39 protein-coding genes are annotated in these 48752 nt (G+C 66.1%); 16 read left to right on the forward strand and 23 right to left on the reverse strand.

Features of this window, described 5'->3' with window-relative positions; translation table 11 throughout:
- Positions 1–462 precede the first annotated feature (462 nt).
- On the forward strand, positions 463–765 hold the full coding sequence (locus V0R59_RS27455) for a hypothetical protein (RefSeq protein WP_330077699.1): 303 nt from the start codon (positions 463–465) through the stop codon (positions 763–765).
- Between the two features lie 57 nt (positions 766–822).
- Here V0R59_RS27455 and V0R59_RS27460 read toward each other — a convergent pair whose 3' ends face one another.
- The 3 genes from V0R59_RS27460 to V0R59_RS27470 form a co-directional block, all read right to left on the reverse strand.
- Entirely contained in the window at positions 823–3066 is a 2244-nt protein-coding gene (locus tag V0R59_RS27460) for a TonB-dependent siderophore receptor (protein ID WP_330077700.1), read from the reverse strand.
- 271 nt (positions 3067–3337) lie between these two features.
- A complete protein-coding gene (locus V0R59_RS27465; RefSeq protein ID WP_330077701.1) occupies positions 3338–5776 on the reverse strand; it encodes a TonB-dependent siderophore receptor in 2439 nt (812 codons plus the stop codon).
- A 208-nt stretch (positions 5777–5984) separates the two neighbouring features.
- Positions 5985–7643 (reverse strand): cyclic peptide export ABC transporter, encoded by a 1659-nt coding sequence (locus tag V0R59_RS27470; protein ID WP_330077702.1) that lies wholly within the window; start codon positions 7641–7643, stop codon positions 5985–5987.
- Positions 7644–7866: 223 nt separating this feature from the next.
- Between V0R59_RS27470 and V0R59_RS27475 the strand changes: the two genes are divergently transcribed.
- The gene (locus V0R59_RS27475) at positions 7867–8727 is read left to right on the forward strand and encodes a DUF2242 domain-containing protein (RefSeq protein WP_330077703.1); all 861 of its coding nucleotides are present in this window, start codon (positions 7867–7869) and stop codon (positions 8725–8727) included.
- 270 nt (positions 8728–8997) lie between these two features.
- Here the strand turns inward: V0R59_RS27475 and V0R59_RS27480 are convergent, their stop codons facing one another.
- Both V0R59_RS27480 and V0R59_RS27485 read right to left on the reverse strand, forming a co-directional pair.
- Positions 8998–10038, reverse strand: a complete 1041-nt coding sequence (locus V0R59_RS27480) for an AraC family transcriptional regulator (RefSeq protein WP_330077704.1) — start codon at positions 10036–10038, stop codon at positions 8998–9000.
- A gap of 4 nt (positions 10039–10042) precedes the next feature.
- The gene (locus tag V0R59_RS27485; protein ID WP_330077705.1) at positions 10043–11152 is read right to left on the reverse strand and encodes a carbon-nitrogen hydrolase family protein; all 1110 of its coding nucleotides are present in this window, start codon (positions 11150–11152) and stop codon (positions 10043–10045) included.
- Positions 11153–11331: 179 nt separating this feature from the next.
- On the opposite strand from V0R59_RS27485, the gene V0R59_RS27490 reads away from it, so the two are divergent.
- The 3 genes from V0R59_RS27490 (at position 11332) to V0R59_RS27500 (ending at position 15909) form a co-directional block, all read left to right on the forward strand.
- Positions 11332–13368 carry an NADPH-dependent 2,4-dienoyl-CoA reductase gene (locus tag V0R59_RS27490; protein ID WP_330077706.1) on the forward strand — a complete coding sequence of 679 codons (2037 nt, stop codon included), beginning with the start codon at positions 11332–11334 and terminating at the stop codon, positions 13366–13368.
- A 145-nt stretch (positions 13369–13513) separates the two neighbouring features.
- Positions 13514–14401 carry a 1-aminocyclopropane-1-carboxylate deaminase/D-cysteine desulfhydrase gene (locus V0R59_RS27495; protein WP_330077707.1) on the forward strand — a complete coding sequence of 296 codons (888 nt, stop codon included), beginning with the start codon at positions 13514–13516 and terminating at the stop codon, positions 14399–14401.
- A 98-nt stretch (positions 14402–14499) separates the two neighbouring features.
- Entirely contained in the window at positions 14500–15909 is a 1410-nt protein-coding gene (locus V0R59_RS27500) for an aminotransferase-like domain-containing protein (protein WP_330077708.1), read from the forward strand.
- Here the strand turns inward: V0R59_RS27500 and V0R59_RS27505 are convergent.
- From V0R59_RS27505 to V0R59_RS27545, 9 genes are all read right to left on the reverse strand, one after another.
- Positions 15836–16150 carry a hypothetical protein gene (locus V0R59_RS27505; RefSeq protein WP_330077709.1) on the reverse strand — a complete coding sequence of 105 codons (315 nt, stop codon included), beginning with the start codon at positions 16148–16150 and terminating at the stop codon, positions 15836–15838. The two genes, V0R59_RS27500 and V0R59_RS27505, sit on opposite strands and share 74 nt — an antisense overlap.
- A gap of 42 nt (positions 16151–16192) precedes the next feature.
- Positions 16193–16954: a class I SAM-dependent methyltransferase gene (locus V0R59_RS27510; protein ID WP_330077710.1), complete on the reverse strand. Its 762-nt coding sequence runs from the start codon at positions 16952–16954 to the stop codon at positions 16193–16195.
- Positions 16955–17017: 63 nt separating this feature from the next.
- Positions 17018–17917, reverse strand: coding sequence for a DMT family transporter (locus V0R59_RS27515; RefSeq protein WP_330077711.1), 900 nt, complete (start codon positions 17915–17917; stop codon positions 17018–17020).
- Between the two features lie 65 nt (positions 17918–17982).
- Positions 17983–18606: a 2OG-Fe(II) oxygenase gene (locus V0R59_RS27520; protein WP_330077712.1), complete on the reverse strand. Its 624-nt coding sequence runs from the start codon at positions 18604–18606 to the stop codon at positions 17983–17985.
- A gap of 2 nt (positions 18607–18608) precedes the next feature.
- Positions 18609–19835: a hypothetical protein gene (locus V0R59_RS27525; RefSeq protein WP_330077713.1), complete on the reverse strand. Its 1227-nt coding sequence runs from the start codon at positions 19833–19835 to the stop codon at positions 18609–18611.
- Positions 19835–20965 carry a hypothetical protein gene (locus V0R59_RS27530; RefSeq protein ID WP_330077714.1) on the reverse strand — a complete coding sequence of 377 codons (1131 nt, stop codon included), beginning with the start codon at positions 20963–20965 and terminating at the stop codon, positions 19835–19837. Before V0R59_RS27530 ends, V0R59_RS27525 begins: the two co-directional genes overlap by 1 nt.
- A gap of 73 nt (positions 20966–21038) precedes the next feature.
- Positions 21039–21713, reverse strand: a complete 675-nt coding sequence (locus V0R59_RS27535; protein ID WP_330077735.1) for an SDR family NAD(P)-dependent oxidoreductase — start codon at positions 21711–21713, stop codon at positions 21039–21041.
- A gap of 337 nt (positions 21714–22050) precedes the next feature.
- A complete protein-coding gene (locus tag V0R59_RS27540) occupies positions 22051–22599 on the reverse strand; it encodes a cytochrome b (RefSeq protein WP_330077715.1) in 549 nt (182 codons plus the stop codon).
- Positions 22600–22767: 168 nt separating this feature from the next.
- Positions 22768–23715, reverse strand: a complete 948-nt coding sequence (locus V0R59_RS27545) for a DUF1853 family protein (RefSeq protein WP_330077716.1) — start codon at positions 23713–23715, stop codon at positions 22768–22770.
- A gap of 101 nt (positions 23716–23816) precedes the next feature.
- Here V0R59_RS27545 and V0R59_RS27550 point away from each other — a divergent pair, with 101 nt between their 5' ends.
- The 11 genes from V0R59_RS27550 (at position 23817) to V0R59_RS27600 (ending at position 35915) form a co-directional block, all read left to right on the forward strand.
- On the forward strand, positions 23817–24707 hold the full coding sequence (locus tag V0R59_RS27550) for an NAD(+) kinase (protein WP_330077717.1): 891 nt from the start codon (positions 23817–23819) through the stop codon (positions 24705–24707).
- Entirely contained in the window at positions 24707–25678 is a 972-nt protein-coding gene (locus V0R59_RS27555) for a metallophosphoesterase (RefSeq protein WP_330077718.1), read from the forward strand. The genes V0R59_RS27550 and V0R59_RS27555 overlap by 1 nt, the downstream gene beginning before the upstream one ends.
- Positions 25675–26550 carry a rhomboid family intramembrane serine protease gene (locus V0R59_RS27560; protein ID WP_330077719.1) on the forward strand — a complete coding sequence of 292 codons (876 nt, stop codon included), beginning with the start codon at positions 25675–25677 and terminating at the stop codon, positions 26548–26550. Before V0R59_RS27555 ends, V0R59_RS27560 begins: the two co-directional genes overlap by 4 nt.
- Before the next feature lie 13 nt (positions 26551–26563).
- Positions 26564–26824: a YeaC family protein gene (locus tag V0R59_RS27565; protein ID WP_330077720.1), complete on the forward strand. Its 261-nt coding sequence runs from the start codon at positions 26564–26566 to the stop codon at positions 26822–26824.
- A complete protein-coding gene (locus V0R59_RS27570) occupies positions 26821–27651 on the forward strand; it encodes a DUF2797 domain-containing protein (protein WP_330077721.1) in 831 nt (276 codons plus the stop codon). Before V0R59_RS27565 ends, V0R59_RS27570 begins: the two co-directional genes overlap by 4 nt.
- Before the next feature lie 27 nt (positions 27652–27678).
- The gene (pepN, locus tag V0R59_RS27575; protein ID WP_330077722.1) at positions 27679–30336 is read left to right on the forward strand and encodes an aminopeptidase N; all 2658 of its coding nucleotides are present in this window, start codon (positions 27679–27681) and stop codon (positions 30334–30336) included.
- Between the two features lie 457 nt (positions 30337–30793).
- Positions 30794–31765, forward strand: coding sequence for a WD40/YVTN/BNR-like repeat-containing protein (locus tag V0R59_RS27580; protein ID WP_330077736.1), 972 nt, complete (start codon positions 30794–30796; stop codon positions 31763–31765).
- Positions 31766–31785: 20 nt separating this feature from the next.
- Positions 31786–34161, forward strand: a complete 2376-nt coding sequence (locus tag V0R59_RS27585; RefSeq protein ID WP_330077723.1) for an efflux RND transporter permease subunit — start codon at positions 31786–31788, stop codon at positions 34159–34161.
- 99 nt (positions 34162–34260) lie between these two features.
- A complete protein-coding gene (locus V0R59_RS27590) occupies positions 34261–34554 on the forward strand; it encodes a DUF5629 family protein (protein WP_330077724.1) in 294 nt (97 codons plus the stop codon).
- A complete protein-coding gene (locus V0R59_RS27595) occupies positions 34523–35617 on the forward strand; it encodes a lactonase family protein (protein WP_330077725.1) in 1095 nt (364 codons plus the stop codon). The genes V0R59_RS27590 and V0R59_RS27595 overlap by 32 nt, the downstream gene beginning before the upstream one ends.
- 118 nt (positions 35618–35735) lie before the next feature.
- Positions 35736–35915, forward strand: a complete 180-nt coding sequence (locus tag V0R59_RS27600; protein WP_330077726.1) for a hypothetical protein — start codon at positions 35736–35738, stop codon at positions 35913–35915.
- 111 nt (positions 35916–36026) lie between these two features.
- Here V0R59_RS27600 and V0R59_RS27605 read toward each other — a convergent pair whose 3' ends face one another.
- The 9 genes from V0R59_RS27605 to V0R59_RS27645 all read right to left on the reverse strand — a co-directional run bounded on the left by V0R59_RS27605 (position 36027) and on the right by V0R59_RS27645 (position 48484).
- Positions 36027–36614 carry a glutathione S-transferase gene (locus tag V0R59_RS27605; RefSeq protein WP_330077727.1) on the reverse strand — a complete coding sequence of 196 codons (588 nt, stop codon included), beginning with the start codon at positions 36612–36614 and terminating at the stop codon, positions 36027–36029.
- Entirely contained in the window at positions 36611–40258 is a 3648-nt protein-coding gene (locus V0R59_RS27610) for an AAA family ATPase (protein ID WP_330077728.1), read from the reverse strand. The genes V0R59_RS27605 and V0R59_RS27610 overlap by 4 nt, the downstream gene beginning before the upstream one ends.
- Positions 40255–41496: an exonuclease SbcCD subunit D C-terminal domain-containing protein gene (locus V0R59_RS27615; protein WP_330077729.1), complete on the reverse strand. Its 1242-nt coding sequence runs from the start codon at positions 41494–41496 to the stop codon at positions 40255–40257. The genes V0R59_RS27610 and V0R59_RS27615 overlap by 4 nt, the downstream gene beginning before the upstream one ends.
- Before the next feature lie 170 nt (positions 41497–41666).
- Positions 41667–43286, reverse strand: a complete 1620-nt coding sequence (locus V0R59_RS27620) for a BatD family protein (protein WP_330077730.1) — start codon at positions 43284–43286, stop codon at positions 41667–41669.
- Positions 43283–45007, reverse strand: coding sequence for a VWA domain-containing protein (locus V0R59_RS27625; protein ID WP_330077731.1), 1725 nt, complete (start codon positions 45005–45007; stop codon positions 43283–43285). Before V0R59_RS27625 ends, V0R59_RS27620 begins: the two co-directional genes overlap by 4 nt.
- Complete coding sequence (locus V0R59_RS27630; protein ID WP_330077732.1) at positions 45004–46092, reverse strand: vWA domain-containing protein; 1089 nt, start codon at positions 46090–46092, stop codon at positions 45004–45006. Before V0R59_RS27630 ends, V0R59_RS27625 begins: the two co-directional genes overlap by 4 nt.
- Positions 46085–46579, reverse strand: a complete 495-nt coding sequence (locus V0R59_RS27635) for a DUF4381 domain-containing protein (RefSeq protein WP_330077733.1) — start codon at positions 46577–46579, stop codon at positions 46085–46087. Before V0R59_RS27635 ends, V0R59_RS27630 begins: the two co-directional genes overlap by 8 nt.
- Positions 46576–47520 (reverse strand): DUF58 domain-containing protein, encoded by a 945-nt coding sequence (locus tag V0R59_RS27640; protein ID WP_330077734.1) that lies wholly within the window; start codon positions 47518–47520, stop codon positions 46576–46578. Before V0R59_RS27640 ends, V0R59_RS27635 begins: the two co-directional genes overlap by 4 nt.
- A 4-nt stretch (positions 47521–47524) precedes the next feature.
- Positions 47525–48484: an AAA family ATPase gene (locus tag V0R59_RS27645; protein WP_064303528.1), complete on the reverse strand. Its 960-nt coding sequence runs from the start codon at positions 48482–48484 to the stop codon at positions 47525–47527.
- Between the last annotated feature and the right edge of the window lie 268 nt (positions 48485–48752).

Below are 48752 nucleotides of genomic sequence, written 5' to 3' on the forward strand. Positions count from 1 at the left end.
GGGCGCGGGGGCGCCCCAGCTTCCGGGCGTTCCAGCGTGCGCCCGCCATCTCGGGTGCCCCCGCTCCCACAGGGTACGCGTCGTCCTTGAGGTCTTCGGCGAAGCATCAGGATGACGAAGCGCCAGTTCGCTCATAACCTGTTGCATTTGCCCGGAAAACTTCACCCATATCCGACTTCTTTGTAGGCAATTTCCCAAGCATACTGCCGCACCCCGCTTGGTGGTTGCGTCCTTGGGAAACGCTACCTAGTCTTCGCCGGTCGTTGCGAAATCGACGACACGGATTAGCAGTCCGATGAAGATATAGGCGCACCAGCGACCTCGATGGCGGCTGTGCGCGTGGGCACCTTCGGGTGCGCCGGATTCCTATATCTCCGGTCTGCTAACCCGCGTACAGTCGCCACCCTTTCGTTTAGCAGCGCATTCGTGGCGGCCTCCGGAAACCGATATAGGGTTCAAGCCATGAAGAAGAACGTCCCCGATCCACCACAGCTCACCACCACCCACACCCACTTCGCCACCACCCACCGCAGCCACGCACCACTGTTCGCCGTCTGCCCCGGCATCCATGTGGATGACGCCCTGATGCATGTGGCGTCGGCCCTGAGGTCCGCGACCGAAACCAACCTGCAACTGTGCGACCTGGCCGACCGCAAGTATGGCGACCTGCTGTGGGCGACCCAGCAGTCGCTGGAGATCGCCCAGGCGCTGGTTGGCTCGCTGTTGACCGCAGTCGAGTTGCGTCGGGCGGCCGCGAGCCGATGAAAAAAAGGGCCAGTCAGATCACCTGACTGGCCCTTTTTTCGCTGCTGGCTCAGGCGATCAGAAATCGCCGCGCAGGGTCAGCATGAAGGTGCGTGGATCGCCCCAGACGTTGCCGCGGTTGAGGCCGGCGGCCACGGTGTAGTACTTGCGGTCGAAGAGGTTTTCGCCAGTCAGGTTGACCTTCCAGTGCTCGTCCAGCTTCCAGCCGATACGGCCATCCCAGATGCCGCGACCTGGAGAACCGTAGTCGGTGCCACCGACCAGCTCGTTCTTGAAGCCCGATTGCGCGGAGACGCCGAGACCCAGGGTCAGACGGTTCCATTCGCCTTCCTGCGGGGTGTAGCTGGTGCTGATGCGGGCGATGTGCTTCGGTGTGTCGACGGTCAGCGGCGTGCCTTCCGGGCTGACGATACGGTTGTAGGTATAGCCGGCCAGGACTTCCAGGCCCGGCAAGACTTCACCACTCGCTTCCAGGTCGATGCCCTTGCTGCGCTGGATCGTGCCGTTGACCTGGCAGAAGCCGCTTGGGTTGGTCGGGCAGTCGTGGGTCGGGTCCGGATCGTTGGCGGCGAGGTCTTCCTGCTTGATGTAGAACAGGGCCGCCGAGACGTTCAGGCGCTTGTCGAACAGTTCGCCCTTGATCCCGGTTTCATAGTTGGTGCCGATGGCCGGGTCCAGTGGCGAGCCGCTGTAGGTACGGTCGTTCTGCGGCTTGAAGATGTCCGCGTAGCTGGCGTACCAGGACCAGTTCTCGGCGAAGTCGTAGATCAGGCCGGCGAACGGCGTGACTTCGCGGTTCTGCTGAGTGACGTAGTCGTTGCCGGGGCCCAGTTGCTGGTCGTAGTCGAACTTGTACCAGCTGACTCGCGTGCCCAGTACCAGGCTCAGTGGCTCGGTCAGGTGCAGGCGTGCGTTGGCATAGAGGCCCGAGCGTTCGTCGATGGAGTTGGACTTCAGCGACCAGGCGGGGCGAGCCGGCTTGGCGAAGGCGTTGTGATTGACGTCGAAGATGTTGATCGGGATTGCGTCGGCGGCGGAGCGGGAGTACGGGGCACGTCGCTCGGTCAGCTCCTGGCGCGACCAGTTGGCGCCGACGGTGACCTGGTGCGACAGGCCGTAAGCGTCGAAGTGGCCTTCCATGAAGCTGTCGACACCTACGCTTTCGATATTGGTGTGGCGGAACTCGACGTTGCGGAATACCGAGCCGGTATTGGTGGTCGGGCTGATCGCGCCATTACCGTACGCAGCCACCATGTCCAGGTCGCTCTTGGACCAGGTCACGGAGGTCTTGTTGCTCCAGTTCTCGTTGAAGCGATGGTCCAGTTGGGCGAAGGCTTCGGTGGTGTTGGTGTTCAGGTGGTTCCAGTCCTGGACCAGCGCGGTAGAGCGGGAAATGTCGAGGTTCTGCCCGTTGCTGTAGCGCGGCAGGCCCCAGATCGAATAGCCGTCGGTCCTTCTTTCCTGGCGACGCAGACTCATGGTCAGGGTGGTGTCCTCGGCCAGGTCCGCTTCGAGGATGCCGTAGAGCAGTGGCGTCTTCGACTTCAGTTCGTCGATGTACGATCCCCGGTCCTCGTAGCCGGCGACCATGCGACCCCGCAGGGTGCCGGAGTCATTGAGCTTGCCGCTGCCGTCGAGGTCCACGCGGTAGTTGTCATAGGAGCCGGCACGGGTGGTGATGGAGAACTGCGGTTCGCTGGTGGGACGCTTGCGCACCAGATTGACCGCGCCACCCGGGTTGCCGGCGCCAACCAGCAGGCCGGCCGCGCCACGCAGGACTTCGACCCGGTCGTAGATCGCCATGTCCGGTGCCATCCAGCCAGTCAGGGTGTAGGCCTGACCGGGAATGCCATCGATCAGGTAGCTTTCTTCGTTCAGCACGAAGCCGCGGGACTGGAAGACGTGAGAGCCGAAGTTGCGCTGGCTGAACGACATGCCAGGGGTTTTCGAGAGCACCTCGCTCAGCGTCGTCAGGTTCTTGTCATCCATCAGCTGACGGGTCATCACCGTCACCGACTGCGGCGTCTCGCGCAGTGACTGCGCCGATTTGCCGATGGTCACTGCCCCGGTGGTATAGGAGCCGGTGTTCTCGGTGGTGGTGCCCAGCACTTGCGAATTGATCGCCGTCGGCGCCAGGTTCACTGCCTTCGAGTTTTCTTCGGCGGCTGTCGTTTCGGTCTTGCCTTTCACGTCCTCGGCCATGACCTGGGCGGCGAACGGCAGGGTCAGGGCGAGGCCGAACGCGGCCTGGCGCAACAGCAAGGCCCTGCTGAGGGGAGTGAGTCGGGACGGTGTGTGCATGTGCTGGTAACTCGTTCTAATGGTTATGTCGTGAGTGTTGGCGTCGCGGAGTCAACGGCTCGGGACACTGGACGAGGGTGCGGGAGCGCGTTTTGTCGATGTAGAGAACGAGTCGCAGGCGCGAGGATTTAACGGAATTTTCACTTTTCAGAATTTTCTGACGAAGCCGGCGTGATGGCGGGAGATCGTCGGTTTTTTGGCGACGGAAGGCTGGCAGATCCCGAAGGGCTTGCAGTGTTGCGGGCGTGGGGCAGGGGGCGAAGCGAAAGGGTCAGAAATCGCCGCGCAAGGTCAGCGTGTAGCTGCGCGGATCACCGAAGATATTCCCACGGTCGAGGCCGCTGGCAGAGGTGTAGTAGGTGCGGTCGAACAGGTTGTCGCCGTTGAGGGAGACCGTCCAATGCTGGTCCAGCTTCAAGGCGATGCGCGCGTCCCACACGGCATGGCCGGGCGAGCCGTACGCCGTGGTGCTGTTGCTGTCGGTGGTGTAGCCGGATTGCGCCGACACGCCGGCCCCCAGGCTCAGGCGATTCCAGGTCCCGGGCAAGGTGTACGAGGTGCTGGCGCGCAGCATGTGCTTCGGCGTTTCCGCCGAGACCGGGCCGCCGGCGCTGCTGTGGGTCAGGTTGAAGGTGTAGCCGGCCAGCACCTGCAAACCGGGCAGCACTTCGCCGCTGGCTTCCAGCTCGATACCGCGGCTGCGCTCCACGGTGCCGTTCACGTAGCAACTGCCGGCAACATCGTTGGTCAGGCATTTGCCGTCGCTGCTGCTGTCGATGGCGAAGACCCCTTCCTGGCGGATGTAGAACAGCGCCATCGCCACGTTCAGGCGCTTGTCCAGCAGCTCGCCCTTGAGGCCGGTTTCGTAGCTCTTGCCGATGGCCGGGTCGAGGATCGAGCCGCTGACCGTACGGTAGTCGCTCTGCGGCTGGAAGATGTCGGTGTAGCTGGCGTACCACGACCAGTCCTCGTCGAGGTCGTAGATCACCCCGGCGAACGGGGTGATCCGTCCCTCCTGGCGGGCATCGAAATCACCGCCGCCGGTGCGGTAGTCGAAGTCGTAGCTATACCAGCTGGCCCGTGCCCCGAGGATCAGGCTGAAGGGTTCGCTCAGGTGCAGGTTGGCCTTGGTGAACACGCCATGGCGCTCGTCGACGCTGCGGTTGATCGACTTCCACGCCGGGCGTGCCGGCTTGGCGAAGGCCTGGTGATCGACGTCGGACAGGTCGATGGGAATGTTCAGCGCCATCGGTGCGCGTTTTTCCAGGACATCCTGGCGTGACCAGTTGACCCCGGTAGTGACCTGATGGGACTGGCCGAACAACTCGAAATGCCCGTCGAGGACGCTGTCGATGCCGGTGCTGTCGATATCGGTATGGCGAAACTCGACCCCGCGAAAGGCCGCGCCCGTCCCGGTCAGCGGGTCGACGATGCCACGGGCGTAGGCGGCCGACTGATGGAAACCACCCTCGGAGTGGATCAACGACAGTTTGCCGTTCCAGTCGTCGTTGAAGCGGTGGGTGATTTCGCCGAACACCTCGGTGATCTGCGACTGGTACAGGTTCCAGTCCTGGACCAGGGCGGTGGCGCGCGGCACATCGAGGGGCTTGCCGTCGCTGTAGCGTGGCAGGCCGAAGATCGAATAGCCACGGACCTTGCTCGACTGCTGGCGCAGGCTGGCGGTCAGGGTGGTGTCGTCGTCGAGGTCGATGTCGACGATGCCGTAGAGCAAGGGCGTCGTGGATGATTTTTCGTCGAGGTAGGAACCCTTGTCCTCGTAGGCCGTGATCAGGCGTCCGCGCACGGTGCCGGTGTCGTTGAACTTGCCACCGGCATCCAGGTCGAGGCGGTAGCTGTCCCAGGAACCGGCGCGGGCGATCAGTGACAGGCGCGGCTCGGTGGTGGCGTGCTTGCGCACCAGGTTGACCGCGCCACCCGGACTGCCGGCGCCCAGCAGCAGGCCGGCGGCGCCACGCAGGACTTCGACGCGGTCGTAGATGGCCATGTCGTTGGGCATCCAGGCCGTAGGGTTGTAGGCCTGCCCGGGGATGCCGTCCATCATGTAGTTTTCGTTGCTGACCACGAAGCCCCGCGACAGGTACAAGTGCGAGCCGTAGTTGCGCTGGCCGAAGGTCATGCCCGGGGTCTGCGCCAGGACCTGGTCGAGGCTGGTGAGGTTGCGGTCGTCCATCAGCTGGCGGGTCATCACCGTTACCGACTGCGGTGTCTCGCGCAGCGACTGGGTGGACTTGCCGATGGTGAGGGCAGGGGTGGTGTAGGAGCCGCTGCCCTCGGTGGTCGGTTCTATCGGCTCGGCGCTGATCGAGGTCGGGGCCATGTCGAGCAGCGTCGTCGTCGGGTACATCTGCAGGGTCAGGGTATCGCCGACCAGGCTGAAGTCGATGCCGGTGTTGCGCAGCAGCAGGTGCGCGGCCTGCTCCGGGGAGTAGCGGCCGCGGACCTGGGGGCTGGTCTTGCCCTGGATGTCGTCGGGGTTGACCAGCACCTGCAGGTCGCTCTGCCGGCCCCATTCCTGCAATGCGCTCCATAGCGGTTGCGCGGGGATATCGAAGCTGACTTCCTGGGCCTGCACCTGGACGGCGGCCAGGCCCAGCAGCCCGCCGGCCAGCAGTGGCGCCGGGCGCAGGCGCAACAGGTGCTTCAGCAGCAAGGCCAGGGGAAGCGAGGCGCGTCGTTGCATTCTCTGCATGAACCGAGTGCCTTCCATGGACATGGAAGCGGTGGATGGGGGAACCCTGGGGCATCGATGAAGGGTTGATGTCAGGATAATGGCAAGATGAACAACGTTAATGATATCTATTTCTAAATATTTTCATATTCCGCGATGGAAATAGTTTTGCCCGCTGCGGCGGGGCCGGAGCGGGTGAGGGGCCCTGTTGAAGGGCGGAGAAAGGGGATCAGGCGGGGACGGCTTCCACCTGTTCGACACGAATGCGCCCGCCCTCCATGCGCACCAGCTGGTCGGCCACCGGGAAATAGCGGTCGTCGTGGGAGATCACGATGATGGTCTTGCCCTGGGCCTTCAGTTCCGGCAGCAGCTCGGTGTAGAACACCCGGCGGAACGCCGGGTCCTGGTCGGCGGCCCATTCGTCGAAGACCAGCAACTGGCGTTCGTCGAGCCAGGCATTGATCAGCGCCAGGCGCTTGCGCTGGCCGGTGGAGAGGTCGGTGGTGGTGAAGGCGCCGTCGCGGATGCCGACCTTGTGCGCGATGTCCAGGCGTTCCAGGTACTTGCCGGCGTCGGCGGGCAGCGGCGCGTCGCCGGGCAGCGGGTCGTCGAACAGGTAGTAGTCGGCGAAGATGGTGGTGAACAGCTGGCGGTAGTCGTCCAGCTGTTCTGCCCGCAGCGGCTCGCCATTGAACAGGATCTCGCCCTGCTGCGGCGTGTACAGGCCCAGCAGCAGCTTGATCAGGGTGGTCTTGCCGCCGCCGTTCTCGCCGACGATGAAGACGATGTCGCCCTGCTTGATATGCAGGTCGATGGGGCCGAGGTGGAAGGATTCGACGCCTTCCACCGGCGGATAGTCGTAGCGCGCGCGGCGCAGTTCCAGGCTGTGCATCGGGCCCAGGGCCGACGGGCGGTCGCTGACCAGCAGGTGCGGCTCGGGCGAGGAGAACTTCCACGACAGCTCGGCGATGCGGCGCAGGGCGATCCTGGCCCGGGAGATGATCGGCAGCGTGGTGATCAGCCGCTCCAGCGGGCCTTTCATGTACAGCATGACCAGGACGAAGCCGCCGAGCACGGTCTTGTCGGTGGATGGCCACAGCGCCTGGAAGGCGATGGCGATGCCGATGACGGCGAAGAACAGCATGGAGCCGAAGGTCTCGGCGCTGACGAAGATCCCGGCGGCGCGGATGTTCGCCGCGCAGATGCGCTCGGTGGTGCCGCCGATCTGTTCGTTGAGCAGGTGCTGGCGGCGGCGGCGCTGGATGCGCAGTTCCTTGGCCCCGGCGGAAATCGCCTGGTAGTGCTTCTGCAGCTCGTCCTCGCCGTCGCGGGCGCGCAGGATGCTGCGCATGCCGGCCTGGTGCGCCAGGTACTGGGCGCCGGCGCCGATGACCACGGTGAGCAGGGTCAGGCCGAGGATCTGCCAGGACAGGAAGGCCAGGTAGCTCAGGCAGCCGAGGGTCACGGTAAAGGCGATGACCATCGGCGCGACCGACAGGGCGAAGTTGCTCAGGGTGGTGACGTCGTTGAGCAGCACCGGGATCAGCCGGTGCGAGCGGTAGCGTTCCAGTTGCTCGATGGGCGCGACGAGGATCTTCGCCGCCAGCTCGCGGCGCAGGTTGGCCACCACGCGCTGGCCGACCCGGTTGCTCAGCAGGCTGGAGCCGGTGGAGCAGGCCAGGGTCAGCAGGCACAGGCCGGCGAACAGCAGGGCGCTGTCGATGCCGGGGCCGCCCTCGCGGGCCATGGCGTCGTTGATGGTGGCCAGCAGGCCGGTGACGCTCAGACCGCTGACCATCCCCAGCACGGTGGAGAGGACCACCAGCCACCAGTAGGGCTTGAGGATCCGCAGGGTTTCCCGGGCCAGGCTTTCAGTCTTCAGGGTCATGCAGTGGTCTCTCGGATCATGGCCGTTGCGCCTGGAATGCGCACAGGAGGGAGTGGGCCGTCAGGGAGAGGACGAGCCGCCACGGCGGAAATTTAGCGGCGCGGCGCAGCGTGCCGCAGGTCGGACAGATGAATTCTGTCGCCGATTGCCGCCCTGGCGGTTTCAGTGCCCGGCGAGCTGTAGCACAATAGGCGCCGATCGTTTTTCCCCTCCAGGATTTGCAATGTCTAAGTCAACCGTCTGCGGTGCGCTCGGGCTGGCCCTTGTGCTGGCGGGTGTCGCCGGGTGTTCCTCGAAGAAGGCTGCCATCTACGAACACGAGAACTTCGATGATTCGGGCACCTTTTCCCGCAGCTTTCCGGTCAGCGAAGCCGGCTCCTGCGAAGCCGCGCGGCGCGCCCTGCTGAGCCAGGGCTACATCATCACCACGGCCGACAAGGGCCAGGTGAACGGCAACAAGAGCTTCCAGCAGACCGGCGATAGCCACATGCAGATCAGCTTCAACGTGGTCTGCGCCGACGACATGGGCGGCGACAAGCGCTCCACCGTGTTCGCCAACGCCCTGCAGGACCGCTACGCGCTGAAGAAGTCCAACACCTCGGCGAGCCTGGGGGTGGGCGTGCTGGGCTCGGTGTCGATGCCGATCGGCTCCAGCGACGATTCGATGGTCAAGGTGGCCAGCGAGACGGTGACCTCGGCCAAGTTCTACGAGCGCTACTTCGCCCTGGTGGAAAGCTTCCTGCCGCCGGTGCCGAAGCAACCGGCCGCCGAGCCTGCCCCGGTCGCCCCGCCAAAGCCGGCAGTCGAGCTGGGCGTGCCGGAAAGCACCGCGCCGGCGCCGGCTGCCCTGGCCGCGCCACAGGCCGAAGCCGCCGCCCCTGTGCCGGTCGCCGCGCCCGTGGTGGAAACCCAGGCCGCACCGGCGGTGGATGACAGCCAGGGTTCGCAGCCGATCGCACCGCCCGCCGAGGCCACGCCGATCAGTGCCGAGCAGGTCGCTCCGGCGCCGACCGAAGCGGCGCCCGTGCCTGCGGTGGAAACTCCGGCGGCGCCGACCGACGGCAACAGCGCGCCAACGCTCTAACCCGGGGATAAATCCTGTTACACCTGCTTCGTTTATTTTCCTGCACGCTGTTGTCATTTTTCCTTCACCCGTGCACTTTAGGGTGACTCAGGACACAGACACGAACAGACGAAGAAACGGAGCAGACAATGGACGACTACCAGGAAGAACTTCTCGAATTCCACGCCTCGGAAATGGATGTACCCGAGCCGGCGGACGATGCGACAGAGCTGTGACGGATTTGAACGAAAGGGCCAGTGCAAGCACTGGCCCTTTTTTGTTGGTCGCCTTTTATCCCACTCGGCGCTGACTTCGCCGGAACTCACCCGGCGTCACCCCGCTCCAGCGCTTGAACGCCCGCTGGAACGCCTCCGCCGACGCAAACCCCAGCAGATAGGCAATCTCGCCGAACGCCAGCTCGGTATCGCGGATATAGCTCATCGCCAGGTCCCGCCGCGTGTCGTTGAGGATGGCGCGGAACTGCGTGCCTTCCTCGGCCAGCTTGCGTCGCAGGGTCCAGGTCGGTAGCTGCAGGCGCCGCGCCACTTCTTCCAGGTCCGGCTCGCGCCCGCCGTTGAGCAGCGGCCCCAGCAGGTGGGCGATGCGTTCGGCGAGGCTGCGAATACGCGTGCGTTCCTGCAGCTCTTGCTCGCACAACTGCAACAGGTGCTGCCAGGTGCTGGGGCAGTGGGCGGGGTTGCGCAGGTCGAGGCTGGCGCGGTTCAGGCGCAACTGGTTGGTCGGCGCAGCGAATTGCACCGGTGCCAGGCTCAGGGCCTGGTAGCGCTCGGCATAGGCCGGGCTGTCGAATTCGATCTCGATGCGCTCGGCCTGCACCGGCTGGCCCACCAGGTCGGACAGCTGCGCCAGCCAGCCGGACAGCAACGAGTCCACCACGAAGCGGTTGTAGGCGTTGTACGGGCTGATGGAGTAGAAGCGCAGCCAGGCGCCCTGGGCGTCCTCGTCGAAACGCGATTGCCCGCGGTAGTTGGCCGCATACAGCGGTTCGAAGCGCAGCAGGGTGCGGGCCGCCTCGCCGAGGGTCGGCGCCTGGGCCGCGGTGATGCCGGCCAGCCCGGCCTGGCCGAGACGGCTCAGGCGGCCCATGCACAGGCCCAGCGCCGGCTCCCGGCATTGGGCGATGGCGGCGTGGCCCAGGTGCATGTAGCGCGGGATCGACAGGCGCGCGCCGGGCTCGGCCAGGCGCGCCGTGGTCAGGCCATAGCGTTCCAGCAGTGGCGCAGGGTCTTCGCCGCGTTCGTCGAGGGCCAGTTGCAGGCTCTGGATAAAGCCCACCGACAGATCCCCCAGGCGCACCCGTGGCCGGTTCATCTGGCTACAGCCACAGGTTGAGCAGCCGCGCACCACGGCCGTCGCCGGCGTGATACAGGCCATTGAGATTGGCGAAGCCCAGGCCTTCGCCGCGAACCTCCCAGAACTGTCCGCGGAGGAACACGCTCATGCTCGCGACGCCCGCCGGCACCGTGCTTTCGCTGAGCCGGTACCAGGCCTGTTCTTCGCTGGTTTCACCCGGTTGCAGCAGCAGGTCGGCCGCCTGTGGCTGATGGCGGTTGCCGCGCCAGGGGCCGTGCCAGTCGCTGACGAAGGCAGGGTTGGCGATGATCTGCGCGTCCTGGCTGGCCAGGCGTGCGTAGCTGGACGGGTACCAGCCGTCGCTGCCGAGCAGCACGCCGAGACGTCCGGCGGGGGTGTCGATGACCTGCGGCGGGTGTGCCGTGCCGGCGCTGATGAAGCGCCGCACGTTGCTGTCCGGGTATTGCTGGCGCTGCACCTCGCCAAGCACCGTGCCGTTGCCGGCGAACACCAGGCTGCTGTTGTACAGGGCGCCGGAGCCGGTGCGCAGGACGCCGTGGTCAAGGTAGGGCTCGGGCAGGACGATGGAGCCGGCCACCAGGGTCACGCCGAACTCGCGGGCCAGGTCGCCGAACAGTTTCTGGTAGTCGGCGGCCATCTGCCCGGCCTTCATGCGCAGGTGGGCGTCGGCACGGCGGTCGTCGCCTTCGGCGCTGGCCATCGCCAGGCCGTAGCGCAGCGGGTTGCTCAGTTCCAGCCACTGGTACGCCTCGCGCAGGCGGGTGACCTGGTACAGCTCGCGTTTCTCGCCGCGGGCCCAGAGCCAGGTGCCGATATGTTCGGGCAGGACCACCACCGTGCGCTCGTTCACCAGCCCCTTGATCCGCGCCTGTTCCAGGTAGGCGGCGAGCTTGCGGTGCAGGCGGGTGAGGTTCTGGTAGTCGCCGGGGTAGAGCAGCGGCTCGATGCCGAGCAGGTTGCCCTGGCCGCTGGGCACGCCCTGGTCCAGCGCCAGCTCGACGCGCAGGTCGGACAGGTAGTGACCCTCGGGGCGCTGCTCGGCCCAGAGCATGTAGCCGCCGAGGGCGGCGAGAAGAACGAGCGCCAGGGCGCCGGAAAGCAGTTTGCGCATGGAGCGGACAAGGCCGGGAAGGAATTCGCCCCTAGGGTAGTCGCCTCGGTGCGTTTGGATCAATAACTTGTCATTTTCGGTCATTGAGCGGCGACGGGGCGGCCTTTAATGTCGGCTCCATACCAACCGACGGGGCCCATCGAGGCACCCGCATTCCGTGATTCAGCGTGGAGATCATCATGACCGCCGCTCACTACCCGCACCTGCTCGCGCCGCTCGACCTCGGCTTCACCACCCTGCGCAACCGTACCCTGATGGGCTCGATGCACACCGGCCTGGAAGAGAAGCCCGACGGCTTCGAGCGCATGGCCGCCTACTTTGCCGAGCGCGCCCGTGGCGGTGTCGGCCTGATGGTCACCGGCGGCATCGGGCCGAACGTCGAGGGCGGCGTGTATTCCGGCGCGGCCAAGCTGACCACCGTGGAAGAAGCCGAGAAGCACAAGATCGTCACCCAGGCCGTGCATGAGGCCGGCGGCAAGATCTGCCTGCAGATCCTCCACGCCGGGCGCTACGCCTACAGCCCCAAGCAGGTGGCACCGAGCGCCATCCAGGCGCCGATCAACCCGTTCAAACCCAAGGAGCTGGACGAGGAAGGCATCGAGAAGCAGATCGCCGACTTCGTCACCTGCTCGCAACTGGCGCAGAGCGCCGGCTACGACGGCGTCGAGATCATGGGTTCGGAAGGCTACTTCATCAACCAGTTCCTCGCGGCCCACACCAACCAGCGCACCGACCGCTGGGGCGGCAGCTACGAGAACCGCATGCGCCTGGCGGTGGAGATCGTCCGTCGGGTGCGCGAGGCGGTAGGGCCGAACTTCATCATCATCTTCCGCCTGTCGATGCTCGATTTGGTGGAAGGCGGCAGCAACTGGGAAGAGATCGTGCAACTGGCCCAGGCCATCGAGAAGGCCGGGGCGACCATCATCAACACCGGCATCGGCTGGCACGAAGCGCGCATCCCGACCATCGCCACCAAGGTGCCGCGGGCGGCGTTCAGCAAGGTGACCGCCAAGCTGCGCGGCGCGGTGAAGATCCCGCTGATCACTACCAACCGCATCAATACCCCGGAAGTCGCCGAGCGTGTGCTGGCCGAGGGCGATGCCGACATGGTCTCCATGGCCCGGCCGTTCCTCGCCGACCCGGACTTCGTCAACAAGGCAGCCGAAGGCCGCGCCGACGAGATCAACACCTGCATCGGCTGCAACCAGGCCTGCCTGGACCACACCTTCGGCGGCAAGCTGACCACCTGCCTGGTCAACCCGCGGGCCTGCCACGAGACCGAGCTGAACTACATCCCGGTAAGCCAGGTCAAGCGCATCGCCGTGGTCGGCGCCGGCCCGGCCGGTCTGGCGGCGGCCACCGTGGCGGCCGAGCGTGGGCACCAGGTGGTGCTGTTCGATGCCGCCGGCGAGATCGGCGGCCAGTTCAACGTGGCCAAGCGCGTGCCGGGCAAGGAAGAGTTCTACGAGACCCTGCGCTACTTCGGGCGCAAGTTGCAGACCACGGGCGTCGAGCTGTGCCTGAACACCCGGGTCGATGTCGCCCAGCTGGCGGCCGGCGGTTATGACGAAATCATTCTCGCCACCGGCATCGCCCCGCGCCTGCCGGCGATCCCGGGGATCGAGCACGGCAAGGTGCTGAGCTACCTTGACGTGCTGTTGCAGCGCAAGCCGGTGGGGCAGCGGGTGGCGGTGATCGGTGCCGGCGGTATCGGTTTCGATGTGTCCGAGTTCCTCGTCCACCAGGGCGTGGCCACCAGCCAGGACCGCGAGGCGTTCTGGAAAGAGTGGGGGATCGACGGCGGTCTGGAAGCCCGTGGCGGGGTCGCCGGGGTCAAGCCCGAGCCGCATGCCCCGGCGCGCCAGGTGTACCTGCTGCAGCGCAAGAAGACCAAGGTCGGCGACGGCCTGGGCAAGACCACCGGCTGGATCCACCGCACCGGGCTGAAGAACAAGCAGGTGCAGATGCTCAACAGCGTCGAGTACCTGGGCATCGACGATGCCGGCCTGCATATCCGCGTTGGCGAGGGCGAACCGCAGGTGCTGGCGGTCGACAACGTGGTGATCTGCGCCGGACAGGATCCGCTGCGCGAGCTGCATGACGGATTGGTCGCGGCGGGGCAGTCGGTGCATCTGATCGGTGGTGCCGATGTGGCGGCGGAGCTGGATGCCAAGCGGGCGATCAACCAGGGCTCGCGTTTGGCGGCGGGGCTGTGACGTAAAGCGCCCGACCTCCGATTTCAAGATTGGGAACAGAATCCTGTGGGAGTGGGTTTACCCGCGATTGCAATAGTGAATCCACCATCGCAATCGCGGGTAAACCCGCTCCCACAGGGGCATCGGTCGCCTGTAAACTCGCGCTATGTTCGATCTTCCCCAAGCCCCACTCCAACCGCTCACACTCCCCTGGCTCCAGGCCTCGGGCATCGACGCCGCCATCCTGCGCCTCGACCTGATCGACCCGCTGATCAGCGGCAACAAATGGTTCAAGCTCCACGAGCACCTGCGCCTCGCCCGGCACCACCAGGCGCCGGGCCTGATCAGCCTCGGCGGCAACCACTCCAATCACCTCCATGCCCTGGCCGCCGCCGGCCAGCGTTTCGGCTTCGCCACCGTCGGCCTGCTGCGCGGCGAACCCCGGGACACCCCGACCGTGCGCGACCTGCAAGCCCTGGGCATGCACCTGCACTGGCTCGGCTACGGCGGCTACCGCGCGCGCAACCAGCCCGGTTTCTGGCAGCCCTGGCAGGAACGCTATCCCGGCTGGCACTGCGTGCCGGAGGGCGGTGGCGGCATGGCGGGTACCAAAGGCTGCGCGCTGATCGTCGAGCAGGCAAAAGCGCAACTGCCGACCCTGGGCTGGGACGACTACGACGCCTGGTGGCTGGCGGTGGGCACCGGTACCACCCTGGCCGGACTGGTCCTGGCCGAGGCCGGGGCCCACCGGGTCCACGGTGCCCTGGCGGTACCGCCGGGCCATGGCGTGGAGCAGACAGTCCCGGCCCTGACCGGCCACCTGGCGAACTACCGGTTGCACGACGCCAGCCGTGGAGGCTTCGCCCGCACGGACGCCGAACTGCTGGATTTCATCGCCCGCTGCGAAGCCGAATCCGGCGTGCCGCTGGAGCCGGTGTACACCGGCAAGGCCCTGCTGGCCCTGCACGATCAGGTGCTGGCCGGTACCGTTCGTCGCGGCACCCGCCTGATCTTCGTGCATACCGGCGGATTGCAGGGCCGCCGGGGAAATTAAACACCGGCGTTGATCAGGAAACTCCGGGGACTGGTGTAATCTGACAGTAAAAGGCCATGAGCCTTTTCAGGCGGCGACCGTTTCAGTAGGGAAGGGCAATGTTCGAGATAGACCGCAACAGCAAGGTGCTGTTGGTAGACCAGATCCGCAGCGCAATCATCGGCCGCATCGACGCCTTCCAGTGGGTCCAGGGCAGCCGCCTGCCTTCGGTCAGGGCACTGTCCAAGCAACTGGGCGTGAGCATCTTCACGGTGAGCAGCGCCTACGAAGACCTGGTCGCGCAGCGGATCATCGAGTCCCGCCCCGGCGCCGGCTACTACATCCTTCCCACCGGGCCTGCCGGCAGCAAGGACCCGGAACGCATGGTCCCGCCGTCCAGCCTGCACGCCGGCTTCCTTTATCGTGCGCTGGACCCGTCGCAGTACGACACCCCGGTCAGCTCCGGCTACCTGCCGCCGTCCTGGCTGGTGGATGCGGTGCCGGCCTCGGTCACCGGGCGGCTGATCCGCAGCACGCTGTCGTGCAGCGTGCCGGCCCCGGCCGCCGGCAGCCAGGAACTGCGCTCGGTGATCGCCAAGAAGCTGCGGGAGCTGCAGATCAACGCCGCCAGCAGCCAGATCGTGGTGACCATCGGCGCCACCCATGCCTTTTCCCTGATCCGCAGCATGATGCTCGAGCCCGGCGACTACCTGCTGGTGGAAGACCCCAGCTACCTGCTGCTGCAGCTCAAGCTGATCAAGGACCGCGACTTCAACATCATCACCGTGCCGCGCACGGCTGATGGACCTGACCTGGAAGCCATGGAAGCGATCGTGGCCCAGTACCGCCCCAAGCTGTTCCTGACCCAGACCCTGGTGCACAACCCCACTGGCGGCAACACCTCGCCGGCCAAGGGTTTCAAGATTCTCTCGCTGGCGCAGAAATACGATTTCCATATCGTCGAGGACGATATCTTCGGTGCCCTGTGCGCCAAGCAGACGCTGCGCCTGAGCAGCCTCGACGAGTGGAGCCGGACCTTCTATCTCAGTGGCTTCAGCAAGGTGCTCAGCCCCGCGTTGCGGCTCGGCTACGTGGTCGCGCCGCCGGCGTTCGTCGAGCGCCTGGTGGAACAGAAGATGTACAACGTGCTGTGCGGCTCGTCGCTGGACGAGACCATCGTCGCCTACACCCTGGAGTCAGGCCGCTACCAGCATCACCTGGATGCCTTGCGCCAACGGGTCATGCAGGAACGTACCCGCGCCCAGGAGTGGCTGGGCAAGATGGGCGTGGAATTCGAGGAAGGGACCGCCGAAGGCCTGTTCCTCTGGGCGCGCTTCCCTGCGCAGGTGGATCTTCGCCGGCTGATCGAGCAGGCGCACGACGAGCGCATCTTCCTGGCGCCGGGCTCACTGTTCAGCAATACCCGCGCCTACGACCAGTACCTGCGCCTCAACGTCAGTCACTGTAACGACCCGCGTTTCCGGCAATTCCTCGATGCCCATCTATGCAGCGAAACTGCCAGCGCTTGAAGTAGTCCGCCAGCGTGCTCACCTTGCCCAGGTCTTCGAAGGAATAGATCACGCCATTGAGGATCTGCACCACGTCGTTGTCGCGCAGGCTGGGGATGATCGAATCCTCGGAAATTTCCGAGCCGTTGACCGCCAGGCTCAGGTCGTCGATCCAGTACAGCGGCTTGCCGTCCTGGCCGGACCAGATCCGGCTGTCGGCATAGAAGGACTTCAGCGCCAATCCATTGGTTTGCATGGGCATGTGGTTGATCCCGCTTCGACTGATTGAAAGGTCGGTCATGGTTCAGGCCTTGCGTTGGGCACGGAACCGCAGCCGGGTTGCATCGACGGTCCAGCGCCCGCAGGAATCCAGCAGGTCGCCGACCAGTTCTTCACTGACTTCTTCGAGAAACGCCGGGCGCAGCGCCAGCGGCACGGCGCGCAGGTATTGGCCGTAGCAGTGTTCGAGCCATTCGCCGATGGGCCGGTCGAGGACCAAGGGCTGCTCGAACCAGGCGATGTGGTTGACGTGGAAACCCGCCTGCTCCAGCACCATCTGGTACTCGTGGGCCGTGGGCAGGTAGGCCTGCTCCAGGCCCCGCGGCTCGATGGAGCGGCGCTCCAGCGCGCCCTGCAGGGCGCGGCGGACCAGTGCGGCATGGCCGCTGCCGGCGAACTCGCCGACGAAGCGCCCGCCCGGCTTGAGGGCCATGAAGGCGCCGCAGGCGACCAGGTCGGCGTGCTGCATCTCGTGCAGGGCGTCATGGCTGAACACCGCATCGAATTCCTGATGGAAATACAGCTCCTCGGCATTGCCGCGCTTGACCTCCAGGCCCCGGGCCCGGGCAGCCAGCACCCGTTCCGGACTGACATCGAAGCCGACCACTTCGGCGCCCTGGCTGGCCAGTTGCGCACTCAGGCAGCCGTCGCCACAGCCGATATCCAGGATCCGCTCGCCCACCTGCGGCGCCAGCAGGCTCACCACGCCCTCGGCGTGGTGGACGATGCACGGCGGCGGTGGCTCGGTGGGCTCGGTGCCGGGGCGGAAAAAACTCGGAGCACTCATCACGGGAATTCCATCGGTACAGGGATGAAAGACGCGCGCCGGCAGCCCCGGCGCGCGCGGTGTTCAGATGCGCTTGGACAGCCACACCAGGACGATGACCACGGCGCACACCACCGGGGTCAGCCAGTTCCAGGTCTCGCCCATCAGCCAGATCGAGAAGCCGAAGGTGAAGAACGGCTGCAGCAGTTGCAGCTGGCTGATGCGCTGGATGCCGCCCAGGGCCAGGGCGCGGTTCCACGAGAAGAAGCCCAGCAGCGAGTTGATCAGGGCCAGGAACAGCAGCGCGGCGACGCCCTGGCCAGGCAGGTTGGCGATGGTCTCGCCGTCGTACAGGAACAGGCTCACCGGCAGCAGCACCGGCAGGCTGACCACCAGGGTCCAGCACATCACCTGCCAGCCCGGCAGTTCCTTGGACAGCGCGCCGCCCTGGGCATAGCCGAAGCCGGCCAGCAGCACCGCGCCGAGCAGGGCCAGGTCGCCGATGTAGATGTCCTGCACGTCGGACTTGACCACGGTGTAGGCCAGTACGGTGAGGAAGCCCAGGCTCGACACCGCCCAGAAGGCTTTCGACGGCCGGGTGCCGGTGATCAGGGTGCCGAAGATCGCGGTGGACAGCGGCAGGGCGGCGAGGACCACGCCACCGTGGCTGACCGGCACGTACTGCATGCCCAGCGCGGTGAGCACCGGGAAGCCGTAGACGATGCCGGTGGAGGTCAGCAGCATGCGCTTGATCTGCGAGCCGTTGGGCAGCTTGGCCCGGCCGATGATCAGGAACGGAATCGCCGCGAACGCCGCCAGTACGGAGCGGAAAAAGCCGACCTGGAGGGCGCTCAGGTCACCGGCGAGCATCTTCGCCGCCGGCAGGGTCATGGCGAAGGCGGCGACGGAGATGAGCCCGAGGAAATAGGCCTGCAGGTCCTGGTTCTTGGTGTCTTGGTAGCTGGCGACGGTACTTTGCGTCATTGCAACGGTTCCTTCTGGCTTTACCGGTAAGGCATCCGCCCCGCATGGGCGGATGCGCACGCCGGTCAGATCTGTTTGTTGTTCAGGTTCGGTTTGTCCAGCGGGCTGGTGCTGAGGAAGAACACCAGGGAAGTGCGCGTACCGCTTTCCACCTTGCGCACGCCGTGGGGGATCTCGCAGCGGTTGATCAGCACGTCGACATAGCCGGTCTTGAGCAGGGCTTCCTTGCCGTCGTAGTCGACGAAGAACTCGCCACCGTCATAGTCCTTGCCGAACTGGATCACCACCGAGTAGCGGTATTCCAGGTTGCTGTAGGTGTCGATGTGCTTGCCGATGAAGTTGCCGGCTTCCAGCTTGTTGGCCTGGCAGCGGCGGATGTAGCACTCGCCGCCCATGATGCCGTTGAAGAACTCGCGGCTCTTGCCGGACGAGAGGATCTCCACCACGCGCTTGCCCCACGGGTCGTTGCGGTACACCGGCAGCTGGCCCTTCTGGTCCTCCATGAAGCGACCGACCGAGAGGAAGTTCTGCTCGCCCACGTCGCCGATCTCGATGATCGTCTTGGGGATCACCTGGCAGGCTTCTTCCATGTAGGCCAGGTCTTCCCGGGAGAACAGCTGGGCGGCATTCAGGGCCGCGTAGGCGCTGCTGTTCAGTTGCTGGCTTGCCGTTTGAATCGTCTCTTGCATGATCAGGCTCCTTGAGAATCGGCGAGTGGGTACAGCGTGTCGTTCGGTTCGTCGGCAGCGGCTTGCAGCGGCCCGAAAGGCTCGCGCACGCCACGGCACATGTGGTCACGGATCAGGTACAGCCCGGCCATGAAGCCCCAGACTTCGAGGAACGGGCCGTAGCTGGACGGCTGCTGCTCGATGCTGGCGCGGTAGTCGGCGATATGCCGGTAATGCACGTTGGGGCGGCGGTGATGAGCGTCGTGGTTGGGCAGGTCCTGCGGGTACACGTAGAGGCGCACCGGCACGTCCAGCAGCAGGCCCTTGAGCAGCCAGGCAGCCCAGGCCGCGAGTCCGCCGCGGGGTGGCCGGCGGCCCTGGAAGCGGCCCCAGGTCAGGCGTCCGTAATGCGGCTTGTCGCCCCGTCCGGATTCGCGCTGGTAGAACCACAGGTGCTCGGTGAACAGTTGCAGCCACATCGAGTGCTCGAACAGCACGGCCCGCGGGATCACGTAGATCAGGCCGAACGCCGCCAGGCAGTCGCTGGCCCACAGCAGGGCCAGCAGGGCGCCCCAGAACACCAGGCGCAAGCGCACTTCCTCGCGCGGTGGCCGCACGAAGCAATCGTTCAGCGTCCCGCGCCACTGGCGCAGCAGGTAGGTCGGCCGGAACGGCGTGCTGATCACCCGCCACCAGTAGGTCGGTTCCGCCATGCCCGGGTGAAAGCCCTGCGCCTGGATGAAGCACTGGTCCGGGTCGATGTCGGTGCACAACACATGGATGTTGTGGTGCTCGCGCACATGGCTCTGGTTGTAGGTGTCCCAGTCCTGGTACAGCAGCGGCGTGGTCAGGAAGAAACGGGCGTAACGCTGGGCCCGCGCCTTGTCCTTGAGCACCGCGCCATGGGTCAGGTAGTGGAAGGTCGCCTGCATGCTGCGCAGGCGGTTGACCATCAGCACCCAGGCGGCCAGCACCAGCAGCACCGACAGCAGCGGGTTGAAGGCACCGTCCAGCACCGCCTTGCCGAGCAGCACCAGGCCGATCATGGTCGCCCAGGTGAGCAACAGGTGAACCTGCAGGAAGCGTTCGCCGGTCCGTTCCATCCGCGCTTTCAGCGTGTCCGTGTCCTGCGCCTGGCCCTTGCCGGTCAGCCAGGTCCACAGCGGCTGGAACGGCAGGTGGGCGTAGCTGGCGCGGACATTGCCCTGGGGGCCGTACTGGCAGTAGTGAGTGGTTTCTCGCTGGCTCATCAGTACACCCGCGTCAGGTAAAGGACAGGGATGTCGCTGTACAGCCAGTAGAACGGCTGCATGCGGTTGTGGTCGGCACCGATCACGATCGGGTTGCGCCATTGCCCGGCGAACACCTGGCCGATGGCCGCATACTCCGCGCCCTGGGCGTAGAGGATGCGCATCAGCTCCTCGTTGCTGCGGTTCTGGTGCCAGGCCTGGTACAGCGGCAGCCGGGCATTGAAGATCGCGGCGTAGTCGAGGTCGCTGTCGACGATGCAGCCATTGTCGCGATTGGCCAGGCGCTGTTCGGCGTCGGCGGTCAGCGCGCGCCATTGCGCTTCGCCGCCGACGGCCTCGGCGATCATGATCGACTCGGTCTGCGGGCCGAGGATGTCGAGCATCTTGGCCTGGCTGATGCGCAGCTTGCGGGCGAAGCCTTCGCGGGTTTCCTTGAGACGGTTGAGGGTCGACTCGTCGAAGCCTTCGAAGTCGCCGCCGCCGATGGCGATGCGCGCGTCGATGCCGTGCTTGCGCAGTACCGCCTGCAGGTCGGGCAGGGTCTTGACCACGCGGCTGGCCACCAGGCCGATGCCTTCGCCGAGGTGGTCGAAGGTGTAGCGCAGCCGGCCGTTCTTGCTTTCGTAGCCGTAGTCCGGGCACACCGGCGAGACCAGGGTGATGGTTTCGCCGGCCAGGCCCTTGGCCAGGGTTTCGGCGAAGCGGGCCATGAAGTGCGGCGCCGAGCTGGTGAACGACAGGCGCTCGAAGGCGCGTTCCAGGTCCACCACCAGGGCGTCCGGCAGAACTGTCATGGCCGGGTAGCGCACCTTGAGTGCCGGGGTGGTGACGGTGTTGTCGTTGACCGCGCACAACAACAGGTTCAACAGTGACGGGCGACTTTGGTTGATATAAGGCTTGTCCAGGATCAGGGTCTTCCTGCCTTCGCTATTGCGCACTTGCCATTGAAAGCCGGGGAACTTCGACTGGATGAAACGATAGAACGGCATATAACGCGGCAAACCGGTCTTTTCATCATCATCCTGCTGGAAGCGGGAATACACCGCCGACAACCGGGAAACTTCATCTTCGATGCAAAGTGCCTTGACCAGGTCGGCCGGCGGTTGTTGCGAAAGTGAAATCGGCGACAACACACGCTTGCTGATCAACTTATGGGTAAGTTTGTTTCTGACGTAATACTTCGCGAGAGATTGGCTCATGGAATCACCGATACGAAAGTTCCTGGTCAGCAGGCATGAGTTCGATAAGGTTGATATTCACGTGTTCCGGTTGCTGCAGGGCCCAGAGCACCGCGCGGGCGACATCGTCCGCTTCCAGCGGGGTCAGGCTGCTGTACACCCGGTCGGCCCTGGCCTGGTCGCCGGCGCACTGCACCAGGGCGAACTCGGTGCGCGTCTTGCCCGGCGCAATGCTGGTCAGGCGCACCCGGCGGCCCACCAGCTCGGTGCGCAGGCAGCGCCCGAAGTGATCGACGAAGGCCTTCGAGGCGGCGTACACATGCCCGCCCTGGTAGTGCACGTGGGCACCGATGGAGGTCAGGTTGACCACGTGGCCATGACCGCTGGCGATCAGTTTCGGCAGTACCGCGCGGGTCACGTTGATCAGGCCGTGGATATTGGTGTCGAGCATGGTGGATATCTGCTCGTCACTGACATCCAGTAAAGTTCCCTGGCCTTGCAACAGTCCGGCGCCATTCACGAGTTTGCTGACAGCGGCAAATTCGTCGGGCAGTTCATTCAACTTTCGATTCAGCACAAGACTGTCGCGAACATCGCAGTCCAGTGCGTGGAAGTTTCCGTGGAATTCATCGGCCAATTGTTCCAGCCGCTCTTTCCGACGTCCGATTCCTATGACTTTGCATCCCTGCGCGATGAGCATCCGGGCACAAGCCAGCCCGATGCCAGACGTCACTCCGGTGACGACGACCGTTTCATCAGTTTTCAATTGCTGCTCCTTTTTATTGCACTTCAGGTGGGGGTGTTGCAGTTACAGAAGCGTCCGTGCCTGATGAACACGTGCAGATTAGGAACAGCGGCGGGGGATGTACCGGTACAGCGGTAGAGGGGGAGCGCCAAACTGTCTGGTCGCGAGACCATGACAGTTGGAAGAGGGGGACAGAGCGCGGACTTGTGGGAGCGGGTTCACCCGCGATGACGATAGTGAATTCACCGACGTCATCGCGGGTAAACCCGCTCCCACAGGGTCCCGGCGTGTTTCAGTCGTTGCCGGGCAGCATGCGCGTCAGCGTGTTGTCCTTGCGCACATAGTGGTGGTACAGCCCGGCCACGGCATGCAGGCCGATCAGCCAGTAGCCGAGGGTGGCGCACCATTCGTGCCAGCCCTTGACCGTGCGGGCCAGGTCCTTGTCGGGCTGGACCAGCGCCGGCAGTTCGAAGCCGTAGAAGGGGATCGGTTTGTCGGCGGCGCTGAGGATGGTCCAGCCGGCCAGGGGCAGGCCGATCATCAATGCGTAGAGCAGCCAGTGCACCAGGTGCGCCAGGCCGGTCTGCCAGGCGGGCGGGGCGGGCACGATGCGCGGGGTCGGCCGGGTCAGCTTGAGGAACAGGCGCAGCCAGACCAGCAGGAACACGGTCAGGCCGAGCATGAAGTGCAGGGTTTTCATCAATTCCCGCTCGGGGCTGTCCTTGGGGAACAGGCCGCGAAACTCGATGCAGGCGTACACCGCCGCCAGCAGCACCAGCATCAGCCAGTGCAGGGTCACGGACAGGCTGCCGTAGCGCTCCCGGGTGTTGGTCAGGCTCATGGAACATTCCTCTTCAGGTCAGGGATTGCGCTCTTGCTGGCGCTGTTCCTTCACTCTAAACCATCGGATATTGCGTTGCCTTGATGTGGGGCTGGCCCATCTCCACATCTCGGTCAGGGTCCGCGACTTCGTTGAGATGTGTCGATATCCATGCCCATTGCAGGCCGGTCAGGCAGCCGGCAGTTGCGGCCAATGGTCCGAAACCAGGAACGCCCGCTCCGCTTCATGCCAGTCGCCATCCGCGCCCGGCACCAGGCGCACCATCAACTGCGCCTGGGCCTGGGGATCTAGGGCGGCGAGCCAGTCATGCAGGTACTGCCCGCTCCAGACCTCGTCCGCCGCGACCCGCGCCGGCCCGAGCCAGGCCTGGCGCGGCAGCAACTGCCAGCTTCCGGGGGCGCTGGCCGCATGGAAGGCCGGCCAGTCGCGCTGGTGCAGCCAGCGTCCGCGCTGATGTTCGGGGTGCACACCCGCAGGCGAGACGCCAGGCACCGCCCAGGGATACAGCAGGTAGCCACCCAGCCACAGGCGCGCCTCGACCTGGTCGAGCCCCAGGCCAGCGAGGGCGTCGCGGCTTTCCGGACGGCTGGAAATGGGTAGCTGGTGCTCCGCCAGGTGCGCCAGCTTGCGGTCCAGGCGGTCGTGGCAGCCGGGGCCGAGCCATTGCGCCGGATCGCGGCCGTCGCCCGCGTCCGGACCGAGGTAGAGCTTGATCGCCAGTTCCAGGTGATGCACGCCTTCGCGGTCACGCAGCACCATGTCCAACTCGCCCAGGGTGTGCCCGCCCTGGCGGATCGGCAGGTTGGCCGCGAGCAGTTCTACGCCGGGGGCCTGCTGCAAGGCGAACTGCCACAGCCGCTCGTAGTACAGGCCCAGGCGCCGGCTGGCCGAACGCGCCAGCCAGTCCAGCAGCGGCGCGGGGTCCTGATCCAGACGCTGCAGCCAGTCATGCAACTGCTGCGGATCCTCGACCCAGTCGCTGGCACTCAACGGATGGCGTTGCGGCCAGGGCGCGCTGGCCAGCAGCGGCGGCGACAGCAGAGCCCAGGCCAGATCGCGCACCGCAGGCTGGTGCAGATGGCGGGGCAGGGCATGGAGGGCGGCGAACGGATTCATCCAGCGAGCATAGCCCCGTTTGCCGCAGGCCGGGGCACTGGCCCATAATCGGCGCTTAACAACCGTGCTTACCTATGTCGCAAAGCCTTAGCAGGAGCCCCATGGAGCAATTTCGCAATATCGGTATCATCGGCCGCCTCGGCAGCTCACAGGTACTCGATACCATCCGCCGACTGAAAAAATTCCTGCTGGAACGGCACCTGCACGTCATCCTCGAAGACACCATCGCCGAAGTCCTGCCCGGCCACGGCCTGCAGACCTCCTCGCGCAAGCTGCTGGGCGAGGTCTGCGACCTGGTCATCGTGGTCGGCGGCGACGGCAGCCTGCTCGGCGCCGCCCGCGCCCTGGCCCGGCACAACATCCCGGTGCTGGGGATCAACCGCGGCAGCCTGGGCTTCCTCACCGATATCCGTCCCGACGAGCTGGAAGTGAAGGTCGCCGAAGTGCTCGACGGCCACTACCTGGTGGAAAACCGCTTCCTGCTCCAGGCCGAGGTGCGCCGCCATGGCGAGGCCATCGGCCAGGGCGACGCCCTCAACGACGTGGTCCTGCACCCGGGCAAGTCGACGCGGATGATCGAGTTCGAGATCTACATCGACGGCCAGTTCGTCTGCAGCCAGAAGGCCGACGGCCTGATCGTCGCCACCCCGACCGGCTCCACCGCCTACGCGCTGTCCGCCGGCGGGCCGATCATGCATCCCAAGCTGGACGCCATCGTCATCGTGCCGATGTACCCGCACACCCTGTCCGGGCGGCCGATCGTGGTGGACGGCAACAGCGAGCTGAAGATCGTCGTGTCCCAGGACATGACCATCTATCCACAGGTCTCCTGTGACGGCCAGAACCACTTCACCTGCGCCCCCGGCGACACCATCACGGTGAACAAGAAACCGCAGAAGCTGCGCCTGATCCATCCGCTGGACCACAATTACTACGAGGTCTGCCGGACCAAGCTCGGCTGGGGCAGCCGCCTGGGTGGTGGAGGCGACTGATGCTCGATCCCGCGCGCAGTTTCGACCTGATCGGCGATGTACACGGATGTGCCCACACCCTCGAACGCCTGCTCGACGCCCTCGGCTACAAGCGCCAGGGTGGGGTGTGGCGGCACGCCCAGCGCCAGGCCCTGTTCCTTGGCGATATCATCGACCGCGGCCCGCGCATTCGCGAGGCCCTGCATATCGTCCATGACATGGTCGAGGCCGGCCAGGCCCATTGCATCATGGGCAACCATGAATACAACGCTCTCGGCTGGACCACCCCGGCGCCGGCCGGCAGCGGCAAGACCTTCGTCCGCGAGCACACCCCGCGCCACGCCCGGCTGATCGACGAGACCCTGACCCAGTTCGCCGACCACCCCGGCGACTGGCACGACTTCCTCGGCTGGTTCTACCAGTTGCCGCTGTTCGTCGATGCCGGGCGCTTCCGCCTGGTCCACGCCTGCTGGGATGGCCGGGTGATCGACACGCTGCGCCAGCACTATCCGGACGGGCGCATCGACGAAACCTTCGTCCAGGCCTCGGCGCAAAGCGACACCTTCGCCCACCTGGCCTGCAACCGCCTGCTGCGCGGCACCGACATGCGCCTGCCGGACGGCCTCACACTGACCGGCGGCGACGGCCTGACCCGGGCCTTCTTCCGCACCAAGTTCTGGGAGGAAGACCCGCAGACCTACGGCGACATCGTGTTCCAGCCCGATGCGCTACCGGCCGAGGTGGCCAGCGCGCCCCTCAGCCACAGCCAGAAGAACGCCTTGCTGCGCTACGCCGAGGACGAGCCGCTGCTGTTCGTCGGGCACTACTGGCGCAGCGGCAAGCCGGCGCCGATCCGCGCCAACCTGGCCTGCCTGGACTACAGTGCAGTGCTCTACGGCAAGCTGGTGGCCTACCGGCTCGACGATGAAACCCGCATCGACCCGCGCAAGTTCGTCTGGGTCGACGTGGAACGGCCGGAGGCCAGTCAATGAACGTGGTTGAAATCCTGCGCCTGCCGTTGAACGCCGACCTGAGCGGCTTCGTCCAGTTGCTGCGACGCCTGCAATTGCCGCACCGGGTCACCGAGGAAGCGGGCGCGCAGGTGCTCTGGGTCGAGGAATCGCGGGCCGAACAGGCCCTGCGCCTGTACCAGTTGCACCCCGACGGCGATATCGACCCCCAGCTGCTGCCTGCTCCGGAGCCGGAACAGGCGCCACGGCGTCCCGGCGTGGCCGAGCAGCTGCGCGCCAGCAAGGCCACCGCCGCGGTGCTCCTGCTGTCCCTGGTGGTGGCCGGCCTGACCGGGCTCGGCGAGAACTTCCAGACCCTGCGCTGGCTGACCTTCCTCGATTTCCACGTCAAGGGCGACTACCTCTACTTCACCCCGCTGGAGGTCAGCCTGCAGGCCGGCCAATGGTGGCGGCTGCTGACGCCGATGCTGGTGCATTTCGGCATCCTCCACCTGGCCATGAACGGCCTCTGGTACTGGGAGCTCGGGCGGCGCATCGAATGGCGCCAGGGCGCCTTCAGCCTGCTCGGGCTGACGGTGGTGTTCGGCGTGGTGTCCAACGCCGCGCAATACCTGTTCGGCGGGCCCAGCCTGTTCGGCGGCCTGTCCGGCGTGCTGTACGGCTTGCTCGGGCATGTCTGGCTGTACCAGTGGCTGGCCCCCAGCCCGATCTACCGCATGCCCAAGGGCGTGCTGGTGATGATGCTGGTCTGGCTGCTGCTGTGCCTGTCCGGACTGGTCAGCCTGCTCGGCTTCGGCCAGATCGCCAACGCCGCCCACGTCGGCGGGTTGTTGGTCGGATGCCTGAGCGGGCTCTTGGGCGGGGCGCTGGCCCGGCGTAAACTGACGGCTTGATTTGGGAGACGCTATGTCCACTTTTGCGCAAATGATCGAAAACATCACCCCGGAAATCTACGAGAGCCTGAAGCTGGCCGTGGAAATCGGCAAATGGGCTGACGGGCGCAAGCTCACCAGCGAGCAGCGCGAACTGTCCCTGCAGGCGGTGATCGCCTGGGAGATGCAGAACCTGCCCGAGGACCAGCGCACCGGCTACATGGGCCCGCAGGAATGTGCCTCGAAGTCCATCACCGTGCCGAACATCCTGTTCAAGTCGGATGCGATCCATTGATCGAAGTCGGCCGTGGTTCCATTCGCAAGATGGCCGCGCGTCTCGAGACGCCGGTCGTGCAATACGCCTTCCGCCTGGATGAAGTCGAAGTACCGGTCAACCCGATGATCGGCCAGACCGTGCGCCTGGAGTACCTGGGCGCCATCCACTGCAGCCATTGCGGCAAGCGCACCAAGACCAGCTTCAGCCAGGGCTACTGCTACCCGTGCATGACCCGGCTGGCCCAGTGCGATGTCTGCATCATGAGTCCCGAACGCTGCCATTACGACGCCGGCACCTGCCGCGAGCCGTCCTGGGGCGAGCAGTTCTGCATGACCGATCATGTGGTCTACCTGGCCAACTCGTCGGGGATCAAGGTCGGCATCACCCGTGCCAGCCAGTTGCCCACCCGCTGGCTCGACCAGGGCGCCAGCCAGGCCCTGCCGATCCTGCGGGTCGCCACCCGGCAGCAGTCCGGACTGGTGGAAGACCTGCTGCGCAGTCAGGTCGCCGACCGCACCAACTGGCGCGCGCTGCTCAAGGGCGACGCCGAGCCGGTGGACCTGGTGGCCGTGCGCGACCAGTTGTTCGGCAGTTGCGCCGAGGGCATCAGCATCCTCCAGGAGCGCTTCGGCCTGCAGGCGATCCAGCCGCTCACCGATGGCCAGCCCCTGGAGATCCGCTATCCGGTCGAGGCCTACCCGGGCAAGATCGTCAGCTTCAACCTGGACAAGAACCCGGTGGCCGAGGGCACGCTGCTCGGCATCAAGGGCCAGTACCTGATCTTCGATACCGGCGTGATCAACATTCGCAAGTACACGGCCTACCAACTGGCCGTGCATCAGTAAGCCGTGAATCAGCAAAAGGACCGCCACATGCGTACCGAACAGCCGCAAGTGATCTACCTCAAGGACTATCAGGCGCCCGAGTACCTGATCGACGAAACCCACCTGACCTTCGAGCTGTTCGAGGACCACACCCTGGTCCACGCCCAGTTGGTGATGCGCCGCAACCCGGCGCGCGGTGCCGGCCTGCCGCCGCTGGTGCTGGACGGCCAGCAGCTTGAGCTGCTCAGCGTCGCCCTCGACGACCAGGCCCTGGCCGCCGGCGACTACACCCTGGGCGACAGCCACCTGACCCTGCAGCCGACTGCCGCGCAGTTCACCGTCGACACCAGCGTGCGCATCCACCCGGAAAGCAACACCGCGCTGGAAGGCCTGTACAAGTCCAGCGGCATGTTCTGCACCCAGTGCGAGGCCGAGGGCTTCCGCAAGATCACCTATTACCTCGACCGCCCGGACGTGATGAGTTCGTTCACCACCACGGTGATCGCCGAACAGCACCGCTACCCGGTCCTGCTCTCCAACGGCAACCCGGTGGGCAGTGGCCCGCAGGAAGACGGCCGGCACTGGGCGACCTGGGAAGACCCGTTCAAGAAACCGGCCTACCTGTTCGCCCTGGTGGCGGGCGACCTGTGGTGCGTCGAAGACACCTTCACCCGCCAGTCGGGCCGTGACGTGACCCTGCGCATCTATGTCGAGCCGGAAAACATCGACAAGTGCCAGCACGCCATGACCAGCCTGAAGAAGTCCATGCGCTGGGACGAAGAGGTCTATGGCCGCGAGTACGACCTGGACATCTTCATGATCGTCGCGGTCAACGACTTCAACATGGGCGCCATGGAAAACAAGGGCCTGAACATCTTCAACTCCAGTTGCGTGCTGGCCCGCGCCGAGACCGCCACCGACGCCGCGCACCAGCGGGTCGAGGCGGTGGTGGCCCACGAATACTTCCACAACTGGTCGGGCAACCGCGTGACCTGCCGCGACTGGTTCCAGCTGTCGCTCAAGGAAGGCTTCACCGTGTTCCGCGACGCCGAGTTCAGCGCCGACATGAACTCGCGCACGGTCAAGCGCATCGAGGACGTGGCCTACCTGCGCACCCACCAGTTCGCCGAAGATGCAGGTCCCATGGCCCACGCCGTGCGCCCGGACAGCTTCATTGAGATTTCCAACTTCTACACCCTGACCGTCTACGAGAAGGGTTCGGAAGTGGTGCGCATGGTCCGCACCCTGCTGGGTGCCGAGGGCTTCCGCAAGGGCAGCGACCTGTACTTCGAGCGTCACGACGGCCAGGCAGTGACCTGCGACGACTTCATCAAGGCCATGGAAGACGCCAACGGCGTCGACCTGACCCAGTTCAAGCGCTGGTACAGCCAGGCCGGCACGCCGCGGCTGGCGGTCAGCGAGGCCTATGATGCCGCCGCGCAGACCTACAGCCTGACCTTCCGCCAGAGCTGCCCGGAAACCCCGGACAAGGTAGAGAAGAAGCCGTTCGTGATCCCGGTGGAACTGGGCCTGCTGGATGCCCAGGGCAACGACCTGCCGCTGCGCCTGCAGGGCGAAGCCGCCGCCGTCGGCACGTCCCGCGTGCTCTCGGTGACCGAGGCCGAGCAGACCTTCACCTTCGTCGATGTCGCGGCGAAACCGCTGCCGTCGCTGCTGCGCGGCTTCAGCGCACCGGTCAAGCTTTCGTTCCCGTACGATCGCGACCAGCTGATGTTCCTCATGCAGCACGACAGCGATGGCTTCAACCGCTGGGAAGCCGGCCAGCAGCTGTCGGTGCAGGTGTTGCAGGAACTGATCGGCCAGCACCAGAAGGGCGAGCCGCTGGTCCTCGACCAACGCCTGGTCAGCGCCCTGGGCAGCGTGCTGGGCAACGACTCGCTGGACCAGGCCATGGTCGCCGAGATGCTCTCGCTGCCGAGCGAGGCCTACCTCACCGAGATCAGCGAAGTCGCCGATGTCGATGCCATCCATGCCGCCCGCGAGTTTGCCCGCAAGCAACTGGCCACGCAGCTGTTCGACGGCCTGTGGGCGCGTTACCAGGCCAACCGCAGCGCCTCGCGGCAGACCGCCTACGTGGCCGAGGCCGAGCACTTCGCCCGGCGTGGCCTGCAGAACATCGTGCTGTCGTACCTGATGCTCGGCGGCAAGCCGGAAGTGCTCGAAGCGACCCTGGAGCAATACGACGCCTGCGACAACATGACCGAGCGCCTCACCGCCCTGGCGGTACTGGTCAACTCGCCGTTCGAAGCCGAGCGGGCCAAGGCCCTGGCGGCGTTCGCCGAGCACTTCAAGGACAACCCGCTGGTCATGGACCAATGGTTCAGCGTCCAGGCCGGAAGCACCCTGCCGGGCGGGCTGGCACGGGTGCGGGCGTTGATGGAGCACCCGGCGTTCACCATGAAGAACCCGAACAAGGTGCGGGCGCTGATCGGTGCCTTTGCCGGGCAGAACCTGGTCAACTTCCATGCGGCGGATGGTTCGGGCTATCGCTTCCTGGCGGATATCGTCATCGAACTGAACGCGCTGAACCCGCAGATCGCCTCGCGGCAACTGGCGCCGCTGACCCGTTGGCGCAAGTACGACGACAAGCGTCAGGCGTTGATGAAGGGCGAGTTGCAGCGGATCCGCGATTCCGGATCGCTGTCCAGCGATGTGTTCGAGGTGGTGAGCAAGAGCCTCGCCTGAGGTGAGAGAAGGCCGCGAAAGCGGCCTTTTTTGTCAGGGATGGTCCCTCATGGAACACTGCATAACTCACTGATTTAACTGGCCCCTGTGGGAGCGGGTTTACCCGCGATTACGTCGGTGATGCCACTACCGTAATCGCGGGTAAACCCGCTCCTACAGGGGCCGCGTCGCTCTTGGACCTGTTCTCTGCGCGACAGCGCAGCCAGCAACCCCATCACCCCTCCGATAACAAAAGATAACGTCCCGTTCGTTGTCAGCCCTTCGCAAACCCCGATAGGATGGCCATCAGCTATTGCAGGGCTCTGGAACACGCTTTTCGCAGTACCTGCAGATGGATTGACCCAAATAACAAGAATCGGGGGACAGATCTGTGACCGGACCTCTAACAGCGGGTACTGGCAGCGCCCATCGCGCACGCCCATGGGCCCTGGCGGCCAGCGCGGCATTGTTGCTGGCGATGGGCCTGTGGACCAACAGCGTCGAAGCGGCCAGCGCCGCCGCGGCACCTGAAGCCGAAGTCTGGTCGACCGTCTCGACCAAGGCCGACAAGGGCCTGCTGCTCGACGTGACTCACGCTGGCGCACGCCTGGTCATGGTCGGCGAACGCGGCCATATCCTCTTCTCCGACGACCAGGGCAAGACCTGGACCCAGGCCAAGGTGCCGACCCGGCAACTGCTCACCGCCGTCACCTTCGTCGACGACAGGCACGGCTGGGCCGTCGGCCACGACGCGCAGATCCTCGCCAGCAGCGACGGCGGCGCCACCTGGACCAAGCAGTTCGAAGACCTCTCCCGCGAAGCGCCGCTGCTCGACGTCTGGTTCGACAGCCCGCAGCACGGCCTGGCCATCGGCGCCTACGGCGCCATGCTCGAAACCAGCGACGGCGGCCAGCACTGGCAGGACGTCGGCGAGCGTCTCGACAACCCCGACCAACTGCACCTCAACGGCATCACCCGGGTCAAGGACGCCGGCCTGTTCATCGTCGGCGAGGCGGGCACCATGTACCGCTCCAGCGACGACGGCCAGACCTGGCAGAAGCTCGACAGCCCCTACGAGGGCTCGTTCTTCGGCGTGATCGGCACCGCGAAAGCACAGACCCTGCTGGTCTACGGCCTGCGCGGCAACCTCTACCGCTCCACCGATTTCGGCGACACCTGGCAGCAGGTCGAACTGCAAGCCGCGCGTGGTCCGCTCGAATTTGGCCTGTCAAACGCTACGCTTCTCGATGATGGCAGTCTGGTACTGGTAGGCAACGGCGGCACCGTCCTGCGCAGCAGCGACGACGGCGTGACCTTCAGCGTCTTCAACCGGGCCGACCGCCTGGCGCTGGCTGGAGCCAGCAGCCTGTCCGACGGCAACCTGATCCTGGTGGGGCAGGGCGGCGCGCACTTTGCCGCCACCACCGGTGCCGAGAGGGCGCAACCATGACCGTTCGGGAGCAGTTCAGCATGAATCAGCACCATCAGGACAAGCCCACCACCCTGGAGCGCCTGATCTTCAACAACCGTCCGGCAGTGATCGCCATCTGCCTGCTGGTCAGCGTCTTCCTGTTCTGGCAGGCGACCCTGATCCGCCCGTCCACCAGCTTCGAGAAGATGATCCCGCTGGAGCATCCGTTCATCCAGAACATGCTCGAACACCGCAACGACCTGGCCAACCTCGGCAACACCGTGCGCATCTCGGTGGAGGCGGTCAACGGCGACATCTTCGACAAGGACTACATGGAGACGCTGCGGCAGATCCATGACGAGGTGTTCTACATTCCCGGGGTCGACCGTTCCGCGCTGAAGTCGCTGTGGAGCCCGGCGGTACGCTGGACCGAGGTGACCGAGGAAGGCTTCTCCGGCGGCGAGGTGATCCCCAACACCTATAACGGCTCGCAAGACAGCCTCGACGCCTTGCGCAACAACGTGCTCAAGTCCGGCCAGATCGGTCGCCTGGTGGGGAACAACTTCAAGTCGAGCATCGTCGACGTGCCGCTGCTGGAGTCCTACCCCGACCCGCAGGACCCGGGCAAGCAGGTCAAGCTGGACTACCAGCAGTTCTCCCACCAGCTTGAGGAGAAGATCCGCGACAAGTACCAGGCGCAGAACCCCAACGTGAAGATCCACATCGTCGGCTTCGCCAAGAAGGTCGGCGACCTGATCGACGGCCTGATGATGGTGGTGGGCTTCTTCGGCATCGCCTTCGTCATCACCTGGGTGCTGCTGTACTGGTTCACCTGGTGCATCCGCAGTACGGTCGCGGTGCTGATCACCACTTTGGTGGCGGTGGTCTGGCAACTGGGCCTGATGCACGTGGTCGGCTTCGGTATCGACCCGTACTCGATGCTGGTGCCGTTCCTGATCTTCGCCATCGGCATTTCCCACGGCGTGCAGAAGATCAACGGCATCGCCCTGCAATCCAGCGGCGCCGACAACGCCCTCACCGCCGCACGACGGACCTTCCGCCAGCTGTTCCTGCCGGGGATGATCGCCATCCTTGCCGACGCCGTGGGCTTCATCACCCTGCTGATCATCGATATCGGGGTGATCCGCGAGCTGGCCATCGGCGCCTCCATCGGTGTGGCGGTGATCGTCTTCACCAACCTGATCCTGCTGCCGGTGGCGATTTCCTATGTCGGCATCAGCAAGAAGGCCATCGAGCGCAGCAAGCGCGACGCGACCTGCGAGCACCCGTTCTGGCGCCTGCTGTCGAACTTCGCCAGTGCCAAGGTGGCCCCGGTGTCCATCGTCCTGGCCCTGCTGGCCTTCGGCGGCGGCCTCTGGTACAGCCAGAACCTGAAGATCGGCGACCTCGACCAGGGCGCGCCGGAGCTGCGTCCGGACTCGCGCTACAACAACGACAACGCCTTCATCATCGACAACTACTCCACCAGTTCCGACGTGCTGGTGGTGATGGTCAAGACCCCGAGCGAAGGCTGCTCGGCCTACCAGACCATGGCGCCCATCGACGAACTGATGTGGACCATGCAGAACACGCCGGGCGTGCAGTCGGCGATTTCCCTGGTGACCGTGTCCAAGCAGATGATCAAGGGCATGAACGAGGGCAACCTGAAATGGGAAAGCCTGTCGCGCAACCCAGAAGTGCTGAACTCCTCGGTGTCCCGTGCCGACGGCCTGTACAACGCCGACTGCTCGCTGGCGCCGGTGCTGGTGTTCCTCAACGACCACAAGGCCGAGACCCTCGACGGCGTGGTCAAGGCGGCCAAGGCCTTCGCCGACACCCACCAGCGCGAAGGGCTGGAGTTCCTCCTGGCAGCCGGCAACGCAGGCATCGAGGCGGCGACCAACGACGTGATCAAGTCGGCCGAGCTGACCATCCTGATCCTGGTCTACATCTGCGTGGCGGTGATGTGCATGATCACCTTCCGCTCGTTCGCCGCGACCCTGTGCATCGTCCTGCCGCTGGTGCTGACCTCGGTGCTGGGCAACGCCCTGATGGCCTTCATGGGCATCGGCGTCAAGGTCGCCACCCTGCCGGTGGTGGCCCTGGGCGTGGGCATCGGCGTGGACTACGGCATCTACATCTACAGCCGCCTGGAGAGTTTCCTGCGTGCCGGCCTGCCGCTGCAGGAAGCCTATTACGAGACCCTGCGCTCCACCGGCAAGGCCGTGCTGTTCACCGGCCTGTGCCTGGCCATCGGCGTGTGCACCTGGATCTTCTCGGCCATCAAGTTCCAGGCCGACATGGGCCTGATGCTGACCTTCATGCTCCTGTGGAACATGTTCGGTGCCCTGTGGCTGCTGCCGGCGCTGGCGCGCTTCCTGATCAAGCCGGAGAAACTCGCCGGGCAGAAGGGCAACTCGATCTTCGCCCACTGATCCTGCGCTGAACCCTGCCGCGGGCCTGACGTCACAACGTCAGGCCCGCGTTGCATTTGGGCTATCATTGCGCCTTTCCTCGACCATGGCAGTTCCCCGATGACCACCCTTTCCCAAGCCCTGCAAGCCTGCGACATGCTGCTGATCGACGGCCTGCACGCCTTCGACTTCGTCCATGACGACAACGGCCTGCGCCTCGAATGCATGGACGGCCGCGCGCTCAAGCGCTGGGCCTTCACTCCGGCGCAGATCGACGCGGCCCGTGCCGACGGCGGCGACTGGCTGATTGCTGGCGACAGCGGCGAGCATCGCCTGGTGTGCATGAGCGCGCTGAAAGCCTCGGAGGACGATGAAGACGACGATGAAAGCGCTGCTGAGCCTGCTGATCGTTAGTGCCATGAGCATGACCGTGCAGGGCCACGAACTGCTGGTGGGTGGCTACGGCGACAGCCTTTATCGCTATCGCTTCAGCGAGGGGCGCATCCAGGCGCCGCCGTTGCAGGTGGTGGCGACGCCCAATGCCTCGTGGCTGATCCTGTCGGCGGACGCTCGCCGGGTGTTTGCGGTCAACGAGCAGGCGCCGGGGCGGGTCTCGGCGTTCAGCCTTGATCGGCAGCACGGAATAAGCGCGTTGAACCAGGTGAGCAGTGACGGCGCCGAGCCGACCCACGGCAGCCTGAGCCATGACGGGCGTTTCCTGTTCGTCGCCAACTACGGCGGCTCCAATGCCGAGGGCGGCAATCTGGCCGTGCTCCCGGTGCTGGCGGACGGCCGCCTGGGCGAGCCGGTGCAGCAGGTGCGGCATGCGGCGAGCAAGGTCGATGGGGCGCGCCAGGCCACGCCTCACGTGCATTCCATGGTGTCGTCGCCGGATGGTCGCTATGTGTTCGCCAGCGACCTCGGGGCGGACCGGGTCTTCGCCTATCGCTACGACGGCGACAAGGTCCAGCCACTGGAAGTCTTCGGTTCGGTGGCGTTGCCGCCGGGCAGCGGGCCGCGGCATTTGCTGTTCAGCGCCGATGGCCGGCACGCCTGGCTGACCCTGGAAATGAGCGCGGCGGTGGCGCTGTTCGATTATCAGGACGGGCGCTTGACCCTGCGGGGCACGGTGCCCCTGACCGACAGCAAGGATCCCGGGGCCAGGGCCGCGGCTGCGCTGCATGCCTCGGCGGACGGGCGTTTCCTCTATGTCAGCAACCGCGGTACGGCCAACGAGCTGGTGGTGTTCGCCATCGATCCTGTCGATGGCGGGTTGAAGCAGGTCCAGCGGCGTTCGGTGGAGGGTGATCATCCCCGGGAGTTCGCCCTCGATCCGACGCAGGACTTCGTCCTGGTGGCGAACCAGAAAAGCGCTGAAATCGTGGTGATCCGCCGCGATCATGACAGCGGCAGGCTGGGCGAGGTGGTGCAGCGATTCCCTCAGGTCGCGCCTTCGGACCTGAAGTTCGTCGACTGACTATCGATGGCCTCGATAGTCGTTACTGGTGCAATGAATTTTTCCCTGTGGCGGCAGCGGCGTAGTTTTGGACCCAAGCCAGACGGCTGTTCAACTCAACGTTTTCGAGGCCAGACCGATGAACTTCAATCTCTTCCCCGTGATCGCCGCGTCCGCCATTTCCGCTTCCGTGGTCCAGGCCGCCAATGCCCATGTCGAGCTGAGCGAGCGCAAGGCCGCTACGCCGAGCTACACCACTGAATACCTGCGCCAGAGTGCCAATTTCTATGCGGCGCTGGATCACAAGATCTCGCATTGATTCCGGGCTGCATACGGCCCTTGTAGGAGCGGGTTTACCCGCGATGACGATGGTGAATTCACTACAGCAATCGCGGGTGAACCCGCTCCTACAAGGTCCGCGTCAAGCCTTTCAGCATTGCTTGGCCATGATCGCCTTGAACAGCTCCGATTCCAGCCAGCCCTGCAGCCAGGCCCTCAGCCTGGGATAGGGGGCCTCGGCGAACCACTGCGGTTCGACCCCGGCGAACTGGCGGATAAACGGCATCAAGGCGGCATCGGCCAGGCTTGGATGCTCGGCGAGCAGGTACTGCTGCTCGCCGAGCATCCGCTCCAGGTCGGCCAGGATCACCTCCGCCTGCTGCCGGTAGTGCTCCCGCGAATGCTCGGGATAGCGCTCGGCATACTTGTAGTGGTTCAGGTGCAGCTTGAACTCGCCATCGTTGCGCGCGATCAGTGCGTCGATCCGCGGATCGCCCTGTAGCCGCCAGTCCTGCGGATCATGCTGGTCCAGCGCCCAGCGCATGATCTCCAGGCTTTCCTCCAGCACCCGCCCACCCAGGTCGAGCACCGGCACCGTGCCCTTGGGCGACAGCGCCAGCATCTGCGCCGGCTTGGCCTTCAGGCTGACTTCCTCGATCCGCACCGCCACCCCGGCATAGCGCAGGGCCAGGCGGGCGCGCATGGCGTAGGGGCAGCGGCGGAACGAATACAGGATCACCCGTTCACCTCCAGGCTGCTCAGGCCATTGCCCTGGCGACGTACCTGGATCTGCACGCCGATCCGCTCGTGCATTTCCTGCACGTGGGAGATCACCCCGACCTTGCGCCCTTGGGCCTGCAGGCCGTCGAGGGCGTCCATGGCCAGTTGCAGCGACTCCGGATCGAGGCTGCCGAAGCCTTCGTCGATGAACAGCGATTCGATGCGCAGGGTGCTCGACGCCATGGACGCCAGGCCCAGGGCCAGCGCCAGGGACACCAGGAAGGTCTCGCCGCCGGACAGCGAATGCACCGAGCGCAGTTCGTCACCCATCTCGGTGTCCTGCACCAGCAGGCCGAGCTGGCTGCCGCCGCGTTTCAGGCGGTAGCGCTTCACCAGCTGGCGCAACTGGTGGTTGGCGTGGTGCACCAGCAGGTCGAGGTTGTAGCCCTGGGCGATCTTGCGGAAGGTGTCGCCGCTGGCGGAACCGATCAGGTCGTTGAGGCGACCCCAGCGCAGCATGTCTTCCCGCGCCGCGCCAATGCGTTCGGCGAGGCTCTGGCTGGCCTGCTGGCGCCGCTGGTCCTCGGCCTGGCGGGCGCGCAGTTCGGCGCATTGCTGCTCGTGTTGCTCCAGGCGCTGCTGGCTGGCGAGCAGGGCCTCCTGCAGTTCGTCGAGAGAACGTTCGCTGAGGTTCAGTGCCTGGTGCTGCTGCACCCGCTCATCGCGTTCCTGGACCCGCACGCCGGCCTGTTCCACAGCCTTTTCCGCCGCTTGCAGACGCTGGCGCAGGTGCACGACCTGTTCGTCGTCCATGCCCAGCAGGGCGTCCAGGCCCTGTTCGTCCAGCTCCGGATGGGCCTGGCGCCATTGCGCGATGGCGGCATCCAGTTGCTGGCGTTCCTGGTCGAGGGCCTGGTGCTGGTCTTCGCGTGCCTTCAGTTCGCTGGCCAAGGCTGCGGCTTCGGTGCGGGTTTCCTGCAAGTGCTGGTTGCTCGTGGCCTCGGCGGCGCGCGCCTGTTCCACCGCCTGTTCCAGTTGCTGCTGCCAGTGCTCGGCATCGCGGTGCTCGCCGATCAGTCCGGCCAGGGCTTCACGAGCCTGTTGCTGCTGGGCTTCGAGGGCGGCCAGCTGCTGTTGCAGCTTGTCCAGCTCGCGCTGGTGCTCCTGCTGCTTCGCTGCGCCGCTGTCGCGTTGCTTGAGACGTTCGGCCAGTTCTTCCTGCTCGTCCTTTTGCTGGTCGAGCAGTTGCTTGCGCGCGCCGAGGCGCTGGTCGAGGTCGAGGAAGGTCGGCGCCGGATCCGCTTTCAGCGCGCTGAATATCTCCGCCGGCAGCAGGCTTTCGAACGGCGCCAGGTCCTGTTGCAGCCGCTGCTCGTCGGCGTTCAGGGCGTCCAGCTGCTGGTTCAGTTGCTGGGTGGCCTGCTGGCTGGACTCGCTGGCCTGTTGCAGCTCGCGCTGCAGGCGCGCGGCGTCCTGTTGCAGGCTGAGCAGGGCGCCCTGGCGCTGTTCATCGCGGGCGATATCGTCATTGAGGCGACGCAGTTGCAGGTCGAGCCACTTGCTGCGGGCGCCGGCGTCGTGCTCGGCCAGCTGTGGATAAAGTGCATGGCCTTCGAGTTCCGGGGCCAGGGCCTGGAGCTGGGCGGCCAGTTGTTCCTGCTGGTGCTGGTATTCCTTGAGCTGGCCCTTGACGCTGCCGAGCTGCGAGCGCAGTTCGTCGAGCTTCTGGTTCAGCTCGTCGACGGCACGCTGGGCATTGGCTTCCTCGTCCTGGTCGTGACGGGCGAGGTTTTCCAGCAGCGCTTCCGGCTGGTGATAGGGGTGCTCCAGGCTGCCGCAGACCGGGCAGGGCTGCTCGTCCTGCAGTTGCGCGCGAAGTTCCTCGACGCTGGCGCTGCGGGCCAGGCGCTGGCGTTCCAGCAACTGGCGGGTCAGGGTCAGGGCCTGTTCAGCGGCGATCTTGTCCTGCTTGCCTTGCAGGCCGGCGGCCATCAGCTCGCTGTGTTGCTGCTGGGCGGCGTGCTGGCGTTCGCCGAGGGCTTGCAGGTCTTTATCGACTTTCTGCTGGCGGTCCCACAGCTGGTTCAGGGACTCGAAGCCGCGTTGCAGCTTGCGGTTGTCCTGCAACAGCGTGCCCAGCAGGCCGATCTGCTCGGCCAGGGCCTGGGGCTCGGCCTCGGCTTCCTTGAACAGCAGCTCCAGCCCGTTGCGCAGTTCCGCACACTGGCGAGCCTGGGTCTCGGCGCGCTGCTGCAGCGCCGGCAATTCCTTGCGGCCCTTGGCCAGGCGATTGGCGGTGAGCATCACCTGCTGGAGCTGACCGCGGTAGGCGTTCCAGGAGTCACCCAGGTCGGCCAGTCCGGCGCTCTGTTCCAGTTGCGTGGCGATGCTCGCCAGGGACTGTTCATGGCGCTGCTGGTGCTCGACCAGCGTGGCCAACTGGCCCTGGGCGTCGCTGCAGGCCTGTTGCGCCTGGGCACTGGCTTCGCGGTCGCGGTTCAGGTCCTGCTCCAGGCGCGCCAGGCTGTGCTGGATCTCGAAGGCCTGGCGCAGGCGCGGGGCGTTGTCGTTCTGTTGTTCGCGGGCGCTGGCCAGGGCTTCGCGCGCCGTGCCCAGGGCCTGCTCCAGGTGTTGCTGGCGCTCACCCAGTTCGAGCTGTTGCCGGCGCTGCTGTTCCAGGGCACTGGCCAGCGGCGTCAGCTGGTTCAGCACGTCCTGGCGGCGGGCGAACTGGTGCCGCTGCGGCGCCAGTTGTTCCAGGCGGGTCAGGTTCAGGCGCTCTCCGGCCAGCTGTTCCCAGTCCTGGCGGGCACTGGCCAGGGCCTCGGCAGCGGCGCGCTGCTGTTGTTGCAGGGTCAGCAGTTCGTTGAGCCAGTTGCGCTGCTGTTCGAACTGGCGCTGTTGCGCCTGCTCGTCCTTGAGTTGCAGCTGGGCATCGGCGAGGTGCTGGTCGAGTTCGGTGCGGGCGTCCTCGGACATCGGCAGCACGCCGCTGGCTTCCTGCTCCAGCGCCTTGTGCGCCTCGGAGGCTTCCCGCGCCTTGATGAAGGCGCGGCGCCCCAGCTGGCTGTAGATCGCCGTGTTGGTGAGCTTTTCCAGCAGCTCGCTGCGTTCCTTGTCGTCGGCCTTGAGGAAGGCGCTGAACTCGCTCTGGGCCAGCATCACCGCGCGGGTGAACTGGGCGAAGTTGAGGCCCAGGCGTGCCTCGATCAGCTGTTCGTACTCGCGCTTGCTCTGGTTGCTCAGCAGTTGCTGGGTGTCCAGGTCGTGCAGGCTCTGACGGCTGCCCTGCAGCTTGCCGTTGGCTTTGTCGCGGGCGCGGTTGGTTTCCCAGCGGGCGCGGTAGCGGTGGCCGTCGATGCCGACGAAGTCCACCTCGGCGAAGGCACTGCCGGTGCCACGGCGCAGCAGGGTGCGCGGGTCGTTGGTGAGAATTTCGCCGTCGGCGTCGGGGACCTTGGTTTCCCGGCCGATATTGTCCAGCCGCGGCACCGTGCCGAACAGCGCCAGGCACAGGGCGTCGAGCAGGGTGCTCTTGCCGGCGCCGGTGGGGCCGGTGATGGCGAACAGGCCGGCGCTGGCCAGTGGTTCGGCGGTGAAATCGACTTCGAAGGGGCCCGCCAGCGAGGCGAGGTTCTTCAGGCGGATGGCGAGGATCTTCATGCCGGTTCCTCTTCTTGCTGGACGTCCTGCAGGAGCAGGGCGAAATCGGCCAGGGTGCGTTCGTCGGCGACGCTGCCGTAGGCCTGTTCCCAGGCGCGGGCGAAGAGGTCTTCCGGGCGCAGCTGGCTGAGTTCCATCAGGCGCTCGTCGTCGTCGCCTTCGGCGCCGGCGCGTCCGGCGTATTCGGCGGCGATGCGCACCAGGCGCACGGCCTTGCCCTGCAGGGCGGCCTCGATCTGCTGGCGCAGGTCGGGCTGGGGCTCGTCCAGTTGCACGCGCACTTCCAGCCACGGCTGGCGTTGCTCATCGGCGAGCAGATCGGGTTCCGGCAGCTCGTTGAGCTGGGCCAGGACTTCCACCAGCGGCGCCGGGCCCACCCGTTGCAGGGCCACGGCCCGCGGCACGCGGCGGCTTTCCACGCTGACCAGGCTGGCGCCCTTGAACTCGACTTCGAGGATCTGGTGCGGATAGTTGATTTCCGAGAACGACAGCGGGATCGGCGAGCCGCAGTAGCGGATGCGTTCCTCGCCGTTGACCTTCTGCGGCTTGTGTAGGTGGCCGAGGGCGACATAGCCGATGTCGGCGCCGAACAGGCTGGCCGGCAGGGCTTCGGCGTTGCCGATGATCAGGCTGCGTTCGGAGTCCTCGGACACCGAGCCGCCGGCCATATGCGCATGGCTGACGGCGATCAGCGCCTGCTTCGGCCCGCGCTTGGCCAGGGCGGCGGCGATGAGTTTCTCGTGGACCTGGGCGATTCCCCGCAGGTAGTCGTCGCCCAGCACGGCGCCTGTGACTTCCGCCGGGCGCAGGAAGGGCAGGGCCAGGCACCAGCCATGGACCTTGCCCTTGGCGTTGGTCAGGGGGATGAGCAGGCGCTCGCTGTCCAGCAGGCCTTCGTCCAGCCATTGCACGCGGCCGAGGGCATGGGTGCGCAGGCTGCGCATGAGCGGGCCGGGCAGTTCGATGCGCGAGCCGGAGTCGTGGTTGCCGGCGATCATCACGATGGTCAGGGCCGGCTGTTGCTCGTGGGCCTGGACGATGAAGTTGTACAGCTGTTCCTGAGCTTTTACCGGCGGGTTCACGGTGTCGAAGATATCCCCGGCGATCAGCAGGGCATCGGGCTGGCGCAGCTTCAGCTGGCCGAGCAGCCAGTCGAGGAAGCAGGCATGTTCGAAATCGCGCTCCTGGCCATGGAGGGTTTGCCCCAGGTGCCAGTCGGAGGTGTGAAACAGACGCATGGGATGTCCTGTGACGGGGGCAGGATGGAAAACCGGTAATGGTACCTGAATGCAGGGACTTTGAACTGGATATGGGACCCTGTGGGAGCGGGTTTACCCGCGATTGCGCCAGTGAATTCACCGACGCAATCGCGGGTGAACCCGCTCCTACAGGGTTCGCGGCGCAGGAACTATTTTGGATAGAGCGGCGGCAGGCTGGTGTTTTCGCCCTGGGCCGGCTGCGCCTGTTCCGCCGCCGGGATGGTGCTGATCGCCCGCCACAGGTCCTCGCCCTGCCAGTACTGCCCGGCTTCGCTGTACAGCGCGCTGTTCAGCCCGTCCAGCGCATCCGACAAGGGCACGAAGCGCGCCGCCATGTCCGCCAGGGTCTGCGGCTGCTGCCGGGCCCAGGCGTCCAGGGCCTGGCGCGTGGCCTGCGGGTCGTTGGCCTGGCAGGCGCGCTTGAGGTCGTCGAGCAGGGTGCGCGGGCTCGGTCCGGCCTGGATCGCCCGCGCCACCGCCGGCTGGGAACGGGCGCGCCACCACAGGGCGAAGCCGGCCAGGGTGGTCAGCGCCAGGATCAGGGTGCTCAACTGCCACGGCCAGAGCAGCGCAGTGCCCCGGTCCGTGGTCACGCTCGGCGTCTCCGCGCTCAGCGCCGGGTTGTCCTGCACGCTCAGGCGATGGGCCGGCAGGCTGCTGTGTTCCAGGTGGTCCTCGCGGGTGTTCCACCAGGCGATTTCCAGGCTCGGCAGTTCCAGGTCGCCGCTGTGGGTCGGCACCAGCGCTTCGCGTTCCTCGCGACTGCCGATCAGGCCACGCTCGTCGATCTGGTTGCGCAGTTGCGGCTGGTCCGGATAACGCCGCAGGCCGGCGATCTCGGTGGCGGGCAGCGGGGTCAGCTGGGTGCTGGACAAACCCTCGGCCTTGATCGTGACACCGCGGGTCAGCGAATCACCGATCTGGATCGGACCCTGGCCCGGGTCGGGGCTCCAGTGTTCTTCCAGGGTCACGCTGCGTGCTGGCAGCCACGGCGCCCCGGCCGGATAGCCGGCGGGAATCGGCTTGACCTGCAAGGGCAGCTCCCGCGAACTCACCCGCACCTGGCTGTTGCCGGCTGCATTGGGGCTGTCGCTGTCAGCCCCGGCGCTGGTGGCGCTGAAGGTCAGCGACGGCACCGTGACCGTGCCGCTCTGCTGCGGGTACAGGGCGTAGCGCATCTCGATGACGCCATGGCGGATGCCGTTGATCAGCTTCTCGTAGGTGCGCGACTCGCCCAGCGGCTCGATCTTCACCCCGTCCAGTTGCAACGGGCTGAGGCTGCTGTCGTCGTACAGCGACACCGAGTGGTAGATGCGCAGGGTCAGCACGGCCTGGGCCTGCACGTAGACGCTGTTCTGGTCGAGGCTGGCCTCGACGAACACAGGGGCGAGCAGGGTGACCGGGGTGTCTTCGGCTACCTGGACCTGCAGCTGGATCGGCTCGCTGTGCAGTTCGCCCAGGTGCAGCGCGGGGATTTCCAGGGTGCCGGCGCGGCGCGGCATCAGCGTCACGACCCAGCGGGTGGTGGCTTCGTTCTGCCCGTCGAGGGTGTTAAGGCTGTTGAGCTGACGGGTGCCACGCACTTCGAAATCGGCCTGCAGCGGCGTCAGGTCCGGCTTGCCGAACTGGGTGACGTCGCGGATTTCCAGGGTCAGCTCCAGGGTTTCCGCGGTGCTCAGCTGGCTGCGGTCGACACTGGCCAGCAGCCCCTGGGCCTGGGCCTGCAGGGCGAAGAAAAGACAGAAGACGAAGGCGCAGACGCGGCTCATCGATGGGGTTCCTGAAGTTGTTGCTGTTCGTACCAGAACTTGCGCCGCAGCAATTGTGATGGATTGTCCGGAATCTGCCGCAGCCATTGTTCCAGGGCCTGGCGCTGTTCGGCGTCCAGGGTGCTGCCGGTGGGGCGCTGCGGCGGCTGGGTGACGGATTCGTCGTCATCGCCGTTGGCAGTCTGCGGCGCCTGGGTGGTGTTCTGCTCCTGGGTTTCCCCGGGCTCTTCGCCGGGCTTTCCCGCTTCATTCTGCTCGTTGCTCTGCTGCTGGTTGTCGCTGTTGTCGCCGGGAATCGGCTGGCCCGGTTGCTGCGGGTTGTCCTGCTCCGGTTCCTCGGGCGGCGGCGTCTGTTCCTGCTTGCGTTGTTGCAGCAGTTGTTCCACCAGGGCCTTGTTGGTCAGCGCCGGCTGCAGGTCGGGCTGGCGCTCCAGGGCTTCCTCGTAGGCATCCAGCGCGGCCTCCAGCTCACCGCCACGGGCCAGTGCATTGCCGCGGTTGTAGTGGCCAGCGGCACTGTCGTCGAGGGCGAACTGGCGCGCCGCGCCGGTGAAATCGCCGGCTTCGTAGAGGGCCCAGCCTTTCCATTGCGGGTCCTGGAAGTGCTTTGCCGCCTCCGCCGGACGGCGTTTTTCCAGCAGGTGCTGGCCCTGCTGGTCGGGGCGTCGCCACAGGTCGCTGAATTCGAAGGCGTACGACGGCTGCGGCAAACAGAACAATAGCGGCAGGCAGAACAGCCAGCCACGCCGTCCGGCGCAGGCGGCGAGCAACAGCAGCGGCAGCAGCAGCCAGTAGCCCTGGTCGGCCCAGGTATCCAGCTGCACGGTCTGGCCGTCGTGGGTCAGTGCCTTGGGCTGGTCGAAAAGGCCCAGGCCACGCAGGTCGAGGTCGTCGATGCGGGCGTGGCGGTAGCGGCCACCGAACTCGGCGACGAAACGCTTGAGGCTGGAGCTGTCCAGCCGCGGCATGAGGATGTTGCCGTCGGCGTCCTTGAGCAGTTCGCCATTGGCCTGCTTGACCGGCGCGCCTTCGGCGCTGCCGACGCCGAGCATCAGCAGTTCCGGGCCGTTGCGGCCCAGGGCCTGGTCGATGCCTTGGCGTTCCTCGTCATTCAGCGCCGAGGCGATCAGCAGCAGCCGCCCCTGGCCCAGGGCGCCCTGGGCGAGCAGGGCACGGCCCTTGCGCACGGCGAGGTCGGCGCGTTGCCCGGGTTGCGGCATGATGCCCGGCTCCAGCGCTTCCAGCAGGTTGCGGCTGGTGCCGAGGTCGTCCGACAGCGGCACCAGGGTGTGGGCGCTGCCGGCGTAGACGACGATGGCGGTCTGGCTGTCGCGGCGGTGTTCGAGCAGGTCGAGGATCTTGCGCCGCGCCTGTTCCAGGCGGGTCGGTGGGGTGTCTTCGGCCATCATCGCCGGGGTCAGTTCGAGCAGGATCACCAACGGGTCGGCCGGGCGCTGGCGGGTTTCTTCCAGGCGCTCCCAGCTCGGGCCGATCAGGGCCAGCACGCCGAGCAGCCAGGCCAGGCCGAGGGCCACCCAGGGCAGCTTGCTGTCGTGGCCGCTGCCACCGCCGAGCAGCACGCCATGGAAGGCCGGCGGCAGGATCATCTGCCAGCGCCCGGCACGTTTCTGCCGGTGCCAGAGTTTCCACAGCAGCCAGCCGAACAGCGGCAGCAGGAGCAGCCACAGCGGACGCATGAAGTGCGGCAGCAGGTCGCTCATCGACGTCTCCTCAGGCGCAGGCGCTTGAGGCGCTGGCGCCATTCCGGGTGCGGCTGGAGGAAGTCGGGGCGGCGCAACAGGCGCTGGAGCAGGCGTTGCAGCAGGTGGTCGGGCCAGCGCTCGCGGATCACCAGGGCGATGCTCAGCAGCAGCGCCGCGGCCAGCGGCCAGGCGTACAGGGGCTCGGCGGTGCGGGCCTGGGTCGGTTGCTGTTCCACCGGTTCGAGCAGGTCGAGGGTGTTGCCGATGGCCTTGAGCTCGGCACCGTCGCGGGCGCGGAAGTATTCGCCATGGGTGATCTGGGCGATCTCGCGCAGCGAGGCTTCGTCGAGGTCCAGGCTCGGGTTGAGGCCGAGCTGGCCCACCGTGCCGCTTTCCTCGGCGCTGGCGCCGATGCCGATGGTGTAGATGCGGATGCTTTCCTGGGCGGCCAGGCGCGCGGCGGTCAGCGGGTGGATCTGCCCGCCGTTGTTGGCCCCGTCGGTGACCAGGATCAGCACGCGGCTGTCGGTGGGGCGCTGGCGCAGGCGTTTCACCGCCAGGCCAATGGCGTCGCCGATCGCGGTGTTCTTGCCGGCGATGCCGATCTGCGCGTCGTCGAGGAAGTTGCGCACGGTGCGCCGGTCGAAGGTCAGCGGCGCCTGCAGGTAGGCCTGGCTGCCGAACAGGATCAGGCCGACGCGGTCGCCTTCGCGCTGCTGCAGGAAGTCGCCGAGCAGGTCCTTGACCAGCGACAGGCGGCTGACCTCTTCACCGTCCCAGCTCATGTCGGGGAAGTCCATGGAGCCGGACACGTCCACCGCCACCAGCAGATCGCGGCCGCTGGCGGCCACCGGTAGCGGTTCGCCCAGCCACTGCGGGCGGGCGGCGGCGCACAGCAGCAGCAACCAGACCAGCACGAACGGCGCCTGCTGGCGCAGGGTCGGCAGGTTCAGGCGGGCGCGGCGCCCGGCCAGGCCTTCCAGCTCGTCGAGGAAGCTGACCTTGAGCACCGGCTCGCCGCTGTCCGCCGCCGGCAGCAGCAGGCGCGCCAGCCATGGCAGCGGCAACAGCACGAAGATCCACGGCCAGGCCAGTTCAAACATGCTTGCGGATCCAGGTTTCGACCGCCTGGTTGAGTCCGGCGATGGCCTTGTCGTCGAGGCGGCATTCGGGCTTGTAGGTGCCTTCCACCAGGACCATCCAGCGGGTCAGCCCGGCGGCCGGGCAGCGGTTGTCGAGAAAGGCCAGCCATTGGCGGCCATTGAGGGTATGGCTGTGGCTGTCCGGGTAATGGTTGCGGCACAGGCGCTTGAGCAGGGCATTGATCTGCTGCAGCCAGGCGCCGGCCGGGGCACCGTCGTAGGGCTTGGGCAGTTGCGCCAGTTCGGCGAGGGCGGCGACGCGGATCGGGTCCAGCGGCTGTTCCGCCCGCGGCAGCGGGGCCTGGCGCGGTCGCCAGTGGCGCAGGCGCCAGGCGCCCCAGCCGAGCAACGGCAGGATCAGCAGCAGCGCCCACCAGCCCGGAGCCGGCGGCCAGGCGCTGATCGGCGGCGGGGCGATCAGCGGTTGCAGTTGCGCCAGGGGATTCATCGTGGCTTGCCCGCCCGTTGCGGATCGAGGTACTCGCGCAGCTGCTCGATCATTTCGCTCTGGGTGCTCAGCGGCATCAGCACCACCCGCAGCTTCTGCGCGAGCATTTCCCAGCGCTCGATGCGGGCCTCGCTCTGCTGGCGGTAGCTCTGGCGCAGGTTGCTGTCGAGGGTGTCCAGCTCCAGTTGCGCGCCGCGCTGGGCGAACCGCAGCAGGCCGGCGGCGGGCAGGGCGTGGTCGAGGGGATCGGAGAGCGGCAGCAGGAGCAGGTCGCAATGCCGCGAGAGCAGGCTCAGTTGCTGCTCGACGCCGGGATTCAGCGCGCGTTCGTCGCAGAGGATGATTGCCAGGCTGCCCGGGCGCAGTACCTCGCGGGCGCGGCGCAGGGCGGTGCCGAGGTTGTCGCCCTGGGGCACGGCCTCGGTGTGCAGGGCCTGGTTGGCCCGGGTCAGGCGGTTGAGCAGTTGCAGCAGGCTCTGCTTGCTGCGGCGCGGCTTGATCTCGTGGTGCTCGTTGTCGCCGAACACCAGCCCGCCGATGCGGTCGTTGTGGCCCAGTGCGGCCCAGCCGAACAGCGCCGCGGCCTGGGCGGCGAGCACCGACTTGAACATCAGCCCCGAGCCGAAGAACAGCCGGCGGCTCTGCTCGACCATGATGAAGATCGGCCGCTCGCGTTCTTCATGGAACAGCTTGGTGTGGGGCTCCTGGGTGCGTGCGGTGACCCGCCAGTCGATGTTGCGCACATCGTCGCCGGCCTGGTACACGCGCACCTGGTCGAAGTCCACGCCGCGCCCGCGCAGCCGCGAGTGGTGCAGGCCCACCAGCGGGCTGCGCTGGCCGGGCGCGGAGAAGATACGGACCTCGCGCACCCGGTGGCGCATCTCGATCAGCTCGGCGAGGCTGACGCGGATGCCGGGAGCGGCCAACAGTTGACTGGGCATGGGGTCAGGCGACGGCGACGACGTCGAGGATGCGCTGGATCACCCGGTCCTGGTCGATGCCGGCGGCTTCCGCCTCGAACGACAGGATGATGCGGTGGCGCAGCACGTCGAACAGCACCGCCTGGATGTCTTCGGGGCTGACGAAGTCGCGGCCGGCCAGCCAGGCGTGGGCACGGGCGCAGCGGTCGAGGGCGATGGAACCGCGTGGGCTGGCGCCGTAGGCGATCCAGTCGCCCAGCTCGGCGTCGTACTTGGCGCCGTTGCGCGTGGCCATGACCAACTGCACCAGGTATTCCTCCACCGCGTCGGCCATGTACAGGCCGAGGATCTCCTTGCGCGCGGCGAAGATCGCCTGCTGGCTGACCCGGCGCTCGGGCTTGGTTTCGCCATTGAGGGCTTCGCCACGGGCCTGCGACAGGATGCGACGCTCCACGGCGGCATCCGGGAAGCCGATCTTCACGTGCATCAGGAAACGGTCGAGCTGGGCTTCCGGCAGCGGGTAGGTGCCTTCCTGCTCGATGGGGTTCTGCGTGGCCATCACCAGGAACAGCGGCGACAGCTCGTAGGTGCTGCGGCCGACGCTGACCTGGCGCTCGGCCATGGCTTCGAGCAGGGCCGACTGGACCTTGGCCGGGGCGCGGTTGATTTCGTCGGCCAGCACCAGGTTGTGGAAGATCGGGCCTTGCTGGAAGACGAAGCTGCCGGTTTCCGGACGATAGATCTCGGTGCCGGTGATGTCCGCCGGAAGCAGGTCGGGGGTGAACTGGATGCGGTGGAACTGGGCCTCGATACCGTCGGCCAGTTCCTTGATGGCCTTGGTCTTGGCCAGGCCGGGAGCGCCTTCGACCAGCATGTGGCCGTCGGCCAGGAGCACGATGAGCAGACGTTCGACCAGTTTTTCCTGGCCGAGGATCTGGGTGGAAAGAAAGGTGCGCAGCGCGATCAGCGCTTCACGGTGTTCCATCGTGACGTTTCCTGGAGTGGCGCCCGGGGCGGCATGCAGCGCCCGGACAGGGGCTGATACTTTAATCCATCCGGGGGGGTGGCGACTAACGGTACGGGGGAAATCTTTTACGGGGGCGGGGCGGATTTCTGGCGTCAAACCGCAGCATTCGAAACCTGATGCGTACCCTGTGGGAGCGGGGTCACCCCCGATTGCGGTGGCGGATTCACCGCCGCAAAAGCGGGGGGACCCCCGCCCACCGGGTACGCGTGTTGTTGTTTATACTTTT

The organism is Pseudomonas ulcerans (genome assembly GCF_036324125.1).
In the GTDB taxonomy this organism is placed as follows: domain Bacteria; phylum Pseudomonadota; class Gammaproteobacteria; order Pseudomonadales; family Pseudomonadaceae; genus Aquipseudomonas; species Aquipseudomonas ulcerans.

Coding starts and splice junctions, on each gene's coding strand:
- V0R59_RS27525 (WP_330077713.1), bottom strand. CDS start 19,835: ATGAGCCAGCGAGAAACCACTCACTACTGCCAGTACGGCCCCCAGGGC.
- V0R59_RS27625 (WP_330077731.1), bottom strand. CDS start 45,007: ATGAGCGACCTGCTGCCGCACTTCATGCGTCCGCTGTGGCTGCTCCTG.
- V0R59_RS27620 (WP_330077730.1), bottom strand. CDS start 43,286: ATGAGCCGCGTCTGCGCCTTCGTCTTCTGTCTTTTCTTCGCCCTGCAG.
- V0R59_RS27535 (WP_330077735.1), bottom strand. CDS start 21,713: ATGCTCATCGCGCAGGGATGCAAAGTCATAGGAATCGGACGTCGGAAA.
- V0R59_RS27455 (WP_330077699.1), top strand. CDS start 463: ATGAAGAAGAACGTCCCCGATCCACCACAGCTCACCACCACCCACACC.
- V0R59_RS27590 (WP_330077724.1), top strand. CDS start 34,261: ATGACCACCCTTTCCCAAGCCCTGCAAGCCTGCGACATGCTGCTGATC.
- V0R59_RS27615 (WP_330077729.1), bottom strand. CDS start 41,496: ATGCGTCTGTTTCACACCTCCGACTGGCACCTGGGGCAAACCCTCCAT.
- V0R59_RS27565 (WP_330077720.1), top strand. CDS start 26,564: ATGTCCACTTTTGCGCAAATGATCGAAAACATCACCCCGGAAATCTAC.
- V0R59_RS27495 (WP_330077707.1), top strand. CDS start 13,514: ATGTTCGATCTTCCCCAAGCCCCACTCCAACCGCTCACACTCCCCTGG.
- V0R59_RS27555 (WP_330077718.1), top strand. CDS start 24,707: ATGCTCGATCCCGCGCGCAGTTTCGACCTGATCGGCGATGTACACGGA.
- V0R59_RS27560 (WP_330077719.1), top strand. CDS start 25,675: ATGAACGTGGTTGAAATCCTGCGCCTGCCGTTGAACGCCGACCTGAGC.
- V0R59_RS27640 (WP_330077734.1), bottom strand. CDS start 47,520: ATGCCCAGTCAACTGTTGGCCGCTCCCGGCATCCGCGTCAGCCTCGCC.
- V0R59_RS27490 (WP_330077706.1), top strand. CDS start 11,332: ATGACCGCCGCTCACTACCCGCACCTGCTCGCGCCGCTCGACCTCGGC.
- V0R59_RS27595 (WP_330077725.1), top strand. CDS start 34,523: ATGAAAGCGCTGCTGAGCCTGCTGATCGTTAGTGCCATGAGCATGACC.
- V0R59_RS27475 (WP_330077703.1), top strand. CDS start 7,867: ATGTCTAAGTCAACCGTCTGCGGTGCGCTCGGGCTGGCCCTTGTGCTG.
- V0R59_RS27480 (WP_330077704.1), bottom strand. CDS start 10,038: ATGAACCGGCCACGGGTGCGCCTGGGGGATCTGTCGGTGGGCTTTATC.
- V0R59_RS27500 (WP_330077708.1), top strand. CDS start 14,500: ATGTTCGAGATAGACCGCAACAGCAAGGTGCTGTTGGTAGACCAGATC.
- V0R59_RS27460 (WP_330077700.1), bottom strand. CDS start 3,066: ATGCACACACCGTCCCGACTCACTCCCCTCAGCAGGGCCTTGCTGTTG.
- V0R59_RS27585 (WP_330077723.1), top strand. CDS start 31,786: ATGAATCAGCACCATCAGGACAAGCCCACCACCCTGGAGCGCCTGATC.
- V0R59_RS27630 (WP_330077732.1), bottom strand. CDS start 46,092: ATGTTTGAACTGGCCTGGCCGTGGATCTTCGTGCTGTTGCCGCTGCCA.
- V0R59_RS27470 (WP_330077702.1), bottom strand. CDS start 7,643: ATGACCCTGAAGACTGAAAGCCTGGCCCGGGAAACCCTGCGGATCCTC.
- pepN (WP_330077722.1), top strand. CDS start 27,679: ATGCGTACCGAACAGCCGCAAGTGATCTACCTCAAGGACTATCAGGCG.
- V0R59_RS27520 (WP_330077712.1), bottom strand. CDS start 18,606: ATGCAAGAGACGATTCAAACGGCAAGCCAGCAACTGAACAGCAGCGCC.
- V0R59_RS27580 (WP_330077736.1), top strand. CDS start 30,794: ATGGGCCTGTGGACCAACAGCGTCGAAGCGGCCAGCGCCGCCGCGGCA.
- V0R59_RS27485 (WP_330077705.1), bottom strand. CDS start 11,152: ATGCGCAAACTGCTTTCCGGCGCCCTGGCGCTCGTTCTTCTCGCCGCC.
- V0R59_RS27515 (WP_330077711.1), bottom strand. CDS start 17,917: ATGACGCAAAGTACCGTCGCCAGCTACCAAGACACCAAGAACCAGGAC.
- V0R59_RS27645 (WP_064303528.1), bottom strand. CDS start 48,484: ATGGAACACCGTGAAGCGCTGATCGCGCTGCGCACCTTTCTTTCCACC.
- V0R59_RS27610 (WP_330077728.1), bottom strand. CDS start 40,258: ATGAAGATCCTCGCCATCCGCCTGAAGAACCTCGCCTCGCTGGCGGGC.
- V0R59_RS27600 (WP_330077726.1), top strand. CDS start 35,736: ATGAACTTCAATCTCTTCCCCGTGATCGCCGCGTCCGCCATTTCCGCT.
- V0R59_RS27465 (WP_330077701.1), bottom strand. CDS start 5,776: ATGCAGAGAATGCAACGACGCGCCTCGCTTCCCCTGGCCTTGCTGCTG.
- V0R59_RS27540 (WP_330077715.1), bottom strand. CDS start 22,599: ATGAGCCTGACCAACACCCGGGAGCGCTACGGCAGCCTGTCCGTGACC.
- V0R59_RS27635 (WP_330077733.1), bottom strand. CDS start 46,579: ATGAATCCCCTGGCGCAACTGCAACCGCTGATCGCCCCGCCGCCGATC.
- V0R59_RS27550 (WP_330077717.1), top strand. CDS start 23,817: ATGGAGCAATTTCGCAATATCGGTATCATCGGCCGCCTCGGCAGCTCA.
- V0R59_RS27505 (WP_330077709.1), bottom strand. CDS start 16,150: ATGCCCATGCAAACCAATGGATTGGCGCTGAAGTCCTTCTATGCCGAC.
- V0R59_RS27510 (WP_330077710.1), bottom strand. CDS start 16,954: ATGAGTGCTCCGAGTTTTTTCCGCCCCGGCACCGAGCCCACCGAGCCA.
- V0R59_RS27545 (WP_330077716.1), bottom strand. CDS start 23,715: ATGAATCCGTTCGCCGCCCTCCATGCCCTGCCCCGCCATCTGCACCAG.